Source organism: Hymenobacter psychrophilus, from assembly GCF_900107135.1.
Classification (GTDB): domain Bacteria; phylum Bacteroidota; class Bacteroidia; order Cytophagales; family Hymenobacteraceae; genus Hymenobacter; species Hymenobacter psychrophilus.
The window spans coordinates 68948-126618 of the sequence record NZ_FNOV01000007.1; the positions used below are offsets into that span (position 1 = coordinate 68948).

The 57671-nt window shown below is 59.4% G+C and carries 49 protein-coding genes and 1 rRNA gene (1 of these 50 cut by a window edge); 37 read left to right on the forward strand and 13 right to left on the reverse strand.

Annotation, left to right across the window (positions count from 1 at the left end; genetic code table 11):
- Nucleotides 1–83 precede the first annotated feature (83 nt).
- The 6 genes from rrf to BLW21_RS11760 all read left to right on the forward strand — a co-directional run bounded on the left by rrf (nucleotide 84) and on the right by BLW21_RS11760 (nucleotide 5925).
- A 5S ribosomal RNA gene (gene rrf, locus BLW21_RS11735) occupies nucleotides 84–195 on the forward strand.
- A gap of 371 nt (nucleotides 196–566) precedes the next feature.
- The gene (locus BLW21_RS11740) at nucleotides 567–2615 is read left to right on the forward strand and encodes a BatA domain-containing protein (RefSeq protein ID WP_092740213.1); all 2049 of its coding nucleotides are present in this window, start codon (nucleotides 567–569) and stop codon (nucleotides 2613–2615) included.
- An 86-nt stretch (nucleotides 2616–2701) separates the two neighbouring features.
- Nucleotides 2702–3232, forward strand: a complete 531-nt coding sequence (locus tag BLW21_RS11745; protein ID WP_175470946.1) for a DUF4199 domain-containing protein — start codon at nucleotides 2702–2704, stop codon at nucleotides 3230–3232.
- A 42-nt stretch (nucleotides 3233–3274) separates the two neighbouring features.
- A complete protein-coding gene (locus BLW21_RS11750) occupies nucleotides 3275–3808 on the forward strand; it encodes a DUF4199 domain-containing protein (protein WP_092740217.1) in 534 nt (177 codons plus the stop codon).
- Nucleotides 3801–4787: a glycosyltransferase family 2 protein gene (locus BLW21_RS11755; protein ID WP_092740219.1), complete on the forward strand. Its 987-nt coding sequence runs from the start codon at nucleotides 3801–3803 to the stop codon at nucleotides 4785–4787. The genes BLW21_RS11750 and BLW21_RS11755 overlap by 8 nt, the downstream gene beginning before the upstream one ends.
- A gap of 10 nt (nucleotides 4788–4797) precedes the next feature.
- Nucleotides 4798–5925, forward strand: coding sequence for a glycosyltransferase (locus BLW21_RS11760; RefSeq protein ID WP_092740221.1), 1128 nt, complete (start codon nucleotides 4798–4800; stop codon nucleotides 5923–5925).
- A gap of 58 nt (nucleotides 5926–5983) precedes the next feature.
- Here BLW21_RS11760 and BLW21_RS11765 read toward each other — a convergent pair whose 3' ends face one another.
- The 3 genes from BLW21_RS11765 to purB form a co-directional block, all read right to left on the reverse strand.
- Complete coding sequence (locus tag BLW21_RS11765; protein WP_092740223.1) at nucleotides 5984–7090, reverse strand: glycosyltransferase family 9 protein; 1107 nt, start codon at nucleotides 7088–7090, stop codon at nucleotides 5984–5986.
- 120 nt (nucleotides 7091–7210) lie between these two features.
- A complete protein-coding gene (locus tag BLW21_RS11770; RefSeq protein ID WP_139255192.1) occupies nucleotides 7211–7702 on the reverse strand; it encodes a DUF6252 domain-containing protein in 492 nt (163 codons plus the stop codon).
- A 19-nt stretch (nucleotides 7703–7721) separates the two neighbouring features.
- Nucleotides 7722–9077: an adenylosuccinate lyase gene (gene purB, locus BLW21_RS11775; RefSeq protein ID WP_092740227.1), complete on the reverse strand. Its 1356-nt coding sequence runs from the start codon at nucleotides 9075–9077 to the stop codon at nucleotides 7722–7724.
- A 282-nt stretch (nucleotides 9078–9359) separates the two neighbouring features.
- On the opposite strand from purB, the gene BLW21_RS11780 reads away from it, so the two are divergent.
- Nucleotides 9360–11504, forward strand: coding sequence for a biosynthetic peptidoglycan transglycosylase (locus BLW21_RS11780; RefSeq protein ID WP_092740229.1), 2145 nt, complete (start codon nucleotides 9360–9362; stop codon nucleotides 11502–11504).
- Nucleotides 11505–11550: 46 nt separating this feature from the next.
- On the opposite strand, the gene BLW21_RS11785 is transcribed toward BLW21_RS11780, so the two are convergent.
- From BLW21_RS11785 to hemG, 3 genes are all read right to left on the reverse strand, one after another.
- On the reverse strand, nucleotides 11551–12486 hold the full coding sequence (locus BLW21_RS11785; RefSeq protein WP_092740231.1) for a TerC family protein: 936 nt from the start codon (nucleotides 12484–12486) through the stop codon (nucleotides 11551–11553).
- 63 nt (nucleotides 12487–12549) lie between these two features.
- On the reverse strand, nucleotides 12550–13362 hold the full coding sequence (locus tag BLW21_RS11790; protein WP_092740233.1) for a polyprenol monophosphomannose synthase: 813 nt from the start codon (nucleotides 13360–13362) through the stop codon (nucleotides 12550–12552).
- 285 nt (nucleotides 13363–13647) lie between these two features.
- Nucleotides 13648–14982, reverse strand: a complete 1335-nt coding sequence (gene hemG / locus BLW21_RS11795) for a protoporphyrinogen oxidase (protein ID WP_092740235.1) — start codon at nucleotides 14980–14982, stop codon at nucleotides 13648–13650.
- A 191-nt stretch (nucleotides 14983–15173) separates the two neighbouring features.
- Between hemG and BLW21_RS11800 the strand changes: the two genes are divergently transcribed.
- Nucleotides 15174–15701, forward strand: coding sequence for a D-glycero-alpha-D-manno-heptose-1,7-bisphosphate 7-phosphatase (locus tag BLW21_RS11800; protein ID WP_394331649.1), 528 nt, complete (start codon nucleotides 15174–15176; stop codon nucleotides 15699–15701).
- A gap of 400 nt (nucleotides 15702–16101) precedes the next feature.
- On the opposite strand, the gene BLW21_RS21525 is transcribed toward BLW21_RS11800, so the two are convergent.
- Nucleotides 16102–16260, reverse strand: a complete 159-nt coding sequence (locus tag BLW21_RS21525) for a hypothetical protein (protein WP_175470947.1) — start codon at nucleotides 16258–16260, stop codon at nucleotides 16102–16104.
- A 189-nt stretch (nucleotides 16261–16449) separates the two neighbouring features.
- Nucleotides 16450–17853 (reverse strand): type III PLP-dependent enzyme domain-containing protein, encoded by a 1404-nt coding sequence (locus tag BLW21_RS11805; RefSeq protein WP_092740587.1) that lies wholly within the window; start codon nucleotides 17851–17853, stop codon nucleotides 16450–16452.
- Nucleotides 17854–18148: 295 nt separating this feature from the next.
- Here BLW21_RS11805 and BLW21_RS11810 point away from each other — a divergent pair, with 295 nt between their 5' ends.
- The 7 genes from BLW21_RS11810 (at nucleotide 18149) to BLW21_RS11840 (ending at nucleotide 26247) form a co-directional block, all read left to right on the forward strand.
- Nucleotides 18149–19123 carry an arginase gene (locus BLW21_RS11810; protein ID WP_092740239.1) on the forward strand — a complete coding sequence of 325 codons (975 nt, stop codon included), beginning with the start codon at nucleotides 18149–18151 and terminating at the stop codon, nucleotides 19121–19123.
- A gap of 156 nt (nucleotides 19124–19279) precedes the next feature.
- Entirely contained in the window at nucleotides 19280–20977 is a 1698-nt protein-coding gene (kaiC, locus tag BLW21_RS11815) for a circadian clock protein KaiC (protein ID WP_245711878.1), read from the forward strand.
- Nucleotides 20978–21152: 175 nt separating this feature from the next.
- The gene (locus BLW21_RS11820; RefSeq protein WP_092740243.1) at nucleotides 21153–21443 is read left to right on the forward strand and encodes a circadian clock KaiB family protein; all 291 of its coding nucleotides are present in this window, start codon (nucleotides 21153–21155) and stop codon (nucleotides 21441–21443) included.
- Nucleotides 21440–21793: a circadian clock KaiB family protein gene (locus BLW21_RS11825; protein WP_245711879.1), complete on the forward strand. Its 354-nt coding sequence runs from the start codon at nucleotides 21440–21442 to the stop codon at nucleotides 21791–21793. The genes BLW21_RS11820 and BLW21_RS11825 overlap by 4 nt, the downstream gene beginning before the upstream one ends.
- A gap of 11 nt (nucleotides 21794–21804) precedes the next feature.
- A complete protein-coding gene (locus tag BLW21_RS11830) occupies nucleotides 21805–23526 on the forward strand; it encodes an ATP-binding protein (RefSeq protein ID WP_092740247.1) in 1722 nt (573 codons plus the stop codon).
- 281 nt (nucleotides 23527–23807) lie between these two features.
- Nucleotides 23808–25604, forward strand: a complete 1797-nt coding sequence (gene argS / locus BLW21_RS11835; protein ID WP_092740249.1) for an arginine--tRNA ligase — start codon at nucleotides 23808–23810, stop codon at nucleotides 25602–25604.
- A gap of 61 nt (nucleotides 25605–25665) precedes the next feature.
- Entirely contained in the window at nucleotides 25666–26247 is a 582-nt protein-coding gene (locus BLW21_RS11840) for an LOG family protein (protein WP_092740251.1), read from the forward strand.
- Nucleotides 26248–26374: 127 nt separating this feature from the next.
- Here the strand turns inward: BLW21_RS11840 and BLW21_RS11845 are convergent, their stop codons facing one another.
- Nucleotides 26375–27490: a 3-oxoacyl-ACP synthase III family protein gene (locus BLW21_RS11845; RefSeq protein WP_092740253.1), complete on the reverse strand. Its 1116-nt coding sequence runs from the start codon at nucleotides 27488–27490 to the stop codon at nucleotides 26375–26377.
- A gap of 181 nt (nucleotides 27491–27671) precedes the next feature.
- Between BLW21_RS11845 and BLW21_RS11850 the strand changes: the two genes are divergently transcribed.
- The 7 genes from BLW21_RS11850 to BLW21_RS11880 all read left to right on the forward strand — a co-directional run bounded on the left by BLW21_RS11850 (nucleotide 27672) and on the right by BLW21_RS11880 (nucleotide 32167).
- Nucleotides 27672–28277, forward strand: coding sequence for a glutathione peroxidase (locus BLW21_RS11850; protein WP_092740255.1), 606 nt, complete (start codon nucleotides 27672–27674; stop codon nucleotides 28275–28277).
- A gap of 54 nt (nucleotides 28278–28331) precedes the next feature.
- Nucleotides 28332–28988, forward strand: a complete 657-nt coding sequence (locus tag BLW21_RS11855) for an HAD family hydrolase (RefSeq protein WP_092740257.1) — start codon at nucleotides 28332–28334, stop codon at nucleotides 28986–28988.
- 159 nt (nucleotides 28989–29147) lie between these two features.
- Nucleotides 29148–30077, forward strand: a complete 930-nt coding sequence (locus BLW21_RS11860) for a 1,4-dihydroxy-2-naphthoate polyprenyltransferase (RefSeq protein WP_092740259.1) — start codon at nucleotides 29148–29150, stop codon at nucleotides 30075–30077.
- A gap of 65 nt (nucleotides 30078–30142) precedes the next feature.
- Nucleotides 30143–30739: an SMI1/KNR4 family protein gene (locus tag BLW21_RS11865; protein WP_092740261.1), complete on the forward strand. Its 597-nt coding sequence runs from the start codon at nucleotides 30143–30145 to the stop codon at nucleotides 30737–30739.
- Nucleotides 30740–30742: 3 nt separating this feature from the next.
- Nucleotides 30743–31291: an RNA 2'-phosphotransferase gene (locus tag BLW21_RS11870; protein ID WP_092740263.1), complete on the forward strand. Its 549-nt coding sequence runs from the start codon at nucleotides 30743–30745 to the stop codon at nucleotides 31289–31291.
- Nucleotide 31292: 1 nt separating this feature from the next.
- Nucleotides 31293–31490 carry a tyrosine-type recombinase/integrase gene (locus BLW21_RS11875; RefSeq protein WP_317040234.1) on the forward strand — a complete coding sequence of 66 codons (198 nt, stop codon included), beginning with the start codon at nucleotides 31293–31295 and terminating at the stop codon, nucleotides 31488–31490.
- A gap of 188 nt (nucleotides 31491–31678) precedes the next feature.
- On the forward strand, nucleotides 31679–32167 hold the full coding sequence (locus BLW21_RS11880; RefSeq protein ID WP_092740589.1) for a YfbM family protein: 489 nt from the start codon (nucleotides 31679–31681) through the stop codon (nucleotides 32165–32167).
- Nucleotides 32168–32398: 231 nt separating this feature from the next.
- On the opposite strand, the gene BLW21_RS11885 is transcribed toward BLW21_RS11880, so the two are convergent.
- Nucleotides 32399–33322, reverse strand: coding sequence for a DUF808 domain-containing protein (locus BLW21_RS11885; RefSeq protein ID WP_092740267.1), 924 nt, complete (start codon nucleotides 33320–33322; stop codon nucleotides 32399–32401).
- A gap of 410 nt (nucleotides 33323–33732) precedes the next feature.
- On the opposite strand from BLW21_RS11885, the gene crcB reads away from it, so the two are divergent.
- Nucleotides 33733–34110: a fluoride efflux transporter CrcB gene (gene crcB, locus BLW21_RS11890; protein ID WP_092740269.1), complete on the forward strand. Its 378-nt coding sequence runs from the start codon at nucleotides 33733–33735 to the stop codon at nucleotides 34108–34110.
- A 265-nt stretch (nucleotides 34111–34375) separates the two neighbouring features.
- Here the strand turns inward: crcB and BLW21_RS11895 are convergent, their stop codons facing one another.
- Nucleotides 34376–35269 carry a LexA family transcriptional regulator gene (locus BLW21_RS11895; protein ID WP_092740271.1) on the reverse strand — a complete coding sequence of 298 codons (894 nt, stop codon included), beginning with the start codon at nucleotides 35267–35269 and terminating at the stop codon, nucleotides 34376–34378.
- A 98-nt stretch (nucleotides 35270–35367) separates the two neighbouring features.
- Here BLW21_RS11895 and BLW21_RS11900 point away from each other — a divergent pair, with 98 nt between their 5' ends.
- From BLW21_RS11900 to BLW21_RS11940, 9 genes are all read left to right on the forward strand, one after another.
- Nucleotides 35368–35640: a hypothetical protein gene (locus BLW21_RS11900; RefSeq protein WP_092740273.1), complete on the forward strand. Its 273-nt coding sequence runs from the start codon at nucleotides 35368–35370 to the stop codon at nucleotides 35638–35640.
- Nucleotides 35641–35643: 3 nt separating this feature from the next.
- Complete coding sequence (locus BLW21_RS11905) at nucleotides 35644–35982, forward strand: helix-turn-helix domain-containing protein (RefSeq protein WP_092740275.1); 339 nt, start codon at nucleotides 35644–35646, stop codon at nucleotides 35980–35982.
- A 12-nt stretch (nucleotides 35983–35994) separates the two neighbouring features.
- Nucleotides 35995–36591 (forward strand): hypothetical protein, encoded by a 597-nt coding sequence (locus BLW21_RS11910; RefSeq protein WP_092740277.1) that lies wholly within the window; start codon nucleotides 35995–35997, stop codon nucleotides 36589–36591.
- On the forward strand, nucleotides 36588–37436 hold the full coding sequence (locus BLW21_RS21530) for a helix-turn-helix domain-containing protein (RefSeq protein WP_092740279.1): 849 nt from the start codon (nucleotides 36588–36590) through the stop codon (nucleotides 37434–37436). The genes BLW21_RS11910 and BLW21_RS21530 overlap by 4 nt, the downstream gene beginning before the upstream one ends.
- A 15-nt stretch (nucleotides 37437–37451) precedes the next feature.
- Entirely contained in the window at nucleotides 37452–38861 is a 1410-nt protein-coding gene (gene dnaB, locus BLW21_RS11920; RefSeq protein WP_175470948.1) for a replicative DNA helicase, read from the forward strand.
- Between the two features lie 263 nt (nucleotides 38862–39124).
- Nucleotides 39125–40102, forward strand: a complete 978-nt coding sequence (locus BLW21_RS11925) for a DUF4007 family protein (protein WP_092740283.1) — start codon at nucleotides 39125–39127, stop codon at nucleotides 40100–40102.
- 5 nt (nucleotides 40103–40107) lie between these two features.
- The gene (locus BLW21_RS11930; RefSeq protein WP_139255194.1) at nucleotides 40108–41682 is read left to right on the forward strand and encodes a hypothetical protein; all 1575 of its coding nucleotides are present in this window, start codon (nucleotides 40108–40110) and stop codon (nucleotides 41680–41682) included.
- A 260-nt stretch (nucleotides 41683–41942) separates the two neighbouring features.
- Nucleotides 41943–43034, forward strand: a complete 1092-nt coding sequence (locus BLW21_RS11935; protein ID WP_092740287.1) for an HNH endonuclease domain-containing protein — start codon at nucleotides 41943–41945, stop codon at nucleotides 43032–43034.
- Nucleotides 43031–43876, forward strand: coding sequence for an HIT family protein (locus BLW21_RS11940; protein ID WP_092740289.1), 846 nt, complete (start codon nucleotides 43031–43033; stop codon nucleotides 43874–43876). The genes BLW21_RS11935 and BLW21_RS11940 overlap by 4 nt, the downstream gene beginning before the upstream one ends.
- A gap of 250 nt (nucleotides 43877–44126) precedes the next feature.
- Here BLW21_RS11940 and BLW21_RS11945 read toward each other — a convergent pair whose 3' ends face one another.
- Together BLW21_RS11945 and BLW21_RS11950 are read right to left on the reverse strand one after the other, a co-directional pair.
- On the reverse strand, nucleotides 44127–44843 hold the full coding sequence (locus BLW21_RS11945; RefSeq protein WP_092740291.1) for a hypothetical protein: 717 nt from the start codon (nucleotides 44841–44843) through the stop codon (nucleotides 44127–44129).
- Nucleotides 44844–44910: 67 nt separating this feature from the next.
- Nucleotides 44911–45726, reverse strand: coding sequence for an endonuclease domain-containing protein (locus BLW21_RS11950; protein WP_092740293.1), 816 nt, complete (start codon nucleotides 45724–45726; stop codon nucleotides 44911–44913).
- Nucleotides 45727–45775: 49 nt separating this feature from the next.
- On the opposite strand from BLW21_RS11950, the gene BLW21_RS11955 reads away from it, so the two are divergent.
- From BLW21_RS11955 to BLW21_RS11975, 5 genes are all read left to right on the forward strand, one after another.
- Nucleotides 45776–49837, forward strand: a complete 4062-nt coding sequence (locus BLW21_RS11955) for a coiled-coil domain-containing protein (protein WP_092740295.1) — start codon at nucleotides 45776–45778, stop codon at nucleotides 49835–49837.
- A gap of 9 nt (nucleotides 49838–49846) precedes the next feature.
- Complete coding sequence (locus tag BLW21_RS11960; protein ID WP_139255195.1) at nucleotides 49847–52156, forward strand: PglZ domain-containing protein; 2310 nt, start codon at nucleotides 49847–49849, stop codon at nucleotides 52154–52156.
- 19 nt (nucleotides 52157–52175) lie between these two features.
- Nucleotides 52176–53660 (forward strand): BREX system Lon protease-like protein BrxL, encoded by a 1485-nt coding sequence (brxL, locus tag BLW21_RS11965; RefSeq protein WP_092740299.1) that lies wholly within the window; start codon nucleotides 52176–52178, stop codon nucleotides 53658–53660.
- 14 nt (nucleotides 53661–53674) lie between these two features.
- Nucleotides 53675–54832, forward strand: a complete 1158-nt coding sequence (locus tag BLW21_RS11970) for a cysteine desulfurase family protein (RefSeq protein WP_092740301.1) — start codon at nucleotides 53675–53677, stop codon at nucleotides 54830–54832.
- A gap of 73 nt (nucleotides 54833–54905) precedes the next feature.
- A protein-coding gene (locus tag BLW21_RS11975; protein ID WP_092740303.1) for a sacsin N-terminal ATP-binding-like domain-containing protein crosses the window boundary here: on the forward strand, nucleotides 54906–57671 show its 5' portion. The gene runs 1206 nt beyond the window's last position; only the first 2766 of its 3972 coding nucleotides appear in the window; it begins with the start codon at nucleotides 54906–54908; its stop codon lies beyond the right edge, outside the window.

A 57671-nucleotide genomic window follows, 5' to 3' on the forward strand; every position in this document is an offset into this window, starting at 1 on the left:
CGCTTACTTTTTCTTTTACGCTGCCTCTATGTCGAATTTCACAGCCGCACCGGTGCGAACACGCCGGTATGTGCTGAATTGATAATGGTGGCTTTAGCCCGGGTGTTCACCTCTTCCCATTCCGAACAGAGTCGTTAAGCCCCGGAGCGCCTATGGTACTGCCTTCATCGGTGGGAGAGTCGGTCGCCGCCAACCTTATCAAGCTTGCTGCCCCGCAGCGTCCTATGCCTTACCGGGCGGGATGCGCGGGGCAGCTCGCGTTTACGGCCAGGCTAGTTGGGGCAGGGACGCCAACCGACATTTGCCTACCTGCTCTGTCTAGTCGCTCTAGCACAATAAGGCCCGCTTCCTCACGTGAGGAAACGGGCTTTGTGCTTTACTGCGAGTCTGGTTTCCTATAATCAGGAGCATAAAATCCCGTTTTGTAAGGTTGGAACATATATTTATACAGTGGGTATATCGGTCATTTACGTTGTTCCCCAATCAATAACTCTTACGTAAGCAGTCACGCAGGATGTACCCCTGTCTTTTTGTGTTTATCTTCACGGAATTACTGGTTTTACTACATGGTATTTACGTATCCGTGGTTTTTGTGGGGGCTGCTGGCAGTGGCTATTCCTATTGCCATCCATTTGTTTGAATTGCGTCGGCCACAGCGGGTGCTATTTTCCAACGTGGAGTTTATCCGGGAAGTTAAGTTGGTAACGGCCCGGCAGCGCAAATTGAAGCATCTGCTGGTGCTGGCGGCTCGAATTGGGCTGGTTGCATTTCTGGTGCTGTTGTTTGCCCAACCCTTCATCCCGGCTTCCGAGCAAGCAGCTACTGGCAATGTGGTACAGGTGCTGCTCGACAACTCGCCCAGCATGCGCCAGTTGGGTTCTAATGATCAGCCAGTGCTAGAGCAGGCAATCGACCAGGCTGTCGATTTACCCTTGGCCTTTCCGGTAACAGCCCGTTTCGGTCTCTCGCCGGGTGGGCCTGACTTGCTTAATGCGGCAGCTTTCCGTAGTGCTGCAGAAAAAGTTCAGGTAAGCGGACAGGCTGGTGAGTTGGGCCGGGCATTGGCTCAGCGTCAGCAGCAGAGAAGTACAGCCGGCTTCGGGCCGCTGTTTGTATTTTCCGATTTTCAAAAGAACGATTTTTCGGCTCGTAGCTTACAGTTACTCGACTCCACTCAGCAGGTATTTCTGGTGCCTGCAACGGTGCGGCCTACGGCTAACGTGTTCATCGACAGCGTGTGGGTCGATGATGGTTTTGTGCGTAGTGATAGTGATTTGACACTGCGTATCCGGCTGAAGAATGGGGGGCAGGTGCCTGCTGAGAACTGCCCTGCCAAACTATTTGTGGGGCCGCGTCAAGCTGCTTCTTTTCAGATTACTGTGCCGGCGGGGCAAGTGGTGACGACGCAAGTACGGCTGCGGTTGAGCGGGCCGCAAACCCAGCAGTGCCGGGTAGTAGTCGATGATTTTCCAGTGGACTTCGACAATACCTATTTCTTCACACTGCAGCCCGCCGCGCAAATTAGGGTAGTGGAGGCAGCGACTAGTGCGCGGCTCGACCGGTTATATGGCAATGAGCCCTTGTTCAATTACCAGTTTACTAATGCTCAGATTGCCGACTACCGAAAACTGGCAGAAGGCAATCTGCTGCTACTTCGCGAAGCGCCCACGCTAACTGCTGGCCTGCGCGAAAACCTGCGCCGGGCAGTGCAACAGGGGGCTACGCTGGTTGTGGTGCCCCCAGCCGCGGCAGGTAGCTACGAGGCATACACACAGCTGTTCCGCGAGCTTGGGCTTGGGCCGGTGCAATGGCAGCCGGTGCCGCCTACCGGACCCGTGTTGCAGGAAGTAGCTGTGCCAAGCAACCGTAACCCCTTCTTCCGGGACGTATTTGCGGGGATAAACCCAAAGGCTGCCATGCCAAAGGCAGCTCCTGTGCTACGCTGGGCCCGCACGGGCACCGAGGTGTTGGGCATGCGCGACGGGGAAAGTTTCCTAGCCGGATTTAGTAGCGGCGCGGGCATGGTGTACGTTTTCTCCGCCCCATTCAGTACCCCATATTCCGACTTCGCCCAGCATCCGCTGTTTGTGCCAGTGCTCTATAAACTGGCTATGCAGAGCTACCGGCAAACGCAGCAGCCCGCCTATAGGCTCAACCAGGCAGTAGCTACGGTGCAGCTCCCAGTCAGGGAAACAGGGGCGGAAGCGGTGTATCGGCTGGTGCAGGACAGCCTGAGCTTTATTCCGGTGCATCGGCGGCAAGGGAGTGTCCTGCGGCTGGAAGTGCCGCCGGGACTACGGCAGCCCGGATTCTACGAGTTGCAGCAAGCGGGCAAAACTGTTGCCACGTTGGCCTTTAACTTCGATAAGCGCGAATCGGACCTGGCGGGTTACTCGGCGGCCGAGCTACGGGCCCTGATTGGGCCCAACCGCCCTAACGTACGCGTTTACGAAACCAGCGGGAGTCAAACGGCAGCGGCCCAGTATAAGGCAACGCGGGTAGGTACGCCGCTGTGGCAGTATTGCATCTGGGGGGCCTTGGCCTGCCTGCTGCTGGAAGCGCTGCTGTTGCGCTGGTCACGGCGACCGGCACCTGTAACAGCTGTGACGGCTTAAGCTACCTGGCTTTTACCCCGTAGATACTGGGTTTTGGGGTAGTTGCAGCCCCGGCCGTATCTTGCGCCTTCATTCGACTTCTGCTCTTGAAACCAACTACTGCTTCTGCGCTGAGCCCTGTACTGCGCACTGCTCTGCTGTGCGGAGCCATTACCGGGGCGCTATGCTTTGCCTGGGTGCTGTTCCTGTACGTCAGCGACAACAACCCCTACGGTCCGAAACGGACGCTGGCCGATTTCTTTCCACCCCTGGCGGCCATTGCGAGCCAGGTACTGCTGCGCCGCTATTACCAGCCAGACGGGCCGGGGCTTTGGAAAAGCATTGGAGTTGGGGTGCTGACGGCACTGATTGCGGCGCTGGTGTCGGCCACGGCTTTCTACCTGTTTTCGCGGCTGACGGGGCCAGAATTGATTGCGGATCATTTGGCTGAGGTCCACCGGCTGCTCGAAAGTACTAAAGCGCTGTATCTGAAAGAGGCCAACGGATTGCAGCAGTATGAGGCCACATTACGCAACCTAGCCCGCACGCCGGTTCAGTTTGCCCAGGATGAATTTTCTAAAAAGCTATTTTTTGGGGCACTGCTGAGTATTCCGGGTGGGGTGTTCTTGCGGAAATAATTTACCTTCCCGCATTCAACCACTCCTCACCTTGTTTTGCTCATGGAAAACACCACTACTCCTGCTGTTACTCCCCTTGCCGTTGGTGTCCGCTATGGCCTGATCATCGGTATCGTTTCCATTATTGTTGACCTTGTGCTGAAGGCAAGCGGACTGGCATTCAAGTTCTCTGTCTCCGTAACGGTGCCGCTGCTGGTGATGGTGGTAGGAATTGTGCTGGCGCATAAGTTTTTCAAGCGCAGCAATGGGGGATACATGAGCTACGGGCAGGGCTTGCTTATTGCCATTGTGCTGGGTTCTATCAGTGCCTTGTTTACCGGTATCTTCAATTATGTCTATATCAATTTCATTGATACGACTTACGTAGATGCCATGCGGACCGATATGGAAACCTGGATGGCCAGCAAAAACATGCCGGAGGAGCAGATTGAAATGTCGCTGAAAGATATAAGCCAGGAAAAGCTGGGTGCCCCGTTTGCCATTGCTAAAGCCATATTTGGTGGAGCTATTGGTGGGCTGGTGCTGTCGCTCATCGTTTCCGCCTTCACCAAAAGCAAACGCCCTGAGTTTGAGTAAGCGCCTTTCGCAGCACTTTCCGGTGGAGCTGTCCATCGTTATTCCGCTGCTCAACGAAGCCGAGTCATTGCCCGAACTGACGCGCTGGATTCACCGCGTGCTGGCGCAGCATGGGCTCACCTACGAGGTCATTCTTATTGATGATGGCTCGACCGACGACTCCTGGGACGTAATTGCGGCGCTGGCTGCCACGGATACACATTTGCGTGGCATCCGCTTCAACCGCAACTACGGCAAGTCGGCGGCCCTCAATGTGGGCTTCAAGGAAACGACCGGCCGCGTGGTGTGCACCATGGATGCCGACCTGCAGGATTCGCCCGAAGAGCTGCCCGAGCTCTACCGCATGATTACCGAAGACGGCCTCGATTTGGTGAGCGGCTGGAAGAAAAAACGCTTCGATCCGCTCAGCAAAACAATTCCTACCAAGCTGTTCAACGGCGCCACGCGCTGGATTTCGGGCATCAGTCTGCACGATTTCAACTGCGGGTTGAAGGCCTACGACAGCCGGGTTGTGAAAAGCATTGAGGTGTACGGGGAGATGCACCGCTACATCCCGGTTATTGCCAAATGGGCCGGTTTCCGGCGTATCGGCGAGAAGGTGGTGCAACACCAGGAGCGCAAGTACGGCACCACCAAGTTCGGGCTGGAGCGGTTCGTGTACGGCTTCCTCGATTTGATGAGCATCACGTTCGTGAGCCGGTTCCGGCGGCGGCCGATGCACTTTTTCGGGGCCTTGGGTTCGGTTTCCTTCCTGCTCGGGATGCTGATTACGCTCTGGCTGGTGGTCGATAAAGTCTGGCAATCCTGGCAGAACGTGGCCACCCGCGCCGTTACCGACCAGCCCCTGTTCTTCCTGGCGCTGGTGGCCGTTATTGTGGGCGTGCAGCTGTTTCTAGCCGGTTTTCTGGCCGAAATGGTGCAGCTCAACGGCGACAACCGCAACGATTACCTGGTAAAGGAGCGGCTGAATCTGAAGTAAAAATTAAAAGATGCGCGTAGTCATCATCGGGCCGGCGTACCCGTTACGAGGGGGGCTGGCGACCTACAACGAGCGGCTGGCCCGGGCCTTCCAGGAAGCCGGCGACGAGGTGCGGCTCGTAACGTTTTCGCTCCAGTACCCCAATTTCCTGTTTCCGGGCCAGACCCAGTTCAGCACCGGGCCCGCGCCCGAGGGCTTGGCTATCGAAGTCAGCCTGAACTCGGTGAATCCGGTTTCGTGGTGGAAAGTGGGGGAGAAGTTGCGCCGCGAAAAGCCCGACCTGGTGATTTTCCGGTTCTGGCTGCCGTTTATGGGGCCGGCGCTGGGCACCGTGGCCCGCCTGGTGCGCCGCAACGGCCACACCCGCGTGGTGGCCATTACCGACAACGTAATTCCGCACGAGGCCCGGCCCGGCGACCGGCCCCTGACGCGCTACTTCCTGAGTGCCTGCCACGGTTTCGTGACCATGAGCCGGGCCGTGCTGGCCGATTTGCGCCGCCTGCACTTTGGCCAGGCCGCCCTCTACCGCCCACACCCGCTCTACGACAACTTCGGCCCCACCAAGCCTAAAGTGGCGGCCCTGGCCGCCCTGGGCCTCGACCCTGCGTTCGGCTACCTGCTGTTTTTCGGCTTCATCCGGGCCTACAAGGGCCTCGATATTCTGCTCGAAGCCTTTGCCGACGAGCGGCTGGCCGCGCTGCCGGTAAAGCTCATTATCGCGGGCGAGTATTACGAGGATGCCGCGCCTTACGAAGCTCTCATCAAGCAGCATGGGTTGGAAAACCGCCTCATCCGGGCCACCGACTTCATCCCCAACGAGCAGGTAGCCGACTACTTCTGCGCCGCCGATATGGTGGTGCAGCCCTACAAAAACGCCACCCAGAGCGGTGTTTCGCAGATTGCCTACCACTTCGGCCGCCCCATGCTGGTAACCGACGTGGGCGGGCTGGCCGAGCTCATCCCGAACGGTGAAGTGGGCTATGTGGTGCCGCCCGCTCCCCAGGCCATTGCCGATGCGCTGGTTGATTTCTACAGCCAGCAGCGGGAAACAGAGTTTATGGCGGGTGTGGCAGCGAAGCGCCAGGAGTTTTCGTGGGAGGTGATGGTGTCGGCGTTGAAGGAAGTGGCTTTAGGTTAGCTCTTAGCCTTTAGCTTAGCTTCTTGTTCAGGAAAAGCTATCAGCTAAAGGCCCATAATTAGCTTACCGGCACACTCGCCCGCACGGCCGCCAGCACCTTCTCGGCCGGCAAATCCTCCATACAGCCTGCGCCGCCCAGCTTGCAGGTACCGCGGTAGAAGCACACGCACTGCTTATCCGGCTGCACGATCTGGCCGCGGCCGTAAAGGTCGAATTCGTGGGGGTTGAAGATATTGTTCATCAGAATCGTGGGCTTTTGGAGCGCGATGCTGATGTGCATGGCCATGGTTACCTGCGTTACGATGCCGTGCATTTGGTGCAGCAGGTTGATGAACTGGGGCAGGGGGAAGGTGCCCAGGTAGGCCGCGCCGGTGGCGGCCTGCAGGCGGCGGTTGCGGGCGTCTTCGGCCTCGCCACCCAGCAGCACGGGGGTGTAGCCGGCGGTTTGCAGCTGGGTTATCAGCTCCAGCCACTTTTCGTCGCTCCACAGGCGGGTTGTCCATCGGTCGCCGCAGCCGGTGTTGAGGCCGATGCGGGGGCCGGCGCCGGTGGGCAGGTGGCTCCAGTCGTAGCCCTTGTCCTGGTGGGTGTCGAACACGTACTCCTCGCCCCGGAAATCGAAGCCGCAGAGCTCGAAAATTTCCTGCACGTAGGGCTTCTGGTTTTCCAGGCTCAACTGGTCGAACACGCCGGTGAGGTACTTGTGGTTGGCCAGCTCGTTTACCGGCCAGGCTACGCCGTCAGTTTCGCGCAGGGTGTAGCCGAATTTCCGGCCGGCGTCCATTTTGAGCAGCAGGGCGCAGGCTTCTTTCTCCTTATCGAGGTTGATGGCCACGTCGAAGCGGCGGGCCATCAGGTGCAGGGCGCTGGCAAAATCGAACCGAAGAATCTCCTCAATCTGGCCCTGGGGCAGGATGGCGGGCGTGAGCGTGAGCCAAGTGATATAGCAGCCCGGATACTCCTGCCGCAGCCGCCGCAGCAGCGGCGTAGTGCGGATAACGTCGCCGATGGCCCCGAGCTTGATGAGCAGAATGCGCGCACCAACCGGCTCATACACCGGGCAGTCCGGGCACAGGTAGCCGTGCTCCTTGTTGGGGCGGCAGGGCACATCGCCCCGGAAATGGCGGCAGTCGGAATGCACGGTGATGTTCGAGAGGTCGGGCACGGAGCGGGAGCAGAGCAGTTGAAAAGATGAAATTAACAGGCCGCAGATTGTCGCACCAGGGAAACCGATGCCGCCCTGGCAGGCCACAACGACTTATCCGATGGGGCGCCAGGCCAGTGCTTACAGGCCTACAGTGAATTTGCCACTGGTAATCGATTTGGCTGTACCGGTGGCCGGGTTTATAGCTGTGAAGGCGAAAGTGCCCGAGGTGCTGGTGGCCGTGAGAGCCGTAACAACGATGCTGCCCGTACCCGTAACGGTGCCCAGGCCGGTAGCCCCGGCGTAGTATACTTCGGTGCCGGAATTGGTGCGCGTGCTGTACGTACCCGAAGCGTCGGTCGTCAGGCTGAACGTATAGGTGCCCACGGCGGCCGGCATCGACAGCATCAGGAAGCTGCTGGTAGGCCCGTTGGGGTTCACCGTGCCGGCTATGGAAAGGTTGTTGCCGCTGCGCTGGGCCTGCAGCGTGGTCGTTGTCATAAGGCCGCCGTCCACTGTCCAACTCATGCCGGGCGCTAACGGGGGCGGAGTCGGATCCTCGTTTTCTGAGGAACAAGCCCCGAGGAACGAGAGGGCCAGCAGGGCGAATACCGGCCGGAGGAAACGAAGCAAAGGCTGCATATAAGTAGCGTTATATCCCCACGTAATTCTGCGGCGTAATGGCGCGCAGCTCCTGCTTCACGGCGTCGCTCACGTCGAGGCCATCCACGAATGCGCGGATAGTTTCGCGGGAAATGGCCTCGCCGGTACGGGTGAGGGCTTTGAGGGCGTTGTAGGGGTCGGGATAGGCCTCGCGGCGCAATATCGTTTGCAAGGCCTCGGCCACCACGGCCCAGTTGGCTTCCAGATCGCGCTGCAGCGCCGCTTCGTCGAGGGCCAGCTTATCGAGGCCGCGTTGCAGCGACGTGAGGGCAATGAGCGTGTGGCCCAGCGGCACGCCCAGGTTGCGCAGCACCGTCGAGTCGGTGAGGTCGCGCTGGAGCCGGGAGATGGGGAGCTTGGCCGAAAGGTGCTCCAGCATGGCGTTGGCCAGGCCCAGGTTACCCTCAGCATTCTCAAAATCGATGGGGTTCACCTTGTGCGGCATGGCCGAGGAGCCCACCTCCCCGGCCTTCACCGTCTGGCGGAAGTAGCCCATGGCAATGTACTGCCACACGTCGCGGGCCAGGTCGGTGAGGATGGTGTTGAGCCGCTTAAGACCGTCGCAGAGGGCGGCCAGGTGGTCGTAGTGCTCAATCTGGGTGGTGGGGTGGCTACGCTTGAGGCCCAGGCGGCCCTCCACGAACTGCTGGGCAAACTGATGCCAGTCGAGGCCGGGGTAGGCGACGTGGTGGGCGTTAAAGTTGCCGGTGGCGCCGCCGAACTTGGCCCCGAACGGCACCTGGGCCAGCAGCTCCACCTGGGCATCGAGCCGGGCCACGAACACCTCAATTTCTTTGCCCAGGCGGGTAGGGGAGGCCGGCTGGCCGTGGGTGCGGGCCAGCATGGGCACGGCGGCCCACTCCTGGGCGCGGGCGGCCAATTGGTTGCGCACGCCGGCGTAGGCCGGCAGCAGCGTGTTGATAAGCGCGTGCTGCAAACTCAGCGGAATGGCGGTATTGTTGATGTCCTGCGACGTAAGGCCGAAGTGGATAAACTCCACGAACTCGCCCAAACCCAGGGCCGCAAACCTGTCGCGCAGGAAGTACTCCACGGCCTTTACGTCGTGGTTCGTTACCCGCTCGTGGGCCTTTACTGCTTCGGCATCGGTGGCGGTGAAGTCGGTGTAAATGGCCCGCAGAGGCCCGAATGAGGCTGCCTCTACACCCGCCAGCTGGGGCAGCGGCAACTCGGCCAGCGCAATAAAGTACTCCACTTCCACCAGTACCCGGTAGCGGATGAGGGCCAACTCCGAGAAGTAGGCCGCCAGCGGGGCCGTCTGGCGGTGGTAGCGGCCATCGAGGGGCGAAAGGGCAGTCAGGGGCGAAAGGGCGGCGGCTTCGGGCATGGAGAAGGAGGCAGAAGGTGAGTTCGCCGGCAAATATAGTCTCATCCGCAGCCTGCCACAGACGCGTACAGAAGATGCTGCCGGAAATAGTCTTCCGTATCGGCCCCGGCCAGTTCCGGATAAGCCCAGCATGGGCCTGCCTGCCATTCCTTTCCCCCGCCCATTTCTCCCACAGGGCGCGGGGCTTTTTGTTTACCTTTGCCGCTTAAGCTACTCGTGAGGCGGCGGGTTCGGCCCGATTCTGGCTGGCCCGGCTCCGGCCTCTCGTTTTCTCCCTGATTCGTGCACATAACTCCAGCAATCAAGAAAAGAATTGGCATCGGCCTCGGCATCCTGGCGGTGCTGTTGCTGGCGGGCCTCGGCCTGTTCCTCGTTAAGCGGCAGCAACTGCTCGAAGCGGCGCTGGTGCGGGTAAAGGCGAAAGTCGAGGGCAAGTTTCCGGTTACGCTCACGCTGGGCCCGGCCCGCTTTACCGACCTGAACACCGTGGAACTGCGCAGCATCAGCGTGGTGCCTACCGCTCCGCTCACCGACACGCTGCTGCGTGCCCGCACCGTGCGCGCCTCCTTAAGCGTGCGCAGCCTGTTTGCGGGCCGGCCCGTGTTCAGCAACCTCGAAATTGACACCGTTCGCCTCACGGCCCGCCAAACCGCCGCCGGCAACGACAATTACTCCTTTCTCTATAAGAAGAAAGAGGGCGAGCCCACCGTGGCCCGCGACACCACCAAGGGCACCAACTACGGCCTGCTGGCCAACCAACTGCTCGAAGCCACCTTCGACAATGTGCCCGGCGAGGCCGATTTCCGCGAATTCCTCATCACCTACGAAGGCCCCCGCCACCGTGCCCGCCTCGTAATGCCGCGCCTGGCCATCAAGAGCGGCGAAATTTCGGGCGAAATGACGGCCCTGATTGACTCGGTGGAAAACCGGGTGGGCGTTATCGGCTACATTGATGCCGGCAGCTACGAGGTAGATGCGCAAGTGTTCGGCCTCGATAAGCGGCCGGTGGTGCTGCCCATTGTGCAGCGCCGCTACGGCGCCCGGGTGCAGTTCGATACCGTGCGCATAAGCCTGTCGGACAAGACCTTCCGCCGCGACGAGCTGACGCTGACCGGTACGGCTTCGGCCGTCAACTTCATCGTCAATCATCCCAAGCTCTCCGACCAGGATGTGCGTTTCCCGCGTGGGGGCATCGATTTCGTGACCCGACTGGGGCAGGCGTCGTTTGCACTCGAAAAGGGTACGCGGGTACTGCTCAATCGCATGGAGTTTTTTCCTGAGCTGAGCGTGCGCCGCCGGCCGGTGCCCGAGCGGGTTATCGGCGAAAACATCAATGGCCTGACCAGCCGCAGCCAGCTGCTGGCGGGCCTAGTGATGAAGCTGGACGTGCAGTCGGCCGAAACCAAGGCCAACGACTTTTTCGAGGCCCTGCCCGAAGGCATGTTTGAAACCCTGGAGGGTACCCGTGCCGAAGGCACGCTGCAGTACAAGCTACACGCCGCCCTCGACATGAATAAGCTCGACAGCCTGGAGTTTGATTCGGGCCTGCGGGCCACCAAGTTCCGGGTTACCCGTTTTGGGCGCGAAGACCTCAACAAGCTCAACGAGTCGTTCCGCTACACGGCCTACAACGACAAGGGCGACTCGGTGAAAACCTTCGCCGTGGGCCCCGAAAACCCCGAGTTCACGCCCTACAACCAGGTGTCCGACTACCTCAAGTACGCCATCATGACGGCCGAGGACCCGCGGTTTATGACCCACCGCGGCTTTATGGAGAAGGCGTTCGTGAAATCGGCCATCCAGAACCTGAAGGAGCGGCGCTTTGCCCGCGGCGGCAGCACGCTCTCGATGCAGCTGGTAAAAAACGTGTTCCTGACCCGCAAAAAGACCATTGTGCGGAAGGTGGAGGAGGCGCTCATCGTCTGGATTATTGAAAACACCCGGCTGGCCAGCAAGCAGCGCATGCTCGAAGTGTACCTCAACATTATTGAGTGGGGACCGAAAATTTATGGTGTACACGAGGCGGCCGAGTTCTACTTCAGCAAGCAGCCAGCCAACCTGAGTTTGTCGGAAAGCCTGTATCTGGCCAGCATTATTCCGAGCCCGAAGCGCTTTCGGGGCGGTTTCAACCAGTACGGCGACATGCGCGGCTCGGCCCGCTACTTCCAGCGCCTGATTGCCCAGCTGATGGCCCGGCGCGGCTATATTTCGGAGGGCGAAGCCCAAAGCGTGGGCGGCGTGAGCTTCAGCGGCCGTGGCCTGCGGGCCATGAACTTCAGCGCCCGCCCCGATACCATCCGCCTGTCGCTGGCGCCCGACTCAACCCGGTTCGACGAGCCCATCGATCTGCTCGACCTGCTTGGTACGGGCGTACCCGCCAGCCAGGAAGTGCCCCGCAACGGTACCGTGCCGCCGAAGCCGGAGTAGTTGGTGACCGAGTGACCTGGTGAAGGAGCGTGACCCATCCGTCAGGTCACTCATGCACTGCTTCTTCTTTCGGCTTTGGAAACAGCAGCGACAACGCCACCGACAGCAGCAAAATGGCCCCAACCGTGCCCAGCGACCAAGTCAGCGAAACGTGCACGAAGTCTTCGAGCAGCAGCTTGCCGCCGATAAAGACCAGAATAAGGGCCAGGCCGTAGTGCAGGTAGTGAAACAGGCGCATGAGGCCTTCGAGGGCAAAATACAGGGCCCGCAGGCCCAGTAGCGCAAACACGTTGCTGGTGTACACGATAAACGTATCGCGCGAAACGGCCAGAATAGCCGGAATGGAGTCGGCGGCGAAAATAACGTCGGTAGTTTCCACCATCACCAGCACCACCAGCAGGGGGGTGGCGAACAGTACGCCATCTTTGCGCACAAAAAACCGGCCCCCGTGCAGCTGGCTGGTGATGGGTAGGTGCCGGCTCAGAAACTTAACCACCGGGTTGCTGTCGGGGTCGATTTCGGGCTCGGCGCCGGTGGTGGCCATCTTGATGCCCGTGTACACCAGGAAGGCCCCGAGCACGTACATCAGGAAGTGGAACTTGGCCAGCAGCGCGGCCCCCACCAGAATAAACACCCCCCGCAGCACCAGCGCCCCGATAATACCCCAGAACAGAATTTTGTGCTGGTACTGGGCCGGCACTTTGAAGTAGCTGAAAATAAGCAGAAACACGAACAGGTTGTCGACGCTCAGCGACTTCTCAATGAGGTAGCCCGTGAGGAACTCCATGGCGGCGGCCTTGCCCAGCCACTGGTACACCAGGAAGTTAAAACTCATCGAGAGGGCAATCCAGAACGCGCTCCAGCCGAGCGCCTCGCGCATACTCACGGCATGGTCGCGGCGGTTGAATACCAGCAGGTCGAGCAACAGCAGGGCCAGCACGAACACGTTGAAGCCAACCCAGAACAGCGGGGAATTATCCATTGGCAGCAAGATACATGGCTGCTGCCAAACAGCGGAGCGCCGGCAGGCGGGCGTGCTGGTCGCTTAGCGCGTTTCGGGGTCGGTGGCGGCGGCCGTCAGCGGGGCAACATTAGGCTGGGGTGCATGGGCCAGAGTGCCGGCACCCTGGCGGTCGAAGTGCCGGAACCAGCTGCTTATTTTCATCTGCACCACCCCAAAAAAGGCTTCCTTGAAGATGCCTTTGCTCATTTTGGATGTGCCGCGGGTGCGGTCGGTGAAAATAATGGGCACTTCCTTAAGCCGGAAACCGAACTTGTAGGCCAGCCACTTCATCTCAATCTGGAAAGCGTAGCCCACGAACCGGATTCGTTCGTTTGTAATAACGCGCAGCACCCGGGCCGTGTAGCACTTAAAGCCGGCCGTGGCGTCCATGATGGGCATGCGCGTGATAAAGCGCACGTAAGCCGAGGCGAAGTACGACATCAGCACCCGGTTCATGGGCCAGTTCACCACGTTTACGCCCTCGATGTAGCGCGAGCCGATGGCCAGGTCGTAGCCCTGGTTGGCGCAGGCGTCGTAGAGGCGCATCAAATCGGCGGGGTTGTGCGAGAAGTCGGCGTCCATCTCGAACACGTACTCGTAGCCGTGGGCCAGGGCCCAGCGGAAGCCGTGCAGGTAGGCCGTACCCAGACCCTGCTTACCGCTACGCTCCTCCAGAAACAGCCGTTCCGGAAACTCGGCCATCAGCCCGCGCACAATAGCGGCCGTCCCATCGGGCGAACTGTCGTCGATGATGAGTACGTCGAAATGTTGGGGCAGCGAGAACACCTTGCGGATAATTAATTCCGCGTTTTCCCGCTCATTATAAGTTGGTATCAGAACGAGGCCGTCAGTCATTGCCGTAAAGGTAAAATTTTGCGCGAAGAGCGGGGCTTCTGCGCTGAAAACGGTTGCCGGTGACACCAAGGCCGCAGCAAACAGCCGGAAAGCTAGCGGAGAGATACAGTTGGCCGACCACGGGTTGCGTGCCGGGAGTTGGATAACCGCGCCGCCGCATTCGGGTTTGCGCAATATAAGGTTTGAGTACTGGCTGGCCCCCTACCATCAGGCCACCCTGTCAGGGCCAGAAAACCAAAAGTGCGGCGGGCTGCTAGCCGGCTGAAACCGTAGCGGCTCGGGCGGCTACCGGGCCGCGGCCAGCGTGGCGGCCAGCTGCCGGGCGTGGCGCACGCAGTCGGGCACGCCGGCGCCCGCCCGCCAGTTGGCCGTGGCGTGCAGGCCCAGGGCCTGCAGGGCGTCGGCGGCGGCGTGGGCAGGCACAATGCGGGCATCGAACTGCGGAATGGCGCGGGGCCAGAAGTAGCGGTGCTGCCAGACCGGCGCGGCGCCCGCCTTCAACCCATAAAAGCGGCTGAGCTCGGCGTGCACGGCCGCCTGCTGCTCCGCGGCCGATTCGCGCGCCTGGGACTCGTACTGCGTGCCGCCCACAAACGTAGTAAACAGCACTTGCCCGGCCGGGGCCCGGTTTGGAAACAGCGAGCTGGTCCAGATGCTGCCGGCGGCGTAGGGCTGCTCGGCCTTGGGGTGCAGGGCCCCGAAACCGTTGAGTGGGTGGCCTACATCGGCGCGCTGGTAGGCCGTGTACACGGCGGCCATAGGGGGGTAGTACACCGCCGCCAGCGCGGCGGCCTGCTCCGGAAACTGCTCGGCCAGCAATGGCGCGGCGGCGTAGGTGGGCAGCGCCAGCACTACCTGCTTGTAGAGGCGCGGCGCGGGGCCGGCGGTAGTTTCCAGCTCCCAGCGGCCGTCGTCGGTGTGGCGGTGCAGGCGGGTGGCGGCCTGCCCGAAGTGGGCCCGGCGCAGCTTGGCCGCTAACGTGGCGGGCAGCGTTTGCAGGCCCCCGGCCAGCGACACAATGCGGCGCCGGCCGGCCTTGCTCTTGCCCTTCATCAGCCCGCGCAGCACCGAGCCATGCTGCTGCTCCAGGGCCGCCAGCTGCGGAAAGGTTTTGTGCAGCAGCAGCTGGGCAGGGTCGCCGGCGTAGATGCCCGAAATGAACGGGTTGAGCGCGTACTCGACTACCTCGGGGCCGAAACGCCGGGTGAAAAACGCGCTCAGCGTTTCAAGCTCATTAACGGGTTCGGGCTTGCGAAACAGCTCCCGTACCATGTTATAGCGCCCCTTCAGACTGAAAAACTTGCTGGTTAGCAGGCCGGGCGGGGTGCCGGGCAGTGGCTGGTAGGCCCCGGCCCGCAGCACGTAGCGGTTCTGGCTCACGGCAGCTGCATCCTGGATTTTATCGTTTAGCCCCAACTCGCCGAATAGGGCCGCCAGCTCGTCGGAGAGTTGCAGCGAGTTGGGGCCTACTTCGAGCAGGTAGCCCTCGTGCTGCTCCGAGCAGATGGTACCGCCCGGCCGCGTATCGGCTTCAAACAAATCATAGTCAACGCCTGCCCGTTGCAGCCCCCAGGCCAGCGTCAGCCCCGAAATACCCCCGCCGATAATTGCAATAGCCATGAATTGATGTGCTGGTTCGTTGATGTGCTGATGTTCGGGCAAAGATACAGTCCGCTGGAGCGGGGCGTAGAACTCTGGCCCGTCAGGGAGGCCACATCAACAACCCGCCCAAACAGCGTAGGGTTCTTTGCTCCGTGGCCGGCGGGGTACGAGCGCCCCTATCTTTGCCCGCGTATCAACCCATCAACCCCATGAACAAAGCCGTTTTCCTTGACCGCGACGGAGTGCTTAACCGCGAAATTGGAACGTACGTATGGGAGCCGGCCAAATTTGAGGTGCTGCCAGGCGTACCCGAAAGCCTGGCCCGGCTGAAGGCCGCCGGCTATTACCTGATTGTGATAACCAACCAGGCCGGCATTGCCCGCAGCCTGTATACAGCCGCCGATGTACAGGCCTGCCACGCCAAGCTGCAGCAGGCCGTGGGTGGCATTATCGATGCGCTGTATTTCGCGCCCGGCCACCCCAGCGTGTCAGAAAGTCTGCGCCGCAAGCCCGACTCGCTGATGCTGGAGCAGGCGCTGGCTCGTTTTGGGCTGGATGTGGGCCGTTGCTGGCTGGTGGGCGACCGGCTGCGCGACATAGCCGCCGCCGAAAAGGTGGGCGTGCGCGGCCTGCTGGTGGGCCCCGACGAGCCGGCCGGTTACACCCCGCGTACTGCCGACCTGCCCACTGCCACCGACTTCATTCTGGCCGCTGCCGCCGGGCTAGGCGCTCAGTAACGCACCTGGCCGCCAGCTGCTGCTATTGCAAAATCGGCGGCCGGGTGGGGGCGCAACGCTACAAACCGGGTGGCTAGTGCAGGTGGGTGGTGGCAGTATTACTGGCCAGTGCTACCGGCCCCAGCGCTGGCGAAGTTGGCTTGGCTGAAGTGTAGGCAGGGCACTGCGTACGGCAGGAAACGGCTCCCAAGGACAGCAAGAGTCCGAAAAGAAGAAGCTTTTTCATTAAAAAGCACTAAAATATTGGCAAAAGAAGAAATGCAAAGCGCCGTGCTTTCAGCCTCCAACGATGCAGTTGCCACTAGATTGCCCTAGCTGCCGAAAATTACCGACCCGCCGTAATGCAAAACGCCTTCCCGGGCTAGGAAGGCGTTTCGTAATTGCGGAGCCGTAGGGGCAACTACTGCCGGTCAGGAGCAGCAGTTGGGGCCTGGGCCATCACGGGCGACGAGAGCCGGTTGGCGTCTTTGATGCCGCTGTAGGCCGGGCAGTTGGATTTCTTGTTGCAGGCACTCAGGCCGAGGCCGGCCACGCAGGCCAGGAGTAGGATTTTTTTCATGCGTGAAAACTGAAGTAAGGGCACCGCCCGGAGAAGATATCGGCCATAAAGATAACCGTCTGAATCCCGGCCTGCAACTACCCGGCCAACGCTGCGCCCGAAGGTGTGCCAGAGGCCCAAAAAAGCGGGAGTTCCGGCCGGAACTCCCGCTTTTTTGGCTGACCAGAGGAGGGCTAATGGCCCGCGTCGCTATACCTGGTAACCCAGAATCCGCAGCATCGACTCGCCGGTTTGCTCCTCGGCAAACACCCGGTCGGTGAGGTTGCCGTCGGCGTCGCGGTCGAGAATCACGATTTTGGGGGCCGGAATCAGGCAGTGCTTCACGCCGCCGTAGCCCGAAAGGCTTTCCTGGTAGGCGCCCGTGTGGAAGAAGCCCACGTAGAGCGGCTCGGCGTCGGTGGCGGGCTTGCGCTCGGGCAGGAACACCTGGTAGATGTGCTTTTCGGCGTTGTAGTAGTCCTGCGAGTCGCAGGTGAGGCCGCCGAGCTGGATTTTCTTGTACTTTTTGTCCCAGCCGTTGAGGGCCAGCATGATGAAGCGCTGGTTCAGAGCCCAGGTATCGGGCAGGTTGGTGATGAACGAGCCGTCAATCATGTACCACAGTTCCTTGTCGTTCTGCAGCTTCTCGTCCAGAATTGAATAGATGGTAGCGCCCGATTCGCCCACCGTGAAGATGCCGAACTCGGTGAACACGTCGGGTTCGGGCACGCCTTCCTCGTCGCAGATGCGCTTAATGGTCCGCAGGACTTCCTCAATCATGTAGGGGTAGTCGTACTCCTTCTGAATGGACGTCTGGATGGGCAGGCCGCCGCCGATGTCGATGGTCGTGAGCGTGGGGCACACCTTGCGCATTTCGCAGTACTGGTGCACAAACCGGCTCAGCTCCGACCAGTAATAGGACGTGTCCTTGATGCCGGTGTTGATGAAGTAGTGCAGCATCTTCAGCTCGAAGCGCGGGTCGTCCTTGATTTTGCTTTCGTAGAGCGGCAGCGCGTCGGCGTAGCGGATGCCCAGGCGCGAGGTGTAGAACTGGAAGCGCGGCTCCTCATCGGAAGCCAGGCGCATGCCCAGGCAGCACGATTCGCGCACGTTGTCGTGGTAGTAGTCCACCTCGTTGGGCGAGTCGAGGATGGGCATGCAATTGCCAAAGCCATCATTGATGAGGCGGGTAACTTCGCGCTTGTACTCCTCGGTTTTGAAGCCGTTACAGATGATGTAAGTGTCCTTGGTCACGAGGCCCTTGGCGTGCATGGCCCGGATGATGTTGGTATCAAACCACGACGAGGTTTCGATGTGGACGTTGTTTTTGAGCGCCTCTTCCACTACAAAGCTAAAGTGCGAGGCCTTAGTGCAGTAGGCGTAAGAGTACTTGCCGCGGTAGCCGGTCTGCTCGATACCGCGCCGGAACCACTCCTGGGCCCGCTGAATCTGGGAGCTGATTTTGGGCAGGTAAGCCAGGCGCAGCGGCGTGCCGTGCTTCTTTACCAGCGCCATCAAATCGATGCCCTCAAAGCGCAACTCGTTGTTTTCGACCGTGAATTCGTCGGTCGGGAAATCGAAGGTCTGGGAAATCAGGTCGCGGTAGGTATCCATGTAGGGCATTGGGGGCTTTAGAATTTAGTGCTTGGGCGCGGAACAGGTAGAAGCAGAACAGCAGGAGCAGAGTAATGGGCGGCGGTTGCAAAAGAAAAACTTCTTCCCAAAGCACGAAGCACCATCAACTAAGCCCTAAATTGCAGATACAAAGATACCCCCTCGCCGGGGTTTTGGTTGTGCTCTGTTCGTTGGTGGCGCCGGAAAGACCGCGCGCGTCAAGCCTGAGGGGAATTCCCACCCGCTCAATCGGCAAGCATCAAAACCACCCTAACCTCTTTTCTGCCAATGTAATATGCGACGTATTAAGCTGCTGGAAGTTCGCTCCGAACTGGGGGCCGGAACCCGGGGGGCCAGTATGGGCATCGATGCCCTGAAGGTGGCCTGCCTCAACAAGGGCTCCGATTACTTCCGCCGGTTCAACTCGGTAAAAGTGCCCGACCTGAACCACGTACTGTTCGAGAAAAACCACTTCCCCCACGCCCGTCACATCGACTCCATTTACATGGTGCAGAAGGGCATTGCCAGCACCGTAGAGCAGACGTTGCGGCTGGGCGAATTTCCGTTGGTGCTGGCCGGCGACCATAGCAACGCCTCGGCTACCATTGCCGGTATCAAGGCCGCCTACCCCCAAAAAACGCTCGGCGTCATCTGGGTTGATGCCCACGCCGACATTCACTCGCCCTACACCACGCCCTCGGGCAACGTGCACGGTATGCCGCTGGCCCTGAGCCTGAACGACGACAACCGCGAGTGCCAGCGTAACCAACCCGCTCCCGAAACCGAGTTTTTTTGGCAGCGCCTGCGCGATTTGGGCGAGCCCGGCCCAAAAGTAGCCCCCGAGCACCTCGTATACGTAGTGGTGCGCGACACCGAAGCCGAGGAAAACGCCATTATCGAGCGCCTGGGCATCAAAAACTACCAGCTCGAAGAAGTCAAAAGCAAAGGCACCCGCCAAGTGGCCCGCGAAATCTACGAGCGGCTGCGCTTCTGCGACCTAGTGTATGTCTCCTTCGATGTGGACTCATTGGATTCGCGCTTTAGCAAGGGCACCGGTACGCCCGTCGAGGAAGGACTCAACGTGGAGGAAGCTATCAGCCTGTGTCGCGCCCTGCTCGAAAACGACCGGGTAGTGTGCTTCGAGATGGTGGAAATCAACCCCACCCTCGACTCGGAAAACACGATGGCCCAAAATGCTTTCGACATTCTCGAAGCGGCCACTGACGCCATTCAGAACCGCCTGCGCCTGGCCGAAGTAGTGAGCCGGTAAGCGTGAATGCGTGCCTCGCCGGATTAAGGACCAATTTATGCTGTGTAAAACGCGAGTTGGTCCTTAATCCGGCGAGGCACGTATTCACCCTTATATTGCAACAAAATTTGCCCTATGCCTGACCAGCCGTCGTCCTCTAGTACCCCGTTATCTCAGTTGCCCAAGGCGCTTACCGGCATCGAGGGGCTGGATGAAATAACCGAGGGGGGCCTGCCCCTGGGCCGTCCCACGCTGGTTTGCGGTAGTGCGGGCTGCGGCAAAACGCTGCTCGGCATCGAGTTTCTGGTGCGCGGTATTCTCGACTACGACGAGCCAGGGGTGCTGATGGCCTTCGAGGAAACGGCTGCCGAACTGGCCGCCAACGTCGCCTCGCTGGGCTTCGATTTGCCCCAGCTGCAGGCCGATAAAAAGCTGCGCCTCGACCACGTCCACATCGACCGCTCTGAAATAGACGAAACGGGCGAATACGACCTGGAGGGGCTGTTTATCCGCCTCGGCTACGCCATCGACAGCATCGGGGCCAAGCGGGTGGTCCTGGATACCATTGAGTCGTTGTTTTCGGGCTTTAGCAACGAGGCCCTGCTGCGTTCGGAAATCCGGCGGCTGTTTCGCTGGCTGAAAGACAAGGGCGTAACCACCGTTATTACGGCCGAGCGGGGCGAGGGCACACTCACGCGCCAAGGCCTGGAGGAATACGTATCGGACTGCGTTATTCTGCTCGACAACCGCGTAATTGACCAGGTAACGACACGGCGGCTGCGCATTGTCAAGTACCGCGGCAGCACCCACGGCACCAACGAATACCCTTATATCATCACGGAGGATGGCATTTCGGTGCTGCCCGTTACCTCGCTCAAACTCGAGCATAAGGTGTCTGATGAAGTGATATCGACTGGCGTGGCCGACCTCGACGCTATGTTCCGGCGCGGCGGGCTTTACCAGGGCAGCAGCACCCTGATTACGGGCACAGCGGGCACGGCCAAAACCACGCTCGGCGCGGCCTTCGCGCTGGCGGCCTGCCAGCGGGGCGAGCGAACGATGCTCTTCGCCTTCGAGGAGTCGCCGGCCCAGCTGCTACGCAACATGGCCACGGTAGGTCTCGATTTAGTGCCCTTTGTAGATAGCGGGTTGCTGCGCATTGAGGCCAGCCGGCCCACGCTCAACGGCTTGGAGCGTCATTTGGTCACGATTCATCGGCTCATCGGTCAGTTCAAGCCCCATACTGTCATCATCGACCCCATCAGCAACCTGATTTCGGTGGGCAGCATTTCGGAAGTGCAGAGCATGCTCACCCGGCTGGTTGACTTCCTGAAAGTGCAGGGCATCAACGCCCTGTTTACGGCCCTTATCAGCGGCGGCCGCGGCCAGCAGGAAATAGCGCAGGAAGGCATTTCCTCGCTCGTCGATACCTGGATTCATGTGCGCGACCTGGAAGGCGTCGGCGAGCGGAACCGCGGCATCAGCATTCTGAAGGCCCGGGGCATGGGCCACTCTAATCAGGTGCGCGAGTTTGTGGTTACCGAGCAGGGCATCCGGCTGCTCGACGTGCTGGTGGGTCCGGGCGGCATTATCACCGGGGCCAGCCGCCTCACCCAGCACATTCAGGAGCAGGCCCAGCAGATTGCCGCCGGGCAGGAGGCTGAACGCCGCGACCGGGAGCTGGAGCGCAAGCGCCGGGTGCTAGAAGCCACCATTGCCAACCTGCGCACCGAATTCGAGACGGTGGAGGAGGAACTGCGGCTGGTGAACTCGGCCGAGCAGCAGCGCCAGCAGACGCTGACGGAGGACCGCCGCCAGCTGGGGCAGAATTTTTCGGCCCGCCCGCCCGATTCAGCCAACGGTTCGGGCGCGTAGCCGTTAGCAAGTTGGTTGAGGGGTTGGGTGTGAATAGAAACCACCCGTCATCCTGAGCTTACGAAGGACCGATACAGGGTGCTTTCAAAAGATAATAGATTCTGTACAGCTCCTTGGCTCCCCCTAAGCTAGTAAGCTATTAACCCAGACCCTGATTACCCCAAAAAACAATACTATGGACGAGGAAACGTGGGAGCTGCGGCTGTACGTGGCGGGGCAGACGACGAAGTCGATGCTGGCGCTGGCCAATCTGAAAAGCTACTGCGAGCGGCACCTGAAGGGGCGCTATCAGCTGGAGGTGATTGATTTGCTGGTGAACCCGCAATTGGCTGAGGGTGACCAGATTTTGGCCATTCCAACGCTGGTACGCAAGGTGCCATCGCCCATCCGCAAAATTATCGGCGACCTCTCGAACCAGGAGCGCGTTTTGGTCGGCCTCGACATCCGGGCCATCGGACATTCTTGAGTACCGTTCTGATGGAGGACTGGTTTTCCGCCGACGAGCGCCCGCCCCATTACGTGCTGGAGCTCTACATAACCGGTGCCACGCCCAACTCGACGCGAGCCGTACGCAACCTCAAGGCCATTTGCGAGCGGTATCTGGCGGGGCGTTTCGAGCTGACGATTATCGACATTTATCAGCAGCCCGAACTGGCCCAGAGCGCCCGCATTATTGCCGCGCCCACGCTGGTGAAGAAAAGCCCCGGCCTCGTGCGCTGGCTGGTGGGCGACCTCTCGGACCGCCCGCGGGTGCTGCGCCTGCTAGGGTTGGATACCGGGTTCGAGGATGATTCGCAACCAACTCAAAATAGCTAAGCTGCGGGGCGATGACTGCCGATTCCACCTCTTCTGCTAACCCCACCCCCCCGGCTCGGTCGGCGGCCCAGCTGGCCCGCGAAAATGAGGAGCTGCGCCAGCAGCTGTTCGAAGCCGAGGAGCTGCTGGAAGCCATCCGCACCGGGGCCATTGATGCGCTGGCTGTGCAAGGTCCTGATGGGCCGCGCATTTTTACGCTCGAAGGGGCCGACCAAAGCTACCGCACCCTGATTGAGCAGATGAATGAAGGGGCCCTGCTACTGGCCCCCGACGCCACTGTACTCTATTGCAACGCCTGCCTCGCGGGCCTGCTCGACGCGCCGCTCGAAACACTGATCGGCCACTCGTTCGAGCAATTTATTCCGGCCGAGTTCCGGGGCTACTGGCAGAAGTTGGTAGCGGCTGGCTGGGCAGCGAAAAGCAAAGGCGGAATGCCGTTATGCACCACCGGCGGCCGGCTTCGCCCCGTGGCGTTGGCCTTGAACGTGCTGGGCCAGCAGGAGGCCCCGGTGCTGGCTGTTATTGTAACCGATGTATCGGCGCAGCGCGAAATCAGCGTTATCCGGGCGCGGGTGATGGCCCAGAATGCCCTGCTGGAGCAGCAGCAGCTCCGGCTGCAGGCCCAGGTGCAGGAAGTGGCCGCGACCACCCGCATTCTGGAAGGCCTCCCGCACATTGCCTGGACGGCCAGTCCGCAAGGTGAAAATACCTACCTCAATCGGCGCTGGTTTTCCTACACCGGCCAAAATCCGCAGAGCCTGACGCCTGCTCTGATAGAAGCGCAGCTGCACCCCGATGACCTGCCGCAGGCAATGCTTTGCTGGGAGCAGGCGCTGGCAGGCGGCGAGTTCCTGGAACTGGAGTGCCGTATCCGCGACGCGGCCGGTACCTACCGCTGGATGCTGGGCCGGGCGCTTCCCTGGCACGACGAGCAGGGCAAAATTGTGCAGTGGATTGGCACCTACACCGACATCCACGAGCAAAAGCTGGCCCTGGCCCGCATTGATGAAGCCCAGCTGGAGCTGCGCGACAACAACCAGCAGCTTACCCGCATCAACGCCGACCTCGACAACTTCATTTACACTGCCTCGCACGACCTTCGTTCGCCCATTACCAACATTGAGGGGCTGCTCGATACGCTGCGCCAGGAGCTGCCGGCCAGCCAGCGGCTCGGCGCAGTGGGGCCCGTGCTGCGCATGATGCAGGACTCGGTGGACCGTTTCAAGCGCACCATCGAAAACCTGACCGACATTTCGAAACTGCAGAAGGAAAGCGCCCTGCCCCGCACGCCGGTGGCCCTGGCCTCGCTCATCGAGGATGTACGCCTGGATTTACAGCCCCTGATTCAGGTAGCCGCTGGCGAGCTGACCGTGGATATAGCCCAGTGCCCCACCGTTACGCTGGCCGAAAAAAACCTGCGCTCCGTAGTGTACAACCTGCTTAGCAACGCCTTCAAGTACCACGACCCGGCCCGCCCCGCCCGCGTGCTCCTGCGCTGCCGCCCGGCCCCGGATGGGCTAATAGCGCTGCAGGTACGCGACAATGGCCTGGGCCTCGACCTGCGCGAAGACCGGCAGCTGTTCACGATGTTCCGGCGCCTGCACGACCACGTCGAAGGCTCGGGTATCGGCCTCTATATGGTGAAGAAGATGGTGGAAAATGTTGGTGGCCGCGTGGAGGTAGAGAGCCAGTTGGGCGAGGGCTCCACCTTCACAGTCTATCTGCCCAAATAGCGCATAACGGATAGTTTGCGGAACCGCTGCAGCAAAGCTGCCGCAATGCATAGTAGTCTGCCGCGGTGCCTCTGAGTGGCGCCCCGGGTAATAACAGAGTGGGCGGTAGTGGAGCTGCTACCTGGCCGGCCATGCAAGGCGGGCCGAGCAACCTTGCCGCTCACCGTCGCCCGGCTTCAGATACCACCCGGCCAGCCTGCGCAAATCGGTTACCTTTGCCCTTCGCGGCGCGCCGGGCTACCTAGCCGGCCGCCAGACCCTCTTTCCGCATCCCGACCTCCGTGCAGCAACTCGAACAGACCCTCAAAACGGCCCTCAGCGCGGCCATTCACCACGTATTCGGGGCCGACGTGCCCGCTGATCAGCTTAGCCTGCAGGCCACCCGCAAGGACTTCGCCGGTCAGTTTACGCTTGTTACCTTTCCCTTCATCAAAACCCTGGGCAAGGGGCCCGAGCAAATCGGGCAGGCCCTGGGCGAGTACCTGCTGGCCCACGAACCTGTGGTAGCTGGCTTCAACGTGGTGAAGGGCTTTCTGAACCTGGAAGTGGCCGATGCCGAATGGGTGCGGGTATTTGAGGCGTTGCGCCAGCGGCCTGCCGGCGCGCCCGTGGCCACTGGCGGCCCGCAGCGCGTGGTAGTCGAGTACTCCTCACCTAACACCAACAAGCCCCTGCACCTGGGCCATCTGCGCAACAACTTTCTGGGCTACTCGGTGGCCGAAATCCTGAAAGCCACCGGCGCCGAGGTCACCAAGGCCAACCTGGTCAACGACCGGGGCATCCACATCTGCAAGTCGATGCTGGCTTACCAGCACTACGGCCAGGGCGAAACTCCGCAGAGCGCCGGCATCAAGGGCGACCATTTGGCGGGAAAATACTACGTGCTTTTCGAGAAGCACTACCGCGAGCAGGTGCGCCAGCTCGAAGCCGAGGGCGTGGCCTCCGACGTGGCCAAGCGTCAGGCCCCGCTTATGCTCGAAGCCCAGGACATGCTCCGGGCCTGGGAAGCCAACGACGAGGCCGTAGTGAGCCTCTGGAAGCAGATGAACGGCTGGGTGTACGAGGGATTCGATGCCACCTACAAAAATATCGGCGTCGATTTCGACAAGTTCTACTACGAGTCGCAAACCTACCTGTTGGGCAAGGAGCGTGTGGAGGAAGGCCTGCAGAAGGGCGTGTTCTTCAAGAAAGACGACGGCTCGGTGTGGGTGGACCTCAAGGAGGAAGGCCTCGACGAGAAGCTACTGCTGCGCGCCGACGGCACCAGCGTCTACATCACCCAAGACCTGGGCACGGCCGAGCTCAAGTTCGAGCATTTTGGCTACGACCTGAGCGTGTACGTGATTGCCGACGAGCAGAACTACCACATGCAGGTGCTGCGGGCCGTGCTTCAGAAGCTGGGCAAACCCTACGCCGACGCCATTCACCACCTCAGCTACGGCATGGTGGACCTGCCCTCGGGCAAGATGAAAAGCCGCGAAGGTACCGTAGTGGATGCCGATGAGCTGGTGCGCGAAGTGGTAGCCGCTGCTGAGGCCGCCACCCTCGAAAAGGGCAAAACCGAGGGCCTGAGCGACGACGAGCTAACCAAGCTCTACCATATGCTGGGCCTGGGCGCCCTCAAATACTACCTGCTGAAGGTGGACCCCAAGAAGCGCATGCTCTTCAACCCCGAAGAGTCGGTGAAGCTGGAGGGTGACACCGGCCCGTTCATTCAGTACAGCCACGCCCGTATTTCCAGCATCCTGCGCAAAGCGGCCGAGCGCGGCGTAGTGGCGGATAGTGGTTCACTGGAAGGAATTACCGGGTTGCAAGGCACCGAGCGCGACCTGATTCAGGAGCTGGCGCGCTACGATGCGGTGGTGGCCGAAGCCGCCCGTGTGCAGTCGCCCGCCCTGGTGGCGCAGTTCGCCTACGATGTGGCCCGCGCCTATAACCGTTTCTTCGCCGAGGTACCCATCATTGCCGAGGCCGACGAGCACAAGCGCGCCTTCCGCGTGGCCCTTTCGGCCCAGACCGGGCGCGCCCTCAAAACCAGCATGGGCCTGCTCGGCATTGAGGTGCCTGAGCGCATGTAATGGTTATAGAGACGCATAGTTGCGTCTCTATAACCATTTTTTCAACCTGTCAACTCCCCCTATGAAAAGCGTTGCCGTGTACTGTGGCTCAGCCACCGGAACCAACCCTGCCTACCAGCGGCAGGCCGGGGAAATGGGCCGGGTGCTGGCCGCGCGTAACCTGACGCTGGTGTACGGCGGCGGCCGCGTGGGGCTGATGGGCGTGGTGGCCGACAGCGTACTGGCCCACGGCGGCAAAGTAGTCGGCGTGATTCCCGACTTTATGATGGGCAAGGAAATCGAGCACCGCGGCCTCACGGAGCTGCACATCGTGGGCAGCATGCACGAGCGGAAGCTGCTGATGGCCGAGCGGGCCGAGGGCTTCGTGGCCATGCCCGGCGGCTACGGCACGCTCGAAGAGCTGTTTGAGGTACTCACCTGGGGCCAGCTGGGCCTGCACCCCAAACCCATCGGCCTACTCAACGTGGAGGGTTTCTACGACCACCTGCTGCGCGCCCTCGACCACATGGCCAACGAAGGCCTGCTGCGCCGCGAAAACCGCCAGCAGCTCCTGAGCTACCCCAACCCCGCCGCCCTGCTCGATGCCCTGGCCGCCTACGTGCCTATTCCCGTAGAAAAATGGCTGCGGCCGGGCGAGGAGTAGGGTAGTGGATAAGCTGTAAAAAAGTCATGCTGAGCAAAGCGAAGAATCTCGCGTGCCCTGGTAATGTCCTGCGACAGGATTACCAGGGCACGCGAGATTCTTCGCTTTGCTCAGCATGACAAACAGTTTACCTATGCACCACCTCCGGAACCCGGTACACCACGGCGTTGCAGTTCATGCCGGCCCCAACGGAGGCGAAAACCAGCACTTCGCCGGGCGTGATGGTGTAGCCTTCGAGCTGGCCCTTGGTCAGCAGGTCGAGCAGGGTGGGCAGGGTGGCTACCGAGGAGTTGCCCAGCCAGGAGATGGTCATGGGCATGATGTCGACGGGCGCGGGCGTGTCGCCGTCGAGGGCGTAGAGGCGCTTGAGGATGGCCTCGTCCATTTTGCCGTTGGCTTGATGGATGAGCAGGCGGCTCATGTCGGGCAGGCCCAGGCCGGCTTTTTCCAGGCAGGCTTTAATGGCCTGGGGCACGGTTTTAAGGGCGTACTCGTAAAGCTTGCGGCCTTCCATCTGCAGAAACAGCTCGGTGCCGGTGTACTCGCGGTTGCGCGAGCTGGCCATGCGCAGCAGCAGCGCCGCCTGGGCGGTGTCGGAGCGCGAGCTATGGGCCAGAATGCCAACGGGCTCCCCGGCCGCATCGTCAGCGGTTTCGCGGGCCTCTAACAGCACGGCCCCGGCCCCGTCGGAGTAGATCATGCTGTCGCGGTCGTGCGGGTCGCAGACGCGCGAAAGGGTTTCGGTGCCGATGACGAGCACCCGCTTGGCATCGCCGGAGCGCAGGTAGTAATCGGCCTGAATGACGCCCTGCAGCCAGCCGGGGCAGCCAAAGGGCAAATCGTAGGCAACGCAGTGCGGGTTGACTATGCCGAGCTTGTGCTTCACGCGGGCAGCCAGGCTGGGCACAAAATCGGAGCGCCGGTTGTCCTCGGTGATGTCGCCGAAATTATGGGCTACCAGAATATAATCGAGCTGCTCGGGGTCGGCGCCGGGGCTGGAGGCAAACAACTCCTGGGCCGCCAGCAGGGCCAGGTCGGACGCTACCTGATCGGCTTCGGCGTAGCGCCGCTCGTGGATATCGGTAATCTGGGCGAAGCGCTCCACGATTTCGGCCCCCGGCTTATCGAGCTGCTGGCCGTTGCCATCGTAGAAAGCCGCGGCAACGAATTCGTCGTTTTTAACCACCCGGGTCGGGATACAGGAACCTGTTCCGGTGATAACCGAATGAAAGGCCTTGCGCATGAGCAGGTTAGCAGAGGTGTTAGGATAGGTCAAGAGACGAAAGTAGCTTCTTTTTCGCTAGGGCCGGACTTTGATGTGCAGAATTCCGGCATTTGTTCTGCGGCTGCCCTTGCTGGAGCCGGTAGGCTGAACAATGAGCGGGCCGTAAGGTTGCTGGGGAAGTCGCCTGGTTTTTCTGCCCATGAACTACTTATTTTTTTCCGGCCTGCTGCTGGCCTCCGGCCTGAGCGTCGCCTGTTCTTCTACTCCCGCTTCCATTCCGGCCATGTCTTCCGATTCTGCCCAAACTACCGCTGCCGCTTCCCCAGCCGCCAAAACCGTGTACGATTTCACCCTCAACGACATCAACGGCCAGCCGGTGCCCCTGAGCAAATACCGGGGCAAAAAGCTGCTGCTCGTTAATACGGCTTCGGAGTGCGGCTACACGCCCCAGTATCAGGAGCTGGAGGAGCTCAGCCGCCAGCACGGCGGGCAGGTAACCGTGCTGGGCTTCCCGGCCAACGACTTCGGTGGCCAGGAACCCGGCTCCGACGCTCAGATTGCCACTTTTTGCGAAAAAAACTACGGCGTCACGTTTCCGCTCTTCAGCAAAATTTCGGTGGCCGGCCCCGACGCCGCCCCGCTCTACCAATACCTCGGCAGCAAGGCCCAGAACGGCGTAACCGACGAGAAGCCGAACTGGAACTTCTGCAAGTACCTGGTGGATGAAACCGGCCACGTAGTAGCGTTCTACCCCTCGAAAGTGAAGCCGATGGGCGAGGAGTTGCTGGCGGCTATCGGGGAATAGGGCTGTCGGCAGTTCTGGTACCTTCGTGGCGTTTCCACCAATCTTCCGCGCCCGATGCAAACCGTTATTTTCGACATGGACGGGGTGCTCGTTGATACCGAGCCCGTGCACCGCTACGCCTATTTCCGGCATTTCGAGGAACTGGGCCTGGCCGTAACCGATGCCGAGTACGCCACCTTTACCGGCCGCTCGACCAAGAACGTGTACCAGCACCTGAAAGACCAGCACGGCCTGGCACCCGCGGTGCAGGAGCTGGTGATGGGCAAGCGTGCGCATTTCAACCGCGCTTTCGACGAGAAGCCCGATCTGGAGCTGCTGCCCGGCGTGCGCGCCCTCATCGACGACCTGCACCAGCATGGCCTGGAACTGCTGCTGGCCTCCTCGGCCTCGCATTCCACCATCGACCGGGTAATGCGGCGCTTTGCGCTGGCGCCCTATTTCAGCCACCGCCTCAGCGGCGAGGATTTTGCCCGCTCCAAACCCGACCCGGCTATTTTCGCGCACGCCGCCGCCGTGGCCCGCTCGCCTGCCGCCCGGTGTGTGGTTATCGAGGATTCCAGCAACGGCGTAGCGGCAGCCAAGGCCGCGGGCCTGTACTGCATCGGCTACGACAGCATCCACTCGCCCAGCCAGGATTTGCAGCTGGCCGATTTGGTGGTGGCTGACTTTGGGGAGTTGAGCGCCGCCCGCATTGCTGGGTTGGCGTTATAGGGCGTAATTTTGCGGGGTATAATACAGGCCGAAATTTTCTCGGCGCCGGGCAGTGAGGAGTTAGCGCGAAACTCCAGCTTCGCGCACCGTTGCTGGCGGCCGCGCCTCACGTAACCGTTCCACGATACGCGAAGCTGGAGCTTCGCGCTACATCCCACTATGACCTTTTCTGCTAAAGCCTGGGTTTCGGCATTTCGGCCACGCACCTTACCGCTGGCGCTGGCCAGCATTATGGCCGGGGGCTTTCTGGCGGCCAGCCACGGGCAGTTCCGGCCCGCGGTGGTGGCCCTGGCGGCCCTCACCACCATCCTGCTCCAGATACTAAGCAACCTGGCCAACGACTACGGCGACTCGCAGAACGGGGCCGATAGCGTGCACCGCGAGGGGCCGCAGCGGGCCGTGCAGAGTGGCGCCATTTCGCCGGCTCAAATGAAGCAAGGCATGGGCGTGTTCGGGGCGTTGTCGTTGGGGAGCGGGCTGCTGCTGCTGTGGGTGGCGCTGGGTGCGGCCGGGGCCTGGGTGTTTCTGGCGTTTCTGGCGCTGGGGCTGTCGGCCATCTGGGCGGCCGTGAATTACACGGCGGGCAGCAAGCCCTACGGCTACGCCGGCCTGGGCGACTTGTCGGTGTTCGTGTTTTTCGGGCTGGTGGGCGTGTGCGGCACCTACTTTCTGCAGGCGTACAGCCAGGTGCCCGTCTGGACTCAGGCGTTGCCCTGGCCGGTGCTGCTGCCGGCCGCCGCGCTGGGCTGCTTCGCCACGGCTGTGCTCAACGTGAACAACATCCGCGACATCCGCTCCGACAAGCTGGCCGGCAAAATCACGATTCCGGTGCGGCTGGGCCCCGTGCGCGCCCGCCGCTACCACTGGCTGCTGCTGGTGCTGGGCTTTTCGGCGGCCGTGCTGTACGTGGCCTTCACCTACCACTCGCCGTGGCAGTGGCTGTTCCTGCTGAGCGCCCCGCTGCTGCTGCGCAACGCCCACGCCGTGTGGCAGCGCCAGGATTCCATGCAGCTCGACCCGCTGCTCAAGCAAATGGCCCTCACCACGCTCGTGTTCACGCTGCTGTTCGGGCTGGGGCAGGTGTTGTAAGGAAGAATATGGATAACTGTTGGGTCTTAAATATTTGATTTTTAACAATATGTCAGGTGAAAAATATGACTCTTCAATCAGCCAATCAGGAAATTATCAGCCTAGTAGTTGACAAGCATCTTGCGCTGTGGGCAGATGATGTTTTGAATCGAATTTATACAAAGGGAGAAGCAGAACCTGAGATGATCCGTTCGTTTCATGATACAGCGACGGGAGAGGAATATGACATCTGGATACCCATACCCACCCAGATCAAGGAACAGGAAATAGACGAAGTGGAGGAGGTATTAAAGCATGCGCTGCCGGAGTCGTACAGGTTTTTCCTACAGTATAAATTCTTTTTTGACTTGTATATTGACCAGCTCAATGTGCGCAATCATACTCCTTCTCGTTGGAAAAAAGAGCTGGTAGATAGAGTATTAGATGGCTACCCCGAGGAGTTTCTGATAGATAAAGGATACCTCGCATTTGCGGATTACAGTGACTGGGGGCATTTGTGCTTTGATACCAACCGAAGCAAGCCCGGGAATGAGTATCCGGTGGTCTTATGGGACCATGATTCGCCACAGGATGTAACTCTGATGGCTGACAGCTTCACTGAAATGCTACAACTACTATCAGCTGCTGACGATAAAAACCGGCAACAGAACGAGCAGGAATAGTCTATGCTATCCGACAAAGAAACCACGCGCCTCAGCAAGCTCCTGAGCCTGGTGCTGCGCCACGACCCCGCGCACCTGGGCCTGACGCTGGACAAGCAGGGCTGGGTGGCTGTGGACACGCTGCTGACGCAGGCCCAGCAACAGCAGGTGCCGCTGACCCGTGAGGTACTGCTGCATCTGGTCGAAACAAGCCCGAAGCAGCGTTTTCGGCTTTCTGACGACCAACAGCGCATCCGGGCCAGCCAGGGCCATTCGGTGGCGGTGGAACTGGGCTACGCGCCCGTAACCCCGCCGCTGGTGCTCTACCACGGCACTACTACCCGGCTACGGGACACCCTTGTGGCGCAGGGCTTACTGAAAATGAGCCGGCAGCAGGTGCATTTAAGCGCCGATGAGCCGACTGCCCGACAGGTGGGCAGCCGCCACGGTCCGCCCGTGGTGCTGCTGGTGGATGCCGCTCGGATGTACGCCGACGGCCACCAGTTCTACCAAGCCGATAACGGCGTCTGGCTGACCGACGCGGTGCCTCCACAGTACCTGACGCTACCTTAAATTGTGTGGACAATTAGGCCGGCCTGTTACTACCCATATGCTCCGCCACTCTTACGCCACTCACTTGCTGGAAGCCGGCACCGACATCCGCTTCATTCAGGATTTGTTGGGGCACAGCAGTATTAAAACAACCGAAATTTACACGCATGTGGCCCGAACCTCCCGCCCAGCTTCTCCCCTCGATACGTTGGGCCTTTGAACCTGAGTTTCGGCAAGCATGCCACTGTAGGTGTGCTTGCCGAAGGTTACTTGCGTACATAGCGCAGGTTGCCGAAACTTACAGAGGTGCCGAGTTTCGGCAACCCTAATGTTAGCTGTAATCTTGACAAAAAAATCGGCTAAAATAAATAAACAACTTTAAACAAAAAAATATTTTTAATTATGAGTATGATAGGAAATTTGCTCCGAGTAACAAAATCTGAACTTGAAGACTATTTAAGAGACAGTTCATTATTGGAAGACAAAATCTATGACGACGAAACGAAAAACAAAAATTTAGTCGATATTGACAAATCGTGGGACGGAATAATATTTTTACTTACAGGGCAAAGTTTAGCAACTGCGGAACACAATCTCGTAAGAGTTTTATTCAGTGGACAACTAATTAACGAAGAACAAGATTTAGGTTATGGACCAGCTCACTACTTGACACCAGAACAAGTTGCAGAATTAAATAATGAAATTTCGACAATTACCATTGCTGATTTAAAGCAAAAATTCAATCTTGGAAAAATGACAGAACAAGAAGTTTATCCAACAATTTGGGATGAAGGAGATGACGCATTTGATTATGTTGCTGATGGGTTTTCAACATTGCAAAATGTTTTTGCAGAAGCAACAAAAAACAGAGAAGCAATAATTGCATTTTTAGACTAACATACATGGAAAAGGCTACAGCTAACAAGGGTTTTGCGTCAGGCGGGCTGAAGTGCAAAATTCAACAGTAGTTTTTCAATTGAACTTTAGTAATAATATCGGCTTTCATGCTTCGATTTCCCACCCGAACGCAAAGCCCCGAAACGTTAGCATAAAAAATAAAGCAAAGTGGCCGCTGCTTCATCAGAAGCAGCGGCCACTTTTTGTGTCTGTCCGAAGTGCTTTGGGGCCTTACTGCCTGCCCGTCACTACTTTCTTCACCAGCCGAACCACCTGATCAATCAGGAAGCCGAGAATAAGCCCGCCGATACCGCAGGCCAGCACCTTGGCCAGCCAGGCTAGTACCGGCGCCGAGGCCAGCGCCAGTTCCAGCTCGTGCAGCAGGTGGGCGGTGTAGGGGATGCCGTGGGCAATGATTTCAGCCCCCACCCACAGCATGGCGGCGGTGCCCACGTAGCTAAGGATATTCAGGAAGCTGGGCATAAACTGCACAATGCCGCGGCCAAATTTCTGGATTGCGGGGCTGCCGTCCTTCTGCGCCAAGTGCAGGCCGATATCGTCCGCCTTCACAATCAGGCCCACAAAGCCGTACACGGCCACGGTGATAAACACGGCCACGGCCAGCATCACGATAATCTGGTTGATAAGTGGGGAGCCGACCACCTGGCTGTAGGCAATGGCCATAATTTCGGCCGACAGGATAATGTCGGTGCGCACGGCTCCGGCCACCCGCTGCTGCTCCAGTTCCTCGGGCGTGATGGTCTGCATCTGCTCGGCCTCCGGGTCTGCCTCGGGGTGCTTGCTGAACATGGAATGCACCTTTTCGTAGCCCTCGAAGCACAGATACGCGCCGCCCAGCATCAGGATGGGCGTAATGGCCCAGAGGGCGAAATACCCCAGCACCAGCGCCGCCGGCGTGAGGATCAGCAGCTTGTTGAACAGTGATTTCTTGGCAATCTGGAAGATGATGGACAGCTCGCGGGAGGGACTCAGGCCCACCACGTACTTGGGCGTCACGGCCGTATCATCAATCACGATGCCCGACACTTTGCCGGTCGTTTTGGCTACCTGCGCCGGCACATCGTCCAGGCTGGCGGCACTGACTTTTACCAAAGCCGCCACATCATCGAGTAAAGCAAAAAGTCCGGAAGCCATAGGGTGGGGTGAGTGCTTGGGTTACGAAGTTGGGTAGAAATAAGCCCTACGCAAAAGTAGGTCGTATGCCCGTAGCGTGCGGCCCGCGAGCCGCAACGAAACCCCGTGTTGCGAGGAGAGGCCGACCGCCGGGCTGTCGGCAGTACCGTTTTGGGGTTGCTTGTGCCAAGCAGCCGCGGCCCAAACGGCTCATCTGTTTGCCGAGAGCCCGCCGCACGGGGCTGCTGGCCAAGATGTCGGTGCCGCGCCGCCCGGCTCCGGCGGGGTGGTTCGCTCGGGTCCGGGCCGCGGCAGCGGGTGGTGGCTGCCGGCCTGCGTTGCCGGAGTGGCTAACGTTTTTGCTGCCTACCTTGCCGCCGCCCCCGATCAGCCTTGAGGCTAGCCCGGCGCTGCTTATTTTACCTGTCCGTATGAATCGTTCGGTGTTGTTTATTGGTTTGGGGGGCTTCATCGGGTCGGTGAGCCGCTACTGGGTGCAGCAGTACTTCCTGCGGCTGGTGCCAGTAGGCTTCCCGCTGGGCACGTTTATCGTAAATGTGCTGGGCTGCCTGCTGATTGGTCTGTTCCTGGGCATCTTCGAGCGACACGCGGCCGTGCCTGCGCCCTGGCGGCTGTTCCTGACTACCGGCTTCTGCGGGGGCTTCACCACCTTTTCCACCTTCGCCTACGAGAGCGTGGCGCTGGGCCGCACCGGCGAGCTGCTGCTGCTGGCCCTGTACGCCGCCGGAAGCCTGCTATTGGGCATGCTGGCGGCCTTCGCAGGTTTTTGGGCGGCCCGGTTTATCTGAAATCATCCATGCTGGCCCGAACGCAAAAAAGCCTCAAAAACTGCACCTGTTGCCAGATGTACAGCTTTTGAGGCTTGATTTGGGTAGAGGCATTAACCTCTACAAGTACCCGGAGCCGGGGTAGCGTCCAGCCTCACAGATGAGACGCTAACCGGTTGATTGTCTGGGTGTAATTATGATTCTAACCCGTTGTCTTCCAAAACAGGTGGCGTAGCAGGGCGCGTAGGGTATCAAACTGCCTTTTTGACCCCGACCAGCCCCTGAGCTACCGCAGCCGCAACTGCGTTTCCGCAGAGCTCGTTTCCAGCCGCTCCATCATATCCAGGAGCCGGCCGCGCACGTCCGCCGAATCCCGGACCATGACTTCCAGCAAACCCGCCACCCGCTCGAAGGCCTCCTCGCGGTTGGCCGGCACCCGCGTGGTGAGCACGCCCCGCACTTCCCAGATTTCCCCGATGCTTTCCCGGGGGATGATATGGGGGGAGAAGAACGAATTGTCCGACAACAACTCCACTTCCTCGTCCTGGTCGCCAATAGGGCGGGGGATGCGCTTCACCATCAACGACTCGTCCGTGACGACCACGTACACGTGCCGGGGCTTTACCATGCGCCAATCGTCCACGCACCGCGAGATAACTACGTCGCTGGTCCACAGCGTGGGCTCCATGCTGGAGCCTTCCACCATAAAGGCCCGGTGCGACTTGCCCGAGAACTGGGGCAAACCCAGCAGCTCCAGGCCCATCTCTTTCAGCAGCGCCGGCTTCTCCCGGGCCAGCATGTAGCCGGCCTCGGCCGGCGTGGGCACAAGCATGATGCCTTCCTCGCCGGCCGCATTCAGCGTAACCACCGCCGGGGCGTGCAAATGGCGCAGGGGGGAGGTAGCGGCGGGCCGCTCTTTCCTGGCTGCCGGTGCGGGCTCCGTTGCGGGCTGCTTCAGCATCTCGCCTTCGCCCAGCACCAGCCAGCCGGGCTCCACTTCCGGGTAGGTCTGCAGCACCTCGACCAGCGTATCGAAGCCGGGTTTGAACTTGTGTCCAATAAAGTTGTAAAGCTTGGTGGGTCGGTCGTGTCCCAATTTCTTGGCTGCCCCGTACACCGAATCGCCATAATGCTCAATTATGGCCGATAGCCGGTCCCCAATTTGCTTTTGAGCTTTCATCACGTATGGCTTGTCTGGTAAAATTTATTTGCTAGTTCAAACTTGTTGTGGTAAACTTGTTTGTCTAACAGGTCAAAGATAACTAACCGGCAAACAAAATGGAACAAGTAGCAAAGAAAATTAGCGAACAGCGCCATCTGTTCGGCAAACGCAGCGACTACACGGCCCGCATAACGGCCAATCTGGCCGCTAAAGGCAAGAAGTTCACCCGCCAGCAGGTATACAACGTAGTGTCCGGCCGCTACTTCAACATGGACGTGGCCGAGGCCTTTTTCGAGGAGCTGGACGCCGAGCTGCGTCGCCGGGCCGACCTCGAAGCCCGCGCCAACCGCCAGCCCGATGCGCTGGCCGATTCTCACCCCAGCGCCTAGGCCATGCAAGTCGCCCTGCTAGTGCCCGAACAGGAGTGGCGGCAGCTGCTCTCCGATGTGCAGCGCCTCAAAGAAACCGAGGCCGCCCCGAAACCTGCCCCCGCACCAACCCCGCCGCCCGACCCCATCCTCACCGTGCGGGAGGCGGCCCGCTACATGCGCCTCAAGCCCGAGGGCGTCCGCAATGCCCGTCGGGCCGGCCGGCTCCAGGGTCTGCGCCTCAACGAGAAAGAGTGGGGCTTCCACCTCTCGGAGCTCAACCGCTACCTGTCCCGCTACAACCGCCGCCCCCTCGAAGGACCCGAACATCCGGCCTTACCGGTATTGAAGACCGCCGCTTAATCCTTGATTTCTATGTCCCAGCTACTTCCCATCGTTGGGCCCGCCGCCGAGCTTGGCTCCGAGGCCACGCCTTCCATCATCACCATCCAGAAAGCCCGGGTCAAAGACCAGCAGCTGAGCTGCGAGTTTACCGAGCAGCGCACCTCGCATGCGCCACCCCGCGCTTTCGCCCTGACTTGCACCGAACAGGTCCACGCCGACCTAACCCACGCCCTGAGCCGCCTGGTACCGCACCTCTGTCTGCTCACCGAGCAGTTAGCCGAAACGCCCGACTTTTGGCCCGACGATTCCGAGGAGTTACCGGTCCTATTTGATTCCTTCACCATCACCGGCTTTTCCATGGGCCGCCACCATGGCGGCGTTACGCTCGTCGGTCAGCGCGAGCTGACCGGTGGCCGGGTGCTCAACCTGACCACCCCCTACCAGTCCTTCGACGACGAGCAGGTTAGCTACTCCTACACCGACCTGCTGGAAGTGACTCTGGCCGTGGCACTGGCCGAGGTGGAAGCGGCCCTGCGCGGCAAATGCATTGCGTACCGCCAGCTCGATTTATTCAAGCAGCCCGGTTCTGCTAACCTCCTTCTAGTGCCCTCGCCCCCGCAGGCATGAAACTCCCGGCTATCCAATTCTACCCCGGCGACTGGCACAAGGACCAGGGCGTGCAGGCCCTCGACCTGGCCCAGCGCGGGGCCTGGTTCGAGCTGCTGCTGATGATGCACGACAGCGACGAGCGCGGCGTGCTGCTCGTCAACGGCAGCCCCATGCCCGATGCCGTCATTGCCCGCCGCCTCGGTTTGGATAAACAAAGTGCCAACCAAATGCTAACCACCCTGCTCGACTACGGCGTGGCCAGTCGCCGCGAGTCCGACGGCGCGCTGTTCTGCCGCCGCATGGTCAAAGATGAGCGGTTGCGCCGGATACGCACGGAAGCGGGCAAAAAGGGCGGAAATCCGCTTTTGCTTAACCAAACCAACAACCAAACCAACAACCAAACGACAACCACCGGGGGTAAGCAAATGCCAACCACTGGGGATAAGCAAATTCCAACCCCTTCATTTTCATTTTCAACTTCAATTACATCTTCAAAAAGAGAGGGAGGGGTGGCTAACGCCGCCGCGCCCGCGCCCACTTCTCAAAAGTTAGTTAAAAAGCCAGCTGACGCCCAGAAGAAGAGCGCCGCGGCTCCCACGCTGGCGGAAGTCCAGGCCTACGCCGCCGAGCAGCACCCCACCAGCGCCGATGCGCAAACCGAAGCCGCTGCCTTCCACGACCACTACGAAAGCAACGGCTGGCGCGTGAGTGGCAAAACGCCCATGGTCAACTGGCGCGCCGCCTTCCGCAACTGGATGCGCCGTCGCGCTCAGTTCCAGGGCCCCGGCACCGGCCCTAACTCGCCCACCCCCTCCCGGGCCCGCACGGCCCCCAAGCCGTCCGACCCCGCCCGCTGGAGCTGATTCGCTATGGCTACTATGCAACCCTTTCGCCAACCCGCCATGAGTAAGCAGGCGCTGGTTTCAACTCCCCACGCCGGCCAACTGCCGCCGCAAGCTCCCGACCTCGAAGCGGCCGTACTCGGTGCGGCCCTGCTCGAAGTGCCTGCCCAACGTACGCTGCTGGCTACGCTGCCAGTCGAGGATGTATTCTACCTCGATGCCCACCGCCATGTATACCGCGCCATGCGCGACCTGGTGCAGCAGGGCGACCAAGTGGATTTGCTCACTGTCGTGCAGCAGCTACGCCACCGTAGTACCCTCCAGCGCATCGGCGGGCCAGCTTTCGTGGCCGGGCTCACCCAGCACATTGGCTCGGCTGCCCACCTGCTCACTCACTGCCGTATCCTCCAACAGCACCACGCCCGCCGCGTGCTCATACAGGCCGGCCGCGAGCTGACGACCTACGGCTACGATGAGGGCCGCGACCCCCTCGACCTGCTGGCCACGGCCCAGACCCACCTGACCACCCTCACCCGCTCGCTGGAAACCCGGCCCGTTCAAACCGCCGCCGCTGCCTTCGAAACTACCTTCGAACACTTGGCCCAGGCCGTGCTGCGCCAGGGCCTCACTGGTGTGCCCACCGGCCTCACTCAGCTTGATGGCCTCACCGGCGGCTGGCAACCGGCCGACCTGATTCTGCTGGCCGCCCGGCCCGCTATGGGCAAAACGGCTGCCCTGCTACATTTCGCCCGCACCGCCGCCCTCGACCACGGCCGAGCAGTGGCCGTTTTCAGCCTCGAAATGCCCATAGTCCAGCTTATGCAGCGCATGATTGTAAGCGAGGTGCCCGGCTACTCCAACGCCGACCTGCGCCGCGGCAACCTGCCCGGCGGTCTGGAGCAGGTCGGCCACTTGCGCGAGCAGGCCCAGCGCCTGCGTACCCACGGCCACTTGCTCCACCTCGACGACACGCCCGGCCTGAGTCTGCAGCAGCTGCGGGCCAAGTGCGCCGCCCTGCATGCCACCCAGCCCCTGGGTCTGGTGCTGGTCGATTACGTGCAACTCATGCGCGGCGACCAGCGGGGCAACCGCGAGCAGGAAATCGGCAGCCTCAGCCGGGGCCTCAAGGAGTTAGCCAAGGAACTTCACGTGCCCGTCATTGCTCTGTCCCAGCTCAGCCGCGACGTGGAGAAGCGCGGCGGCGACCGGCGGCCCCAGCTCAGCGACCTGCGCGAGTCGGGCAGCCTCGAACAGGATGCCGACTGCATCATCTTCCTCTGGCGGGGTGAGTACTACAAAATTGCCGAGTACGGCGACGGTAGTCCCACCCACGACACCGTGCTCTTCGACGTGGCCAAGCACCGCAACGGGGCCACCGACGAGTTCATCGCCACCATGATTATGCGCCGAGGGCTGCTGGCCGATTTACAGCCAACCTTCGGATAGCAGCTTTGAGCGCAGTCGGAAACTGCCACTGCGGGTAACTGAATTTCTCTATGTAGTGCCTGCGCCCGGGTGGAGTGACGGGGGTGATTAGCGAAGTGGGATAGGCTAAACATGCGTGTTTCTCTATGTGAAAAATAACCTGCTGACTTCCTAACTCTTCTGTTACCAGGCAAAAACCCATTAGCATCTCCCACATTCTTTACCGATATTTCCCGCTGAGCTGCTATTGGTTGCTCGCTACATTACCCAGTTGACTTTTCTATATGTCTGTTTCCTCACCTCATCATGCTACGTTAAGTTTTATCGAGCCTCTTCCCCAATCTCTACTGCCTTACCCGCCCAGCTTTGCGGGCCACCAAACCTTCGCGTTGCGTTCCTCCTGGCTTAAAAAAGGAGTCGACGCGCTGCTACAAGACCCTACTTTATTTACCTCCGATGCCGCTCTGGTAACGCTGGGCGTTGGTAAGAATATGGTAAGCGCCATTCGTCATTGGTTGCTTGCCACGGGCATGGCAATACCTATTTCGGAACGTAGCTCAACTATGCTGCCCACCGCTCTGGGAGCTTTCTTGCTGACTGACGAAGGAGCGGACCCCTACCTCGAAGACCCGGCTACCCTGTGGCTGTTGCACTGGAAGCTGTGCGGGCCCGGTAGCCAGGCCTATACGTGGGCGTACGCCTTCAACATATGGCGCGAGTGGGAGTGGACCCGGACCGCCTTGTCCTCATCCATTCAAGCCGCCGCCCGGGCAACTACCTCCAAAGTGTCCTCCGCCAATACCATCGACCGGGACGTGAACGTATTTCTGCTCACCTACCTGGCGGCGGGCGAGCGGAGCCAAAACGCCGAGGATGGCCTCGACTGCCCCCTGCGCGAGCTCGGCCTTATCCGGGCCGGCTTTGGCACTCAGGAACACTATACGTTTGCCATCGGACCCAAGCCCAGCTTACCGCCCGCCCTGTTTGCGTGGGCTCTGCTTCAGTTTTGGGACTGGCAATACCCTGGTACCAGCACGATTGCCGCCCGCGATATTGCGCACGCCGAGGGCTCGCCGGGCGTCGTATTCAAGCTTGATGAAGATTCCGTGCTGTTCTACCTGGACCAATTCGATGAGCTGACCAATGGCCAGCTGCGCTTCGAAGACACCCCCCTTGTGCGGCAGGTAGTGCGCACTACTGCCCAGGTACTTATTCCCCAAGACCTGCTCCAATCTTACTACGCCGCTCAGCTAGTTGCTTAAGTTCAATGCCTGTTTCTCCTTCGCCGCTGCTGGCTGATTACGTTTCTGTTAAGCCCCGCTTCGGGCGTTCCGTCCATTTGGAGCGCGATTTGGCGGTGGCTGCCAGCGCCGACGGTTATTTCCTGACAACCTCCGCGCTGGAAGCGTTGCAGGGTGTGCTCCGGGCGCAAGCCAACCCCGCCGACCGCGCCCTGTCTCTTATTGGGCCCTATGGCGCCGGTAAAAGTGCTTTCGCGGCTTTCCTGGCCCGTTTGACGTCCGATGCGGCGTTTCGTGCCACCGTTACGTTGCCAACTACGGTAGGCACTCTGGTGCCTCAGTTGTTACCAGTGCCGGTAGTGGGCTCCCGCTCCGCGCTGGCCCCCGCCTTGCTAGCCGCCCTGCGGCATGCCCTCGAAGCCGCTCCCGGTGCCGCCGCAATGCCCGCAGCCCTACGTAAGGCCGAGAGCAAGCCCAGCGCCCGTAATATCGCCAACGCCTACCTGGCTACGGCGGAAACCATTGCTGAAAACACCCCTTTCCAGGGGCTGCTACTGCTTGTCGATGAAGCCGGCAAATACCTGGAATATGCGGCCAACCATCCGCAAGAGGGCGATATTTTCGTGTTGCAGGAGTTAGCCGAAGCGGCCGCCCGCGCCCCCGAGCACGGCCAGCTGTGGGTGATGACAATCATGCACCAGAATGCCGAAGCCTACGCGCATCGGCTCGGCCGCACCCAGCAGGGCGAGTGGGCCAAAGTAGCCCAGCGCTTCCGGCAGCTGCCGCTGTTCCCGTCCGATGTCGAACGTATGGACCTCATCGGCCGCGCCCTCCAGCACCAGCCGGCCCTGCACCTCAACGGCACGTTCTCGGCCCAACTGGCCCCCGTGATGAGCCCCGCCGCGAACTTGCTGCCTACCGGACTGGCCGACCGCTTTCCCGACCTGGCCCGCGCCGCCTACCCGCTGCACCCGGTTACGCTGCTGGCGCTGCCGGTGCTGTTCCGCCGGGCCGGCCAAAGCCACCGGAGCGTGTTCAACTTTCTGGAAGGCCAGGAAAACAGTGCCATGGGCCGCTTCCTGCAGGAGCAACGCTATAACACCGCCGACCCCGCCTTCTTCCGCCTCGACCGCCTCTTCGACTACGGCCGCGACGTGCTACTGGCCCACTACACGGGCCCCACGGCCCGGCCCTGGCACGAAGCGGTGGAAATCGTGGAGCAGAGTACCGCCAAAAACCCGCCCCTGACCGAGCTGGCAGTGCGCGTTCTCAAGTGCGTGGCGCTGCTCAGCTGGTTGCGCGAGTCGCGCCTACCTGCTTCGGCGGCGGTGCTGGCTGCTGCCCTTGGAGCCGAGGTGCCCGAAGCCATCAAGCAACTGGAGGACCGCTCGCTTATCGTGTGGAGCCGGACGCGCAAAAGCTTCCGCCTCTGGGAAGGGGGCGACGTGGACGTGGCCGCCGAGCTCACGGCCGCCCGGGCCTCGCTGGCTGGCGATGTGCTGCTGCTGGCTGCCAACGACCCCTCCCTGTTCGAACTGCCCCGTCTGGTGGCCCGCCGCCACGCCTTCCGCACCGGTACTGTTATGGCAACAGCAAATTGAGCTTATCAACCCTAAGGCGGCTCTCTATCTCGCGGATTATTTCGTCAAATACTTTTACTAATTCCCCGTATTTCTCTCGTTGGCGAGCAGTTTTCGCGTTTTTGGCCCTTTGGATGGATTCAGTAAGCTTGCTTTGAGCATATGATAAGCTTCGTTTGTCTCTCTGAATTTCTCTTTGGTCTCGCATTTGTAGTAGTTTTTATCTATTCTTAGCAAAAGGCAGGTAATAAGTTTGAATTCGGGAGAAAATAATTTAATTAATGACACTACCCGAAGACGACCGACTCGACGTTGCTAAGCTCACGGCCGTTTTCGCGGATACGACCAATACATACAAGTTTTATTGGCTGTTGGCAATTCTTGACGGCTTGAGTGAAAGTGCTGATAATCGGCTTTCGCTGCACGATTTGTCCTTGCACATGGTGGCAGGCGTGTGGTATCCGCTGGATTACTTCAAACTCTCTTTTGGTAGGCAGGACGGATTTCGACCGATTGCGGATTTTGTGTCCCATCACCTGACGGTGGATAATCGACCTACCGCGCCTAGCTTATTCGTGCAACTCAAGCAGGCGCTTGCGCCCGAAACATTGGGGCTGCTTTACAAGCGCGTGAACGTGCTGCTTAATTGGGTGCCGTACCGTTTCATTCGGCCATTTTTCGCGGCTGAAACACGAGGCTTGCCCGACCAGCGGGTAAATGCTTACGTGGCAGAACTGGCGGGGCAGAGCACCCGCGCGCCATACCATTTTGTGGCCGACGCTATCGAAGTGCATCCTGCTTGGGCCGATTATTTGCGGCGACACCGGGGCATTTTGCGCGGCTTCACTTATTGGCACTTGGTACGTTTCCTGCAAAAGAACAACCCGAACGTAATCGGCTTAAGTGAAAAGCTAGAAAAGCCTGCCGTGCGCGTGTTAAATGCAGCCGGAAAATTCTGGAAGGAATACGTAGCCGCTACGCCCGGCCTGACGTGCATTTATTCGGGCCAGCCGCTGACAATGGCTAACTTGAGCCTCGACCATTTTCTGCCGTGGTCTTACGTGGCGCACGACCAGCTTTGGAACATCATTCCTACGCCGAAAAGGGTTAATTCAGCCAAAAATGATTGGCTGCCTTCGGTCGAATTGTACTTTGAGGCGTATGCCCGGCTGCAGTTCGCGGGCTTTCAGTTCCACGCCGCACAGGGCCATGAAAAGCTACTGGAAGACTATCATGTATTTTTTGCCCAAAATTTAAGTTCCTTACAGCAGCAGCCTTTTGGCTGGTTTAGGGAGCGGCTGGAACGGCAGGTATTGCCGCAGTTGCAAACGGCGCAAAATCTCGGTTTCTCTTATCCTTTTGAGTTCAAATGAGCAACTCCGCCAACCCGAATAGTCATCTCACGGCGAAGGAGCGCGACATGCCTTCGCTGCCAGTGCGGATGCTGTACGGGCGCGGGCTGCTAACCGGTGCCATATTGGATTATGGCTGTGGCTACGGGCGGGATGTAGAATTCTTGCAAGCCAAAGGCTTCGACGCGCAAGGGTACGACCCCACTTATTTTCCAGACGCTCCAACCCAGAAGTTTGACACCATTCTGTGTTTTTACGTCCTTAACGTGCTACTGGCCGATGAGCAAACGGCCGTGCTAATGGACATCGCGCGGCTACTCAAACCCACCGGCCGCGCTTACTTCGCCGTGCGACGCGATATTGCCCAAGATGGTTTTCGCCAGCACTACCTGCATAAAAAGCAGGTGTACCAGTGCATTGTAACACTGCCGTTTTCTTCGATTTTCCGCAATGAGAACACCGAATTTTACGAGTATCAACACTACACGCAAGCGACGCACCTACCCAGTAAATGCCCATTTTGCAGCCCCAGCCCTAAGTTGCGCCTGCTGACCGAAACCACCCACAGCTACGCGGTACTCGATGGCTACCCAGTAAGCAACGGCCACGCACTGATACTGCCGAAAGCGCACGTTGCCAATTTTTTTGATTTATCTCTGGCCGAACAACATGACTGTTGGCTATTAGTCAGCCACGCCCAGCGTATGATAGGCAACCGCTATACCCCAGCTGGCTTTACGGTGGGCCTCAACATAGGTGCGGCGGCCGGCCAACGCATGGACCACGCCAGCATACACGTCATCCCGCGCTACGTTGGCGATGTGAAGAACCCAGCCGGCGGTATCCGCAATATTCTGAAATGATAGTTCCGGCCACCAAGCGAAAGGAGTCCCTTCTATCGCCCCACTCAAAGCTGGAATGATAAAAGGAACTCCTGTTACTACCCTAGCTGACACCAAAACGACAAAAGGACCTCATTTATGTGCCCTGTCCAGCACCGAATGCTTAAAAGGAAACCCTTCCAGCATTTAGGTCGAAGCCGGGGTACACAAATGAGGTCCTTTTACTACTCTGGTCTTTACCTGTCTTGCAAAAGAGATGTTACGAGTGCTGCTATGCAACTTCGTCAGCCGGATGGCCTTTAGGCAGCGAAGCCAGGTTTGCATCGGCAGCCGTGCCGGTTGCATTGGGGAAAGGGAAATACGCGTAAGCCTGTTCAGGGTGTTCCGAATGATGATACAACAAGCCCGCGTAAGCCCGGTACAGCCCTTCGCATACGGCCAGTTCTTCAGCATCTACCGCTGCCGACCCGCTGCGTTTGTCGGTGGCGGCCGTGGTGCGGCCGGTTAGCGCCTCTTCCAGTGCCTTGTATTGCTTCGCCGCGTCAGCAGCCGTAATGCCTGTCTGTTTGCCATATGGCCCGCTTATTTTGTCGAGGTAATACTTGGCGCGACTCAATAGATTGGTTTGGTCAGCGCGATACAGCGCATCCATACCACCAGGAAAAATATCAATGCGCTCGGCTTGCTTGCGGTCAGGAAAGGCGGGGAAGACCTTCTGAATATTGGTGAGTTTGGCCCACTGCAAAAAGTCGCGCACCGCTTGCTTCAATGTCGCTACGCTGGCCGACTTGCCACTAATTCCGCGTTGTGTGTGCGCGGCCCGCAGTTTCGTTACCTGGGCTTCCAGTCCGGCCACGTCGGCTGCATCGGCTTTGGAGTCTTTTTTCAGGTTCGCCAATACCGACTCGGCGAAAGCTAGAAATTCATCATCGCTAAGCGAGGCGCAGAGCGGCACGAAGAAGTTGAAGAAATACGATTTGTTGGTCATGGTAAATGGTGAAAAAGAAGTTGTTGGGATGGGTAAGCGCCGCAATTACGGTACAAAAACCGGATACCTATGGGTCGAATAAATTGAGTTGGTCATTGCGGTTGGAAACGTAGCGCACTACGTCTTCACGGACGTAATGCAAACCCCCAAGCCGGTCAATCTTCGTTTTAATCAGGTTCACGGTTTGCGGCATTTCTTCCTCAATGTTGCGCGTAGTAAAGCGCAGTACATCCCACCCGGCAACGGCCGCTATTTCGTTGTTGCGTGCTTTGTCATAACGCACGGCATCGGGGTGCATGTGGTAGGTGTCGCCGTCACATTCTACATCTATCTGGCCTTTGGCACAGTAAAAAGCAAAGTCGCAAATCCAATTTTTCTCTTTGGTAGGTAGCAAAACCTGCCGCTCGGCGGGCAGGTTCTGGCGCTTTAACTCTGTCCATAAGGTGTCCTCTAGGGGGCTGTCGTGGTAGAGGTCGTTGATTTCCTCCGCTTGCGAAAACTTGGCCCAGGTAGTTGGAATAAACAGGATGAACCGGCCCCGGTAGCTGACGATTGGCCGGGGTAGCTCCTGTAGCGGGCCAAACGAGATTTTATGGTAGAGAACAGCCGAACGGGAATTAGGCGTTTCGTTCGGGAAAAGATGCTGGCGTGTAACGACTTCCACGCCGGTAATTTCTGCAAAAAACCGAATGGAGAACTTTAGGTCTTTGAATACTTTGGGAAAGTAAAAGGCAATGATGCGTGCTTGCTTCTTTTGCAGAGTTATTGGAATGCGCGAATTGGTCGGAATACGGTACCACCCCTGCGTTTGCGCAAGGTGAAAGTCGGCGGGCTCTTTCGCCAGCACGATAAGCACATCACATACAGCGTAAGGCTTTGTCATAAGCACAAATAAACATAAACTCCCCACTTACGGCCACGGCAAATCACACTTGGCTCTGGCGCTTGCCAACTTCTTCGGCCAGCCTGCCGGCTCGGCCGAAGCCGAAGCCATCTTGGCCGGCGTAAACCACGCTGCTCCCGGCGTGGCCCAGCGCCTGCGCAACTTCAAAGAAAACCGCGCCCCCTACCTTATCCTACGGCTTGCCGGGGGCGAGTCCGATAGCCTCTCGGCCGCTGTTGTGCGCGGGCTGGAAACGGCCTTGGAAGAAAACCCCGCCACCCAAGATGCCGAGCTGGGCCTCTGGTTCGATGAGGCCCTGACCGTGCTCAACACCTTCAGTCCCGACGAGCGCACGCGCACCAACGAGTACCTCGACACCCACGCCGCCGGCCAGAACCTGGACTTTGGGGCCCTGCGCGCCACGCTCGGCGTGCAGCACCGCGACGGCCGCCACCGTCAGCTCATTCACAAAGTAGTACAGCATGTGCGCGGCGTGTATCCGCACTTCGATGCCGCCCTTTCGCCCCGCGACCTGCTGCTTAAAACGGCCGACAAGTTCTGCGGGCCGGATAAGCCCTTCGCCGGCATTCTGGTGCTGTTCGATGAGTTTGCGGCATTCGTGGAAGCCTACGCCAAGCAGTATGGTCTCCACACCGAAAGCCTCCCGCTGCAAAGCCTGCTCGATGGGGTAAGTGCGCTGCGCAAATCCAACCAGGCAGTATTTCTGGCCTTCTCCCAGCAAGACCCCGACGACGTAGCCGAACTGGCCATGCAGGAGCGCGGGGCGGGTCCAAAGTCCCTCAACGACCTTAAGAAGGAGCTCACGCGCCTGCCCAACGAAGGCCGCAACCCGCTTTATTCCCCCATGGAGGCCGTCCTCGACGCCTACCTGCGACAGGATGTAAGCATCTGGGATTCGCTGACCCCCGACGACTCGGCCGCCGACAACGACGTGGTTGATGCCGTGGATGCGGTGCGTAATTTCTTCCCCCAGCGCTACACCGATGCCGCTGGCTGGACGCTCGACAGAATTCGCGTGACGATGGCCTATGGCTGCCACCCCCTACACCCGCTAACTACGGCGCTGCTGTGTTCGGCCACCCTGCGCGCCGGCACGGCCGCCCGTACCGTGCTATCCTTTGTGAAGGACACGATGCAGACCTACCGCGCCCGGCCGGCCCTGGCTGCCGATGGCCGCCTGTGTTGGGTGCGCCCTATCGAGCTGGTAACCTACTACCAGCACCAGCTGGTGTCCGACGACGCTTGGAAGCGCTACGACGATACGCTCCGCAAAGTAGCCCCTGCTTCTATTCCCGATGCGGAAGCCACATTGCAAGGCATGCTGCTCTACGAGTCCGCCGGCTTCCGCCCCGGCGACACTTCGGCCACCGACTACGCCGGGGCACTAGCCATCCTTACGGGCCTGCCCCGTCCGGCCGTAGAGCGCGCCCTCGATACCCTGTGCGAGGTAGGTGGGTACATCGAGAAGGATGCGGTCAGTGAAACCTACCGCTTCTGGGCCTCCGGGCAGGATGGCTCCAAAGTCAAGCAGACGCTGCTCGACAACCTGGCTCAGCTTAAGCGCAATGCCTCGGCTTTGCAAACGGCTCTGGCCGAGGGCCTGCGCCGCCCCGAGCTGCCTCAGCAGGAGGAAGTATCGTTTCATAACACGAATGGGCCCGAGTGGGGGGCGCGCATCATCCTGCTGCCGCGCGAGCAATGGAGCGTAACTCGCCTGACCGAGTTGCTTAAGGCCCAAAACCTGGAAAATAACGGCCGCCTCACCGATGCGGCCCGCGGGTATGTGGTCCTGCCGCTGGCGGCCAACGATGCCGATGTACAGTGGCTGCGCCAACATGCGGCCCAGGACCTGGAGCAAGCCGTAGCGGCCTTTGCCGACCGGCAGCGCGTGCCCCCAATAGTGCTGGTGCTGCCCAAAAAGGCCCACCAAGGCTTGCTCAATGCCATGCTGGAGTTGCACGTGCTCGATAGCTTGCCTCAGCCACAGGTGCGTAATTTAGGCGAAGAAGCCGTGAAGCAACGCCGGGCTGCGCTTAATGCCAACTTCCTGAGTGCGGTTCAGGCGCTGAAAGATGAGTTGGAGCAGGCCGCCGATTGGGCAGTGCCGGCCCAGCAGCGCCCCGGCATCGAGGAACGGTTGCGGGCCAAGCGCACTGTCCGTCTCAGCCATATCCTGGAGGCCAGCTACGAAGTCGTTTACTATCGTTTCGCACAGTACCTCGGCGATACTACTCGTAGCCCCAAGCTGCGCGAGGCCGTAGGCCTGGCCGCCGTACGCCTCTACAAAGGCAGCTTTCATGATTGGGATGAAGCTACTCGGGCCAACAACTTGGGCCGTGCCCGCGACTTGTACAGCAAAGTACTCCGGTTGGGTTCTGCCGGTGCCTGGGGCGTGGTAGACACCAGCGCCCGCGTTACGGCTCCCCGGCTAAAGCAGGTCAAGCAGGCCTGGGATTTACTGGAGCAGGCCGTGCCCGCCGGCTCCGAGAACGTGCGGCTGCGTGCCGTGCTTCTGCAACTTCTCAACCCGCCTTTTGGCTACGATGCCTACTCATTGGGGCTATTGTTCGCTGCCTGGTATGGTGTCAACCGCCACCAGCTCACGCTTACTACCAGTAGTGGCCGCACCCTCGAACCGAAAGACTGGTTGGGCAGCACCAATGATTTCAAGCAAATCTTGGAAAGCTTGCTGCACACGCTGGATGCCCGGGCCACCCGCCGCGACGCCGCTGGCAGCGAAAGCCGTGCCCAGGAGTTGATAACGAAGCTTCGTTTTCCCGATAATATGTCGGTGGCAGAGGCCGAAAAGGCTATTGCTGACCTCCGCGACTTTGTCGCTGCTCCTGATGCAACCAAACCGCAGCTTCAAGAGGAGGCCGAAACCAGCGCCAAGCAGCTGGAATTTGAACTCAAGCAAGCGGAAGCTTTCGAGCAGAAGGTATCGTCGGCGTACGAGGCGCTTGATTCAATTACTGTCGATGCCAAAGGTATTGGACAGCTACTTGAGGCATCCCGCCTATTCAATAATCCCGACCAGGCCGGCTTCCCACTGGGCCGGGTGTCACCGCCAGCCAATGACTTACTGCCTCCAGGGCAGCGTAAAGCTAACAGTAAGCTGCGCCAGCACCTCACGGAGGTTTGTACGGGCTTGGCCAACATCAGCTCTGTCCGGGGCTACGATTTAGCGAAGCAGCGCTTGGCGGCCCTCCACGCTGCCGTAGCGCCCTTGGCTGAGCCTGATTTAGAACGCCGCATCAAGGATGCTGAGCAGCAACTGGAGGAGAACCATGCAGGCTATAGCCAACTGGAGCAGGATGCCCCTATTCGCGAAAAGCTCACGGAAGCCAAGCGGGCCGCTACCCTGGCGGGCTGGCGCGAACTGCTAGCCTACTTCGACACGGCCGAACCGCAGGCGGATGGGACAAAAACCCAGCTGGCAGACGTAATGCTTCTGCTGACGACCAAGCAACAAGAAGCCGAACAATGGTTGACCTCGATGGAAGCGCGGGCCGAAACCCTCGTAGATTCGCCCACCATTACCTCATTTACCAGAGAGCTAAACCGTCGAATCGACCAGTTTCGAGGCACTCCCGAAGCCGAAACCCTCAAGCAATGGGAGACGCATTCCGAGCGTAGCAGCAAACTGGTAACGGAATTAGCGGAGCTGCGCACGGCCAAGCCAAAAACGGCCGAGACCCTGCGCAAGGTGTTGAAAGAGTACGATGCTCTGGCGGCCAAAGCCACCCTGGCCCCCGCCCAGGTGGAGCGTGTGCAACAAGAGCGGAGCCGATTGGCAGAACGCTTCGACGAGCAACGGCGCGCCGCTGCTACCAAGCTCACTGAACTTGCCCAGCGCAACGAAGCGCAGGAGAGTGCCGCCTTACTGCTCGCCGAGCTGGAGCGAAAGCTCGACTTCCTGTCCGATGAAGAAAAGCCGGCCCGTGATGCGTTGGAAAAAGTGCTCCAGCGTCGCGTCGCCCAGAGCAAAGCTTCAGTTGCCGAAAAAGCCTTTCTCGATATTGGCAACCGGGCCGAGCAGAAAGCTCTGCTCGCCCGGTTACAGCAGCTCCTCGAACCCCAAACGGCTTAACTCTTCCTCGTGTTAGCGAATCAAGTTCTCCTGCTCGACTCCTGCGGCGACGCGCCTATTCCCCCCGGACACCTTCTGGTGGCTACGGAGGTGGAATGGCTGCGCTATACCGTGCTGGCCTCTCGGGGGCAAGCCGCGCCGGCAGTAGTGCGCGGTACCGTGCTGGAGCGGTGGGCCAGTTCCTGGTGGGAGATGGCCGGCGGTACCTGTAAGAAACTGACTTCACCAGGCGAGCTGCTTCGCCGCGCGCTACCCTCCCTATCGACGCCCGAAGCCCAAATTCTGGCCCGCCAACTACAGGCTGAGTGGGGCGATGGTAACTGGCCCAGCCCCCTCAGTTTAGCCGCGGTTCTGGCCGTTCTGTTTCCCGAAGCAGCTGCACTCTGGGAGTTGGAGCCTAGCGCCGAGCCGAGTACCCTTACGGCTGCTACCGTGCAGTGGCTTGCCTGGTTGTTGACCTCCGAACCCTTGCCTGCTACGGCCGAGCAGGTACTCCGGGTATGGGTTAGCCATTGGCAAGCCGAAACTCCCGCGGCGGGCGAGTTGCTGCCCTTGTCAGCCAACACCGGCCAGGAGCTGCTTCGCGCCTGGTGCGGTCTGCCCGGCCCCAGTATCAGCTATCCGCAGCACCAAGCGCTGGGGCTGCTCGATGAATGCCCATATGCACTGCCCGCCGAGTGGATTATGGAGGCCAAGCAAGCTTGGGAAGATGAGTTGCGCGCCCAGGTTGCCGCTGTTCCCGCCGACACCGAGGCCGGCCTGATAGTGGCTACTTGGTGGGGGCAAACCCGCGCCGCCATTCACCATGCTGCGCTTGTACCAGTTGCCCTCGATATCGTGCTGCGTTACCTCGACGAGCAGCCTGCCACCTTATCCGAAGATTTGCTCCGCGCCCTGCGGGGTAGTCTACCGGCGGCCGAATATGCCCGCCTGCACAAACAGCTCCCGCCCCCCGAACCCAGTACCTTACCCACCGAGCCCGACGCCGTGTTGCGCTGGGTAACGGATGAATATCTTCCGTACCGGACTTGGCAGGCAGAGCAGCCGAACAACCCTAGTGCCAGCCTTATTGCCCGCACCCATGCAGTCGCATTTGGCGAGTGGCTGCTGGCTACTTACCCGGGGCAGTTAGCGGGGGCCGCGCACCCCTTTCAGCAGCTGTATTGGGCGCAGCATACCCGCACCCGGCCCCAGCATGCCAACGAAATAGTAATCTGGGTCATTGCCGACGGCCTAGGCTGGAATGACGCCCGCCTGCTGGCTCGTACAGTGCACGAACACTCGCAGGGCGACATTGCTGCCATCCAGGCCACCCCCTGCTTTGGCCTGCTACCAACTATTACTCGCTTCACCAAGGCCGCTATCCGCGCAGGCGTACCCTACCAGCAAATGCGCGCCCGACAAGCACAATCCGATGCTGATGCCGCTGCTGATGTGCGCGACCACCAAGACCCTGTCAGCCGTGCCCGTCAGCTGCAAGGAGGGCAAATGCTCGTCTGGCGACCCTTACAGCCTGATAAGGCCTACCACGAAACAGGAGAAGTAAGTGTAGTTCGCCGCTCCGTGCAGGCCGAGTTGCGCAAGCTGGCCGAAACTATCGTGGAAATTACCCGCGCCGTACCACGTGCCCACGGACTGCGCGTGCTTCTCACCACCGACCACGGTCGTATGTTGGGGCCCGGCTCCCGTGAAGTCACGGTTCCCGAAGGGTTCGAGGCCCACGGTCGGGTAACCTACCGGGAGCAACCCGGCCCGCCTCCGGCCGCTTCCGAAGATATCATCTGGCTCGACCCCACTACGTGGTTCAACCTGCCCTGCTGGGTCGGCGTCGTACGCGACGAGCGTAGCTTCCGCGTGCGCCGTGCCGATGGTAGTCAGGCTGGCGGCCCCGATAATTTCTCCCATGGAGGCATCTGGCCCGAGGAGGTAGTTGTGCCCTGGCTAAGCTTAGCCCGTAACGTCGTGCCCACCCGCCTCTCGGGTAGCGCCTCGGGTCATTCCCGGGTGGGAGCTACCGGCCCCGTAACGCTCCAACTGAACCATCATGGCGACCACGCGGTGCAAGCGCGTCGTTTCGTGCTTTCTTGGCCTGGTGGCACAGTAATCGAGCTACCTGTTGAAGGTGATTTGCCCGGCAAACAGAATACTACGCGTACGCTTTCTTTACCCGATTGGCCTACCGGGCAACGCATTGGTGCGGCCGAAGTGAGCGTCGTAATCGAACAGGCTGACGGACAAGAACTGACGTTCTCCCTCACCAATCAGCTTACCACCGACGAGTTCCAAACCCAGGGAGCCGACCTGCTGGGCGACTTGTAATCTATTTTTGCCCCCACTTATGAATCCAAATCCGGACGACCTTTTTAGCTTATTTGAACCTGCCGCTCCCGCCTTAACTCCGTTGGTAAACGGAGTGGATTTGGCGTTGCTGGAAACAAAAGTGGAGCGTGTATTTGGTAGTGTCTCCATCGATAAGCGTCGCCTACCTGCCTCTAAGCTGCAGAGTCGTGGTATTCCCGGGTACGTGGCAGAGTGGGTTTTAGAATCCAAGGTTCCTGGCCGGGGTCCTCTTTCGGCCGAAGATGCCGCCAAAGTGCTGGATTGGGCCTCGCGCGTGGTGCCGAAACCCGACGAGGGTAACTTAATCCGTAACCGTCTGCTCAATGGTGAATCTGTCCGCATCCTTACTCATGTTCAGGTCGATGTAATCCTTACCGGCAAAAAGGCCGAGCGGGTAGCCAAGCTGCCCATGATAGGGGAGGAGAATGCGCAGATTGCCGAGCATTTGCTTGAGTCTCACCCGGCATTGCTCCAGCAAGGTATGTGGGGCGTAGCCCAACTGCTTTATATCCGCGACCAGGGAGTGGTTATTACGGAGTTTCAGCCCATGCAAGCAACCGTTAGCCTCGACCGCTGGCACGAGGCCCGGCGTGAGTTCCGGTTGGAAGAATGGCGTGCTCTGCTGTTGCTTACCATGGGCTACAACCCCGCTGCCTACAGCGCCGAGGCGCAACTGCTAGTTTTAGCCCGTCTGCTGCCACTGGTGCAGAAGAATGTGCATCTCATGGAGTTGGCCCCCAAAGGCACCGGTAAAAGCTACATCTACGAGAACATCTCTCCCCTTGTCCGGCTCGTTAGTGGTGGCAACGTTTCGCCCTCAGTCCTGTTTGTCAACAATCAAACCAACCAGCCCGGCATTCTCGCCCGCTATGCAGTGGTGGTGCTCGACGAGGTTCAAACCCTCAAATTCGACAATCCCGCCGAAATTGTGGGGGGCTTAAAAGGATATTTGGCCAATGGTAAAATATCCCGGGGTGGTAAGCACGAAATGGCCTCCGACTGCAGTTTCGTGCTGCTGGCCAATATCACTCTCGATGCCAACCAGCGCCCGGCCAACGACCCGCTCGTGGTAAGCGAGCTACCCGCTTTTCTCCAGGAAACAGCTTTTCTTGACCGTATAAAGGGCCTGATTCCGGGCTGGGAAATCCCGAAGCTTTCCCCCGCCAGCTTCGCCGAGCAAAGCGGACTTAAAGCCGATTATTTCAGCGACATTCTGCTGCAGCTACGGCAGGAGCTGACTACTGATGCCTACTGTGCCCGTCACATCAACCTCGGCCCGGATGCTTATCAGCGGAATCAGGAAAGCGTGCGGGCTTTGGCCAGCGGCTATATGAAGCTGCTGTTTCCGCACGGCGAAGTCAGCCCCGAAGAATTCCAGAAGTACTGTGTGGCTCCGGCCGTCAAGCTCCGTCAGGGAGTGTGGGACCAGCTTTACACCCTCGATGCCGAGTACCGCAAGTATGGACGCTACATTGCCGTTTAGCGGTTCCTAGTACAATGTTCCCTATTTACCTCGACCACCACGCTACCACCCCCTGCGACCCACTCGTGGTAGATGCCATGCTGCCCTACTTCACGGAGCAGTTCGGAAACCCCTCGTCGCCCCACTTCGCGGGCTCCCGCACCGCCGACGCCGTACAACTCGCCCGCGAGCAGGTTGCCCAGCTAGTAGGCGCGCAACCCGGCGAGATTATCTTCACCAGCGGCGCTACCGAAGCCAATAACCTGGCCTTGCTAGGTTATGCCCGCGCTGCCCGCGCCACTAGCCCCCGCCGCCGCATCGTTATTTCGGCCATCGAGCATAAGGCCATCAGCAACCCCGTCAAGCAGCTAGCCCGCGAAGGCTTTGATATCATTACCCTGCCCGTCGACGCCCATGGCATCGTAGACCTGACCGCGGCTGCCGAGGCCATCGACACCAATACGCTGCTCGTGTCTGTTCACGCGGCTAATGGAGAGGTCGGCACTATTCAGCCCATTCAGCAGCTCTCCCAGCTCGCCCATGCCGCCGGTGCCTTGCTGCACACGGATGCCGCGCAAGCCGTCGGTAAAATTCCCCTTGACGTGATAGCCTGGGGAGTGGATTTGCTCTCCCTGAGTGGCCACAAGCTCTATGGCCCCCAGGGCACCGGTGCCCTGGTCGTTCGCCATCCTCGCCGCACCCAGCTGCAACCCCTGGCTTGGGGGGGCGGACAAGAACGCGGCTGGCGCCCCGGCACCCTTAATGTGCCCGGTGTAGTCGGCCTCGGAGCCGCCTGCGCCCGCTGTGCGGAGCTATTGCCTGGCGAGTCTGCGCGCCTAACTACCCTTCGCGACGAGTTCGAAGCCACTGTACTTGCCACCGTACCCACTACCTACCGCAACGGACACCCCCTCCACCGTTTGCCGCACAACAGCAGCCTCACTTTCCCTGGCCTCGAAGCCGATGCGCTGTTGGCCCGCCTCCCTACGCTGGCCCTTAGCACCGGTTCTGCCTGCGACGCCGGCACCATCGAACCCTCTGCCACCCTACTAGCCCTCGGCCTATCCCGCGACGATGCCCGCGCTACGGTAAGGATAGGAGTAGGCCGCTTTAATACTACAACTGAGTTGCAGTTGGCAGCTTCCTTGCTGATTAGACAGGTGCATACTCTCTCGGCTGTGTTAGGTCGCTGAGTCTCTCTTTATAAAGAGAATACGCTGGCCGCACATCATTTTAAAACCTTACCCCAATTGCAGGTTCTTCACCATGAGTAAGAAGGAGTTTATCGAGAAACTATTTGTAAAGAGAGCTACTTACAACGACCCCGAGCAGGCTGAAATGACTGCCAACTTGCTCGATACGGTGTCCAGTGACATATATTCCGAAAGTCAGCGCTTCGTCTTCGAGTTAATTCAGAACGCCGATGACGCCGCCCGTGGTGAAGGCAATGAGGTCCGGTTTGACTTCTTCGACCACCATCTCCTCGTCTCGCATAATGGCAGTGCCTTCACCCCCGAAGACATTGAGGCAATTACCGGCGCCGGCTTCAGCCGCAAGAAGAACGACCCAACTAAAACCGGCTACAAAGGCATCGGCTTCAAATCGGTGTTTGGTAAGTCTGATTGGGTTGGCATTTTCTCCGATGGCTATCATTTGCGATTCGAAAAAGAGTACCATACCGCCCGTTTACCCTGGCAAGTAATTCCTATCTGGACGGAAGCCAACACCCTGCCAGCGGAAGTCCAGAGCTTTATTGAGAGCAATGGTTACCATGTCACCACTGTCATTCAGTTAGTCGCCGCTTCAGTCCTGGAACAGGAACTCACTGAACTGCTGCAAAACGGTCAGATTTTGCTCTTTCTGCGCCACGTTAACGCCATTACGGTAGCCCGGCAAGGACAGCAACAATACACTATTTCTAAAACCGTTGAGCCTGCTACTGCTGCCTATCAACCCACCACGTTGTGGAAGGATGGCAACAGTACTAGCAGCTGGCTTGTGCAAAGCTTCGACCAGTTGATGGTTGATGCCGACACGCAAAAGGCCCTGCAAGCTGATGAGAAGACGCCTGCCAAGCTGCGCGACGCCAGCCACACCGAGCTAGCCTTTGCAGCCCGCGTTGAAAGCGGCCGTATCCGGGCCCTAAGTGCCGAGGAGAGTTTACTGTTCACCTATTTGCCGACTAAAGTTGCTGATTTCGGTTTCCCCTTTCTAGTCAATGGGAGCTTTCTGACTAGCGCCGCCCGCGAAGCCCTCCATGAGGACCGCGTATGGAATCAGTGGCTTATGGGGCTAGTCGCCGATAATCTTTTTTCCTGGCTGGCACAGCTCGCTCAGTCGGAGCACCGGTTTGAAGTATTGCATTTGCTGCCAAAACTATTTCCAGGCTCCAACAACGAGCTGAAGAAAGCGTTTGCCGTGAAAGCCAAGCAGGCGCTTGCCAATTATGCTTTCATCCCCACTCAAAGCCAGACGGAAGCACGTGTCGCGGACGTCGTTATTGACGATACCGGTTTGGCCAGTCAGGCCTTTATTTCCAAGGAAAACCTGGTCAAGTTTATCAATGCTAAAACCAGCGGAAGTTTTTCTTCCTCCTCTTTCGCTCATGCTGACTTACAGCTTGCGCGGAAACTGCAACCCCTCGGTGCCACTTTATTCGAAGCCAGTAATCTAGAAAGCTATTTTCTGTCGGACACGTTTGCCGACAGTCACCAGCTTAACCAAAATTATTCGCTGCTTGAGTACTTTTTCCGCAAAGCCACGAAGTATGATACCACTGGCGAATGGAATCACAAGCTCAAGCTCATTCCATTTATTTATAGTGCTGACCAGGAACTGAAGGCGCCGGCAACCATTTGCTTTCCTTCCTTGGCTTATAAAACAGATGCCGGCCAGACGGTCACCGTTCTGCATCCTGATGTTTATGCCAAAGTCAGCCAACATACTGACCTGAAAAGCTGGCTGGAATCACTTGGGGTAAAGGAGCCATCTGATGAGGCATACCTCGAAAATGAAATTATTGGTAACATTTCAAAATGTATCACACGCGACAACTACCAACAGGTTACTCGCTACTTATTCAGCCAATACAAGAAGGGGAAAATCACCCCTACGCACCTTGAGAAATTGCAGGACATACGTTTGATGTGCACAAACGGGGTTCTACACGCTGCTAAAGATTGTTATTTAGCAGATAGTTACGAGCCTATTCTTAAGTTGCAAGAGAAAAATAAGAAAGGAGATTTTGTTGCTGAATATAAAGAGTCTGATGATTTGGTTAGCGAATGGAAAACATTTTTTCTCAAAATAGGAGTTAGTGAAAATATATCCCTTGCGCATGGAGGGTGTAAAAGAGGGCTAACGAAGGGAATAGAGCTGGAATATTTTGATTTCATCGGGGAAGAAGTTAAAAAAGGTCACCCCTATCCCCATTTGGTAGGGCCAGAGAATCTTGTTCACATTGATAAAATAAGATACTCCCAATTTGCTAACGATTACCAGTTTTCCAAGCTGTTTTGGGAACAAGTATTTGTTAATATTGATTTAGATGAGATAAATAAGTTTGGTAAAATGCCTTGGGGCTACTATGGCAGCATTAACGCTGTCATCAACTATTTTCATTGGTTTCTTGATAATCGCCCCGTCTTCCCAACCAGCCAGAAAACTTGCCGCAAGGCTGCCGAAGTCTTCTCCAATCACAAGGATATAGTTGACTTAGCTGGTTCTCACTTACCGGTTTTCGACTACGATGCTCCAATTCCCGAAGCCTGGAAGCCGCTGCTTAAGTTTCGGCAGAAACTAGAAGTTGACGACTACCTAAAAGTGCTGGCTAGTATTGCCAAAACGGCTATTGAGCGAGATGGAAAAGTGAGTGACGCTGAACGTAAGCGTATTGGCTTAGTGTATAATCAGCTAGCGGAGCGGCTACCCGACTTTTCATCCACTGAGAGAGCCGCCTTGTTTACTTGGTCGGGTGCCAACTCCCTGTTATCTGCAAACGACAGTTTTGAACCGGCTACCGAATTGAAATGG

What these genes read in the sequence shown, in the direction of transcription:
- BLW21_RS11885 (WP_092740267.1), bottom strand. Translation starts at nt 33,322, where the DNA reads ATGGCTTCCGGACTTTTTGCTTTACTCGATGATGTGGCGGCTTTGGTA.
- BLW21_RS11945 (WP_092740291.1), bottom strand. Translation starts at nt 44,843, where the DNA reads ATGACCAACAAATCGTATTTCTTCAACTTCTTCGTGCCGCTCTGCGCC.
- BLW21_RS11970 (WP_092740301.1), top strand. Translation starts at nt 53,675, where the DNA reads ATGTTCCCTATTTACCTCGACCACCACGCTACCACCCCCTGCGACCCA.
- BLW21_RS11910 (WP_092740277.1), top strand. Translation starts at nt 35,995, where the DNA reads ATGTCCCAGCTACTTCCCATCGTTGGGCCCGCCGCCGAGCTTGGCTCC.
- BLW21_RS11880 (WP_092740589.1), top strand. Translation starts at nt 31,679, where the DNA reads ATGATAGGAAATTTGCTCCGAGTAACAAAATCTGAACTTGAAGACTAT.
- BLW21_RS11810 (WP_092740239.1), top strand. Translation starts at nt 18,149, where the DNA reads ATGCGACGTATTAAGCTGCTGGAAGTTCGCTCCGAACTGGGGGCCGGA.
- BLW21_RS11925 (WP_092740283.1), top strand. Translation starts at nt 39,125, where the DNA reads ATGTCTGTTTCCTCACCTCATCATGCTACGTTAAGTTTTATCGAGCCT.
- BLW21_RS11830 (WP_092740247.1), top strand. Translation starts at nt 21,805, where the DNA reads ATGACTGCCGATTCCACCTCTTCTGCTAACCCCACCCCCCCGGCTCGG.
- BLW21_RS11785 (WP_092740231.1), bottom strand. Translation starts at nt 12,486, where the DNA reads ATGGATAATTCCCCGCTGTTCTGGGTTGGCTTCAACGTGTTCGTGCTG.
- BLW21_RS21525 (WP_175470947.1), bottom strand. Translation starts at nt 16,260, where the DNA reads ATGAAAAAAATCCTACTCCTGGCCTGCGTGGCCGGCCTCGGCCTGAGT.
- brxL (WP_092740299.1), top strand. Translation starts at nt 52,176, where the DNA reads ATGAATCCAAATCCGGACGACCTTTTTAGCTTATTTGAACCTGCCGCT.
- dnaB (WP_175470948.1), top strand. Translation starts at nt 37,452, where the DNA reads ATGCAACCCTTTCGCCAACCCGCCATGAGTAAGCAGGCGCTGGTTTCA.
- BLW21_RS11865 (WP_092740261.1), top strand. Translation starts at nt 30,143, where the DNA reads ATGACTCTTCAATCAGCCAATCAGGAAATTATCAGCCTAGTAGTTGAC.
- hemG (WP_092740235.1), bottom strand. Translation starts at nt 14,982, where the DNA reads ATGGCTATTGCAATTATCGGCGGGGGTATTTCGGGGCTGACGCTGGCC.
- BLW21_RS21530 (WP_092740279.1), top strand. Translation starts at nt 36,588, where the DNA reads ATGAAACTCCCGGCTATCCAATTCTACCCCGGCGACTGGCACAAGGAC.
- BLW21_RS11900 (WP_092740273.1), top strand. Translation starts at nt 35,368, where the DNA reads ATGGAACAAGTAGCAAAGAAAATTAGCGAACAGCGCCATCTGTTCGGC.
- BLW21_RS11800 (WP_394331649.1), top strand. Translation starts at nt 15,174, where the DNA reads ATGAACAAAGCCGTTTTCCTTGACCGCGACGGAGTGCTTAACCGCGAA.
- BLW21_RS11860 (WP_092740259.1), top strand. Translation starts at nt 29,148, where the DNA reads ATGACCTTTTCTGCTAAAGCCTGGGTTTCGGCATTTCGGCCACGCACC.
- BLW21_RS11850 (WP_092740255.1), top strand. Translation starts at nt 27,672, where the DNA reads ATGAACTACTTATTTTTTTCCGGCCTGCTGCTGGCCTCCGGCCTGAGC.
- BLW21_RS11905 (WP_092740275.1), top strand. Translation starts at nt 35,644, where the DNA reads ATGCAAGTCGCCCTGCTAGTGCCCGAACAGGAGTGGCGGCAGCTGCTC.
- BLW21_RS11760 (WP_092740221.1), top strand. Translation starts at nt 4,798, where the DNA reads ATGCGCGTAGTCATCATCGGGCCGGCGTACCCGTTACGAGGGGGGCTG.
- BLW21_RS11845 (WP_092740253.1), bottom strand. Translation starts at nt 27,490, where the DNA reads ATGCGCAAGGCCTTTCATTCGGTTATCACCGGAACAGGTTCCTGTATC.
- BLW21_RS11935 (WP_092740287.1), top strand. Translation starts at nt 41,943, where the DNA reads ATGACACTACCCGAAGACGACCGACTCGACGTTGCTAAGCTCACGGCC.
- BLW21_RS11840 (WP_092740251.1), top strand. Translation starts at nt 25,666, where the DNA reads ATGAAAAGCGTTGCCGTGTACTGTGGCTCAGCCACCGGAACCAACCCT.
- BLW21_RS11820 (WP_092740243.1), top strand. Translation starts at nt 21,153, where the DNA reads ATGGACGAGGAAACGTGGGAGCTGCGGCTGTACGTGGCGGGGCAGACG.
- BLW21_RS11790 (WP_092740233.1), bottom strand. Translation starts at nt 13,362, where the DNA reads ATGACTGACGGCCTCGTTCTGATACCAACTTATAATGAGCGGGAAAAC.
- BLW21_RS11740 (WP_092740213.1), top strand. Translation starts at nt 567, where the DNA reads ATGGTATTTACGTATCCGTGGTTTTTGTGGGGGCTGCTGGCAGTGGCT.
- BLW21_RS11805 (WP_092740587.1), bottom strand. Translation starts at nt 17,853, where the DNA reads ATGGATACCTACCGCGACCTGATTTCCCAGACCTTCGATTTCCCGACC.
- BLW21_RS11855 (WP_092740257.1), top strand. Translation starts at nt 28,332, where the DNA reads ATGCAAACCGTTATTTTCGACATGGACGGGGTGCTCGTTGATACCGAG.
- BLW21_RS11750 (WP_092740217.1), top strand. Translation starts at nt 3,275, where the DNA reads ATGGAAAACACCACTACTCCTGCTGTTACTCCCCTTGCCGTTGGTGTC.
- BLW21_RS11870 (WP_092740263.1), top strand. Translation starts at nt 30,743, where the DNA reads ATGCTATCCGACAAAGAAACCACGCGCCTCAGCAAGCTCCTGAGCCTG.
- BLW21_RS11950 (WP_092740293.1), bottom strand. Translation starts at nt 45,726, where the DNA reads ATGACAAAGCCTTACGCTGTATGTGATGTGCTTATCGTGCTGGCGAAA.
- BLW21_RS11930 (WP_139255194.1), top strand. Translation starts at nt 40,108, where the DNA reads ATGCCTGTTTCTCCTTCGCCGCTGCTGGCTGATTACGTTTCTGTTAAG.
- crcB (WP_092740269.1), top strand. Translation starts at nt 33,733, where the DNA reads ATGAATCGTTCGGTGTTGTTTATTGGTTTGGGGGGCTTCATCGGGTCG.
- purB (WP_092740227.1), bottom strand. Translation starts at nt 9,077, where the DNA reads ATGCCCGAAGCCGCCGCCCTTTCGCCCCTGACTGCCCTTTCGCCCCTC.
- BLW21_RS11940 (WP_092740289.1), top strand. Translation starts at nt 43,031, where the DNA reads ATGAGCAACTCCGCCAACCCGAATAGTCATCTCACGGCGAAGGAGCGC.
- BLW21_RS11895 (WP_092740271.1), bottom strand. Translation starts at nt 35,269, where the DNA reads ATGAAAGCTCAAAAGCAAATTGGGGACCGGCTATCGGCCATAATTGAG.